The organism is Pseudomonas sp. Q12-87 (assembly GCF_001269755.1).
GTDB classification, from domain to species: domain Bacteria; phylum Pseudomonadota; class Gammaproteobacteria; order Pseudomonadales; family Pseudomonadaceae; genus Aquipseudomonas; species Aquipseudomonas fluorescens_S.
Genome location: NZ_LHVI01000033.1, coordinates 1 through 57,671 on the forward strand (window position 1 = coordinate 1; position 57,671 = coordinate 57,671).

The following is a 57,671-nucleotide window of genomic DNA, read 5'->3' on the forward strand; positions in this document are numbered from 1 at the left end:
GCGGTGTGTCAGTTGACATTGATTTATCTGACACACCGCATTCGCGAGCAAGCCCGCTCCCACAGTTTGAATCTTCAGTAATCTTGAATTTTCATTCACAGCAGGCTCGCTCACACAGAAAACTGCATGCCGATCAATATTCAATGGAGTTGTCTTTATGGGCCCATGGCTCGATAGCATCACCGGCTGGCTGAGCGTCAACCCGCAATGGCTGGCGGTGGCGGTGTTCATTGTTGCCTGTGTGGAGTGCCTGGCCATTGCCGGGTTGATCGTGCCCGGCACCGTGATGCTGTTCGCCATCGCCGTGCTGGCCGGCAGCGGTGCGCTGTCCCTGGGAGAGACGTTGCTGCTCGGCCTGCTCGGCGGTCTGCTGGGGGACCTGATTTCATATTTCCTGGGCCGGAACTTCCACCAGAACATCCGCCGCCTGCCAGGCCTGCGCCAGCATCCCGAATGGATGAGCGCGGCGGAAAGCTATTTCCAGCGCTACGGTATCGCCAGCCTGCTGGTCGGCCGTTTTATCGGCCCGCTAAGACCGATGCTGCCGATGGTGGCTGGGATGTGCGACATGCCGTTCCCGCGCTTCGCCGCCGTCAGCCTGTTGGCCGCAACCGGCTGGACCGTGGCTTACCTGCTGCCGGGCTGGGCCACGGGTGCAGCGTTCCGGCTGCCGTTGCCGGAGGGTTTCTGGCCCCAGGCCGGTGTCGTCATCGGCAGTATCGCGGTGATGCTCGGCTTGAGCGTCAACAGCAGCCTGCGGCGTCATCGCCATGCCTCCGCGCTGATCGCGGGCATTGGCCTGGTCATCCTGATCGGGTTGTTCATCGGTTTTCGTTACCTGACCGCCTTCGACCAGGGGTTGGTGGCCCTGGTCCAGGAGCATCGCAGCCCGGCGATGGACGAAATCGCCGTGACCTTCACGCTGATCGGCGAATTCCGCAACATGCTGATCTTCAGCGCCCTGCTGACCGCCCTGCTGCTGTTGGCGCGCCAATGGCGCCAGGCAATCTTCGCCGGCGGCACGATGCTGCTCACTTCCCTGGCCAACACCGGCAGCAAGCACTTCTTCGCCCGGGTACGCCCGGAGATCCTGACCGACCCATTGACCAGCTACAGCATGCCCAGCGGCCATGCCTCCGGGGCGTTCGCGCTGTTCCTGAGCCTCGCCATCCTGGCCGGGCGTGGACAACCGCCACGGCTGCGCCTGACCTGGCTGCTGCTGGCCTGCTTGCCGGCGCTGGCGATTGCCTCGTCGCGGGTGTATCTGGGGGCCCATTGGCCAAGCGATGTCGTCGCCGGGGCCGTGCTCGCCGCCAGCGTCTGTGCCGCCGTCCTGTGGCTGAGCCAGCGCCAGGCGCCACTGCCGGCCATGCCGCCGAAAATCTGGTGGTTGATCCTGCCGGCGCTGGTGGCGGTGTTCAGCTTCTTTGCACTGCGGCACCTGCCGCATGCGATGTTGCGGTATGCCTATTGATGCCGAAGCGTTGGCGCCCCCTGTGGGAGCGGGCTTGCTCGCGAATGCGGTGGGTCAGTCAATACATGTCTTGGATGTCACTCCGCATTCGCGGGCAAGCCCGCTCCCACAGTAGGGACGGATGGATTCAGGCGAACAGTTCGCCCTGCAACTCATCCAGCAAAGCCTGGATCGCATCCAGGCGCTGCTGGGGATCGTCGAGTTGCAGCAGGTCGATCTTGTCCAATTCATTGAACGGCAGCAGATAGGCCAGTTGATTGGCCAACGACTGCTGGCCGGTCGCTTCGGTGCCCATGTTCAGGGCTTCGACCATCGGGTGCTCGGCCAGGGCCTTGAGCAGCGCCACCAAGTCAGCGTCTTCATCCTGCAGCGGCTGTTCCGGCTCTTCCTCCAGCCACTCGACTTCAGCCACCGTCAACTGATCCGGCTGGACGCTGCTGCTGTGCACGATAAAACGCCGCCCGCCCTGCACGCGAATGCCCAGCAAGCCGTTTTCCTGCTGGGAAAAATCAGTGATACGCGCTTCACAACCGACCCGCGCATAGCCGTCGGGCGCGTTGCCGACTTCCTCGCCATCGAGAATGCACACCACGCCAAACCCTTCGCCCTTTTTCATGCAGCGACCGATCATGTCGAGGTAACGCGCCTCGAAAATCTGCAAATCAAGCGTGCAGCCAGGAAACAGCACGGTGTTCAACGGGAAAAGCGGCAAGTTCATAACCAGTTCCTTAGACCGTCATCGACACCACCAACGGCAGCAATACCGCCGTGGCCACGCCCATCAGACTCATCGCCAGCGCCGCGAAGGCACCGGACTCCTCGCTTTCCTGCAGCGCCACCGACGTGCCCACCGCATGGGCCGTCAGCCCCAGGGCCATGCCCCGGGCTTCAGGACTATGGACACCGAGCTTGTTCAGAATGCTCGGGCCCAGAATCGCCCCGAGTACGCCGGTGATCAGCACAAATACCGCTGCCATGGCCGCCACGCCGCCAATCTGCTCAGCCACCAGCATGGCAATCGGCGAAGTCACCGACTTGGGCGCCATGGTCATCAGGATCATGTGTTCGGCGCCAAACGCCCAGCCCAGCGCCACCGCAGAGCCGGTGGCAAACACCCCGCCTATCACCAGCGTAGTAAAAATCGGCCAGAACAATTGCCGGATCCGTCGCAGATTCAAATACAACGGCACCGCCAGGGCAACCGTGGCCGGGCCCAGCAGGATGCTGAGAATCTCGGTGCTCTTGCGGTACTCGGCGTAGCTGATGCCGCAACCGACCAGCACGCCGATCAGCAGCACCATGGACATCAGCACCGGTTGCAGGAACACCCAGCGGGTCTTCTCGAACGCCGCCAGCACCAGTTGGTAGGCGCCCAGGGTAATGCCGATGCCGAACAGCGGATGATGGATCACCGAACTCCATGCGCCTTGCCAGTCGAGGATCATTGGCCGTCCTCCGGCGCAGGCGCGTGACGCCTGGACAGGCGCTGCATCAACACGCCGGTAAACGCCATGGACAGCACCAGCGACAACACCAGCGCACCGACAATGGCCCAGAAGTCGGCGGCGATGGCCCGGGCGTAGACCATCACCCCCACGGCAGGCGGCACCAGCAGCAACGGCAGGTAGCGCAGCAGGCTTGCGGCGGCCAGGTTCAAGGGCTCGCCGACTTCGCCGCGAATGATCAAATAACCCAGCAACAGCAAAAGGCCGATGATCGGCCCCGGCAATACCGGCAAGAACAAATGATTGATCGCAGTGCCCAGCAATTGAAACAGCACCAGCCAGGTCAGGCCCCGTAGCAACATCCGTCCTCTCCCCTGCAACGCTTACTCAAAGAATGCGCCGGCATTATAAGCATGCCCGCGCTATGGGTCGGCATTCGTAAAAAGCATGGTCGGTGACCTTCATCGCGCGTCATGTTGATCTACAGTGGTTCTCCGGGGGCACAGATCCCCGCTTCAAAAAAAGACAAAACAGATGAACCAAGGAGAGTCTCAATGCCCTACGTTCCCGTTGCAGCGCTCAAGGATTATGTCGGCAAGGAACTTGGACGTTCCGAATGGCTGACCATCGATCAGGACCGCATCAACCTGTTCGCCGAAGCCACTGGCGACTTTCAATTCATCCATGTCGACCCGGTCAAGGCCGCACAGACCCCGTTCGGCAGCACCATCGCCCACGGTTTCCTGTCGCTGTCGCTGATGCCCAAGCTGATGGAAGACATCCTGATCCTGCCCGAAGGCGTGAAGATGGTCGTCAATTACGGGCTGGACAGCGTGCGCTTCATCCAGCCGGTGAAGGTTGATTCCAAGGTCCGGCTCAAGGTCGACCTGGTGGAAGTCACCGAGAAAAAACCCGGCCAATGGCTGCTCAAGGCCACCGCCACCCTGGAAATCGAAGGGTCGGAAAAACCCGCCTACATCGCCGAGCCCCTGTCGCTCTGCTTCGTCTAGCCCCACGCGGCGGCGAAACCGCTCAGGCAGTTTCGCACCGCTTCTGTATATCTAACGCGCATAGCTGCGGCATACTCGTCGCCTGATCAACTGGATCCTGTTATGCGCACACTTGTCCCCCTGACCCTGACCTTGTTGCTTACCGCCTGCGGTGATGGCGATTCGCTGCTGCCCCCCGACGCGCGCCTGCCCGATGGCGGACGCTATCGCGGCGACCTCGTGGACGGGCTGCTGCAAGGCCAGGGGCGCATCGACTATCCCAACGGCAGCTGGTACGCCGGCCAGTTCGACAAAGGCCAGTGGCACGGCACCGGGGAGTGGCATGGCAGCAATGGCGAGGTCTATCGCGGCCAATTCCAGCAAGGCCTGTTCCACGGACAGGGCAGCCTGACCACGCCGACCAGCAGCTACACCGGCAGCTTCAAGCAAGGCCGGCGGGACGGTGAAGGGACGCTCAAGGAAAACGGCATGACCTACCGTGGCGAGTTCAAGGCCGATCGGTACTCCGGCCTCGGGCGCCTCGAGCTCGACGACGGCAGCCAGTACCAAGGCCCGTTCGTCAACGGCAAGCCGAACGGCGAAGGCCAACGCTTCGATGCCAGCGGCAACCAGTTCACCGGCCACTTCGTCGATGGCCAGCTCCAGGGCAAGGGCACCTTCAACAGCGCCGATGGCGATGTTTATGTCGGTGGCTTCAAGAACAACCAGCTCAACGGTCGCGGGCGTTACGAAAACGCCGACGGCGATGTCTGGATCGGCCAGTTCAAGGATGGCGCGCTGACCGGCAAGGGCGAATTGATCGGCGCCGATGGCAGTCATTATCTTGGCCACTTCAATGAATGGCGCTTCACCGGTGAGGGACGACTCAACCTGCCCGATGGCAGCTTTTATGTCGGCCAGTTCGAAAGCGACAGCTACCATGGGCGCGGCACCCTGGTGCTGACCGACGGCACCGTCCAAAGCGGCACCTGGGCCAACGGCCAGCGGATCCGCGACGCCGACGGCAGGCTGCTGCCGGATGTGCTCGAACGCGGCATCCTGGCCCAGGGCCGCCTGCTGGACGATGCCCTGGCGAACATTCCCGCTTCCACCCCGGCGATAGAGCTGTACAGCCTGACCCTGGGCGGCGACGGCAAGCAGAGCGTGTTCCTGCGCGAATCCGACTACGTCGCCAACATGCTCGCCAGCCGCTTTGGCGCGTTCGGCCAGATTCGCCTGGTCAACCATCGCGATCACCTCGGCGACCGGCCCATGGCCAGTCGCGAAAGCCTGCGCCGCGCCGCCGCCACCCTGGCCGAACGCAGCGGCCCGGAAGACCTGATCTTCATCTACCTGACCAGCCACGGCACCAGCGAGCATGAATTGGTGCTCGATCAACCGCGCATGGAACTGGCCGACCTGCCCGCCGACGAGCTGGCCGTGGTGCTGGCGCCGCTGAAGAACCGCGACAAGATCGTGGTGATCTCGGCGTGCTATTCCGGCGGTTTCATTCCGGCGCTCAAGGATGAACGCACGCTGATCATGACCGCTTCCCGGGCCGACCGGGTGTCCTTCGGCTGTTCCGAAGAGGCCAACTTCACTTACTTCGGCGACGCGCTGTTCGCCCAGGCGCTGAACCAGACCGATGACTTGGAACAAGCCTTCAAACGGGCCAAGGGCATCGTTGCCGAGCGGGAACAGGCAGACAATTTCGAAGCATCCGAGCCGCAGATATGGGCGCCCCGGACGGTGCTTTCCCACTGGGGACTGCTGCGCAAACAACAGGCGCGAAAAGCATTGCAAAGTGCTGCATTGAACGACGAGGCCAAAAAGAGCAACTAAGCTGAACCGTATCAAGGGGGAAACACTATGTACTTGACGCCTCAGCATGTTTTGCTCGCCGGTGCCACCGGGCTGACCGGGGAACACTTGCTCGATCGGCTGCTCAGCGAGCCGACGATCACGCGAGTACTGGCGCCGACCCGTCGGCCATTGGCCAGACATCCACACCTGGAAAACCCGGTTGGGGAACCGGCCGATGTACTGCCCCGCCTCGGCGGCCAGGTCGACATCGCCTTTTGCTGCCTCGGCACGACGATCAAGCAGGCCGGCTCGGAACAGGCTTTTCGCGCGGTGGACCTGGACCTGGTCGTGGCCTTTGCCAAGCGTGCCCGGGAACTGGGGGCACGGCATTTGATTGTGATCAGCGCCCTGAACGCCGACGCCAAGTCATCGATTTTCTACAACCGGGTCAAAGGCGAAATGGAGGCGGCCCTCAAGGCCCAGGACTGGCCGCAGTTGACCATCTGCCGTCCTTCACTGCTGCTGGGCGAGCGCGTCGAACCACGCCTGGCCGAGCAACTGGCCGGGCCCTTGTCGAAACTCATCCCGGGCAAATACCACGGCATCGAAGCCTGCCAACTGGCCCGCGCCATGTGGCGCCTGGCGCTGGAAGAACAGGACGGGGTGCGGGTGGTGGAGTCGGATGAGTTGCGTAAGCTGGGCAAATGATTCTGCAGCGTCTGACTGGGCCTCATCGCGAGCAAGCTCGCTCCCACAGGGATCGCATTCTTTCTGGAGAAATTTGGTCAACTGTGGGAGCGGGCTTGCTCGCGAAGGGCGCACCGCCGGTCCAAAGTCGAACACTTATTGTGGCAAGGGAGCTTGCTCCCGCTCGGCTGCGCAGCAGTCGCCTTCGGGTTTGAATCAGAGCAAAAAGCTTGGGGCCGCTGCGCAGCCCAGCGGGAGCAAGCTCCCTCGCCACGGGGGGTCGTGGTGTTTTTTATAGCCCGCCAGTGGCTTGGAACCCTACACCCATCGCCGTAAACAACGACAACGGCAGCAACAAGGTATCGAGCAACGCACTGCCCGGCAGGTCGACACCCGGGTAGCTTGGGGCTTCAGCACCAAAGCGGTCCTTGGCGCAGCAGCCGCCATTAAGCGCGTAGAGATCCAGCCGTGTCCCCGCATACACCACCGGCGCGCCGGGCTTGGCGGCGTCGAGGGTGCGGGCGGTGGCGCAGCCGGTCAGCTGCAGCGCCAGCAAGACCATCAGCAGCTTATTCATCAATGCTCAAATGATGCTCGCCCCAGCGCGGCAGCATGTCCTGGGGGATGTTCAGCAGATTGAGAATCCGCGCGACCACGAAATCGATCAGGTCATCGATGGTCTGTGGCTGGTGATAAAACCCTGGCGAGGCCGGCAGGATGGTCACGCCCATGTTCGACAGCTTGAGCATGTGCTCCAGATGAATGCTCGAATACGGCGCTTCCCGCGGCACCAGGATCAACTGGCGACGCTCCTTGAGCGTGACGTCCGCAGCCCGTTCGATCAGGTTGTTGCAGGCCCCTGTCGCAATCGCCGACAGCGTCCCCGTGGAACATGGCACTACCACCATGGCCGCCGGCGCGCCGGAGCCCGAAGCCACCGGCGACATCCAGTCTTCCTTGCCATACACACGAATTTGTCCCGCCGCCGCCCCGGTGTACTCGGTGAGGAAAGCCTGCATCATCTGCGTCTTGGGCGGCAGGGTCACGTCGGTTTCGGTGGCCATCACCAACTGCGCCGCCTTGGAGATGAGGAAATGCACCTCGCGGTCTTCCCGCACCAGGCAATCGAGCAGGCGCAAGCCGTACTGGGCGCCGGAAGCACCGGTCATCGCTAGCGTGATGCGTTCGGGGCCGTTGCTTTCCAAGCGAGTGTTCATTTCAGCGCCTCGGCCAGTTTGCCGTGCAGGCCGCCGAAGCCGCCGTTGCTCATGATCACCACATGAGTGCCGGGTTGGGCCTGGCTCTTCACGCGCTCGATGATGCCTTCCAGGGAGTCGCTGACAATCGACGGCACCGTGCACAGCGCGGCGGTGGCGCCCAGGTCCCAGCCGAGGTTGGCCGGTGCGTACCAAATCACCTGGTCGGCATCGACCACGCTTTCCGGCAGGCCGTCGCGGTGGGCGCCGAGCTTCATGGAGTTGGAACGCGGCTCGATGATCGCGATCAGCGGCGCATCACCGATACGCTTGCGCAAACCGTCGAGGGTGGTGGCGATGGCGGTCGGATGGTGAGCGAAGTCGTCATAAATGGTGATGCCGCGCACTTCGGCGACTTTCTCCATGCGGCGCTTGACGCTCTTGAACGCGCTCAACGCGGCAATGCCCATGGACGGCACCACGCCAACATGGCGGGCCGCCGCCAGGGTGGCCAGGGCATTGGCGACGTTATGCTGGCCGGTCATGTCCCACTCGACCACGCCATGGGACACGCCTTCGAACATCACTTCGAACTGCGAACCATCGTCCTTGAGCAACTTCACTTGCCACTGCCCGCCCGCGCCGGTGGTTTGCACCGGGGTCCAGCAGCCCATCTCGATGACGCGCTGCAACGCCGGCTCGGTGGTCGGGTGAATGACCAGGCCCTCGCTGGGGATGGTGCGCACCAAATGGTGGAACTGCCGCTCGATGGCCGGCAGATCAGGGAAGATGTCGGCGTGATCGAATTCAAGGTTGTTGAGGATCGCCGTGCGTGGTCGGTAGTGGACGAATTTCGAGCGCTTGTCGAAGAACGCGCTGTCGTATTCATCAGCCTCAATCACAAAGAACGGCGTGCCACCCAGGCGCGCCGACACCGAGAAGTTCTGCGGCACGCCACCGATCAAGAAGCCCGGGCTCATGCCCGCGTGCTCAAGCACCCAGGCGAGCATGCTGCTGGTGGTGGTCTTGCCATGAGTGCCGGCCACGGCCAGGACCCAACGGCCCTGCAGCACATGATCGGCCAGCCACTGCGGCCCGGACACGTATGGCAAGCCCTTGTTGAGCACGTATTCCACCGCTGGGTTGCCCCGGGACATGGCGTTGCCGATGACCACCAGGTCCGGCGCCGGGTCCAGTTGCGCCGGGTCGTAGCCTTGGGTCAGCTCGATGCCCTGGGCTTCCAGCTGGGTGCTCATCGGCGGGTAGACGTTGGCGTCGGAGCCGGTGACGTGATGGCCCAGTTCCTTGGCCAAGACAGCCATCGAACCCATGAAAGTGCCGCAAATACCGAGAATATGGATGTGCATAGTCGACCTCGTAAAACATGGCCGCAGGTTAGCGTAGGGAGGGGGAAATCGCACCTTGTGTTTCGATTTCCCGCCGCTGGGACACCGCAAATTCCCTGTGTGCGAGCTTGCTCGCGATGGCAGTGGGTCAGTTGGCAGCAATGTTGAATGTACGACCCGGCTTTATGTGGCGAGGGAGCTTGCTCCCGCTCGACTGCGCAGCAGTCGCCTTCGGTTTCAGGGTGGAAAGAAACTGGGGGCTGCTTCGCAGCCCAGCGGGAGCAAGCTCCCTCGCCACATAGAGCTGGGTTGACTGGGGGATGATGGTTGTCAGCGGGCGATGGCGTGTTTGCGCAGTTTTCGGTAGAGGGTGTTGCGGCTGATGCCCAATTGTTCGGCGGTGTGGGTCATGTGCCAGCGCTGACGCTCCAGCGCGTCGATCAGCGCCAACCGTTCGGCGTCGTCCAACGGCCGCTCGGCCACCGGTTCAACCATCACCGTCGCTGGACGCTGGCGAATCATCGCCGGCAGGTCTTCCAGGCCGATTCGCCCGTCGTCACACAACGCGGCGAGGGTCCGCAGCACATTGCGCAGTTGCCGCACATTCCCCGGCCAGTCGAAGCCCAGCAATGCCTGGCGCGCCGGTTCGTCGAGGGTCACGGCGTCAGCGCCCGCCTCTTCGGCCAGCAGGAAGTCCAGCAACTGAGACTTATCACTGCGCTCGCGCAACGCCGGGAGCGGGATTTCCAAGCCGTTGAGCCGGTAATACAAATCCTCACGGAAGCTGCCGTCCCGCACCCGGTCGAGCAACTGACGGTGGGTGGCGCTGATGATGCGCACGTTCACCGCCTCGGGCTCGCCGCCAATGGGCACCACCTGGCGATCTTCCAGCACCCGCAGCAAACGGGTCTGCAAGGCCAGAGGCATGTCGCCGATTTCATCGAGGAACAGCGTGCCGCCGTCGGCCTGTTGCAGCTTGCCGCGCATACCTTCCTTGCGCGCGCCGGTGAAGCTGCCGCCGCGATAACCGAACAGCTCGCTCTCGATCAGGCTTTCCGGGATGGCCGCGCAGTTGAGGGCGACGAAATGTTTGCCGGCGCGCTGGCTGGCGTGGTGTACAGCCTTGGCGAAGGCTTCTTTGCCGGAGCCGGTTTCGCCGTGGATCAGCAGCGGCACATCGCGTTCGAACACCCGCAAGGCTTTGCGAAAATGCTCCTGCAACGCCGCATCTCCCAGGCAGATGCCCGGCAATCGCGCAGGCTCGATGACCTTGAGCGCCGGGGCGACCGGCACCGGGACGCTGCGGGGTTGGCCGCGCAGTACGGCGAACAGATGCCGACCGTCACGGGTGCGCAACGGCCAACTTGCGCTGGCCTGGGCGCTGGCGCGACCGAGCAACTCGTCCAAAGAACAGTCGAAAAACTCTTCCACCCGCTGGCCCAGAAGACCGCCGCGAATATGCCCCAAGAGGTTGAGCGCGCTCTGATTGACGGCGCTGATCCGGCCTTCGCCGTCGAACGCCAGCAACCCTTCGCTGAACAGCCCCACGGACTCGGCCTGCAAATGAAAGCGCAGCAGCCACTGATTCTCGAAGCAACGGAGGAAATAGCAGCTCTCGATCATCTTCGCCGAGAGGTTGACCAGGGCCATGGTGTGGAACTGGCTCTGGCGCGACACGTCCGGCCGGGCCGAGGACACGTCGAGCACCGCCAGCAGTTCGCCCTGGGGGTCGAAGACCGGGCTGGCCGAGCAGGTCAGGCCGGTGTGGCGGCCGCGAAAATGTTCTTCCTGGTGGATGGTCAGGGCCTGGCGTTCCACCAGGCAGGTGCCGATGCCGTTGGTGCCTTCGCAGGCTTCGCTCCAGTCGGCGCCGAGCCAGAGACCGGCCCGTTCGAAAATCTTCCGTTCGCTGGGGGCGGTGACGCAGTTGAGGATCACGCCGCGAGCGTCGGTCAGCAGCACGGCGTGGCCGGCGCCGGAGAGTTGTTGATGCAGGCTGTTCATTTCATTGCCGGCGATGTGCAGCACTTGTTGCAGGCGCTCGCGGCTTTCCAGCACCCGGCCATGTTCGAGCACCGTCGGCGCCAGGTTCTGGGCCGGGTCGAGGTGATAGTCCTCGAGGCAGCGCAGCCAGGAACGGGCAATCGACGGGTCGCTGCCCGGCCCCTGCAGATGGGCCTTGCCCTGGGTAACCGTCAGGACTTGCTGGGCATGGCGACTCAAGTGGTTGCTGTGCATTTCTTATTGTTCTCCCCGAAGGACCTTTTGGACCTGCCGACACATTACCCCGTGGCAGGGAGCTTGCTCCCGCTGGGCTGCGCAGCAGCCCCAAAACCTGAGTTTGCGGTGTATCAGGCTGACCGAGTTGGCGGCCTTGGGACCGCTTCGCGCTCCAGCGGGAGCAAGCTCCCTCGCCACAACGGTGCTTGGCAGGCCAACTGGGTGTAGCCCAGCATCCTCCAGCCCAACAGCCTTTGCAATGCTGGCGCGACCTGCCAGTCACAGACTGTCTCGCATCTGGCACAAACTGTCACACCCGCTGTATCGCAAGCGTCACACCCCCCATCCGTTTGTCCGACCAACTCCTCCTAAGGTCTTGATTTACGGGCCCTGCAAGGCAATGGCCCAACCTTTGCTCTAGGCTTAAGTACCAGCGCGTATTTGCGCGGCTCCCTTATAAGCACAAAAGCCAAGGAGAACTCATCATGCGTTACGCTCACCCCGGTACTGAAGGCGCTATCGTTTCGTTCAAGGCAAAATACGGTAACTACATCGGCGGCGAGTTCGTCGCGCCTGTCAAAGGTCAGTACTTCACCAATACGTCCCCGGTCAATGGCCAGCCCATTGCCGAATTCCCACGTTCTACCGCCGAAGACATCGACAAAGCCCTGGACGCTGCCCACGCTGCCGCTGATGCCTGGGGTGCCACCTCGGTCCAGGCCCGTTCGCTGATCCTGCTGAAAATCGCCGACCGCATCGAGCAGAATCTCGAACTGCTGGCGATCACCGAGTCCTGGGACAACGGCAAGGCCGTGCGCGAAACCCTCAACGCCGACATCCCCCTGGCCGCCGACCACTTCCGCTACTTCGCCGGTTGCCTGCGGGCCCAGGAAGGCAGCGCCGCCGAGATCGACGGCAACACCGTGGCCTATCACATCCACGAACCGCTGGGCGTGGTCGGGCAGATCATCCCGTGGAACTTCCCGCTGCTGATGGCCGCGTGGAAACTCGCTCCGGCCCTGGCCGCCGGTAACTGCGTCGTGCTCAAGCCTGCCGAGCAAACCCCACTGGGCATTTGCGTGCTCATGGAACTGATCGGCGACCTGCTGCCGCCAGGCGTGCTCAACGTGGTGCAAGGTTTCGGCAAAGAAGCCGGCGAAGCCCTCGCCACCAGCAAGCGCATCGCCAAGATCGCCTTCACTGGCTCGACCCCAGTCGGTTCGCACATCATGAAATGCGCCGCCGAGAACATCATCCCGTCTACCGTGGAACTGGGCGGCAAGTCGCCGAACATCTTCTTCGAAGACATCATGCAGGCCGAACCGAGCTTCATTGAAAAAGCCGCCGAAGGCCTGGTGCTGGCGTTCTTCAACCAGGGCGAAGTCTGCACCTGCCCATCCCGGGCGCTGGTCCAGGAATCGATCTACGACGAATTCATGCAAGTGGTGATGAAGAAAGTCCTGCAGATCAAGCGCGGCGACCCGCTGGACACCGACACCATGGTCGGTGCCCAGGCGTCCGAGCAGCAATTCGACAAGATTCTTTCGTACCTGGAAATCGCCAAGGGCGAAGGCGCCGAGCTGCTGACCGGCGGCAAGGTGGAAAAACTCGAAGGCAACCTGGCCAGCGGTTACTACATCCAGCCGACCCTGCTCAAGGGCACCAACAAGATGCGTGTGTTCCAGGAAGAAATCTTCGGCCCAGTGGTGAGCATCACCACCTTCAAGGACGAAGCCGAAGCCCTGGCGATCGCCAACGACACCGAGTTCGGCCTCGGCGCCGGCCTGTGGACCCGCGACATCAACCGCGCCTACCGCATGGGCCGGACGATCAAGGCCGGTCGCGTGTGGACCAACTGCTACCACCTGTACCCGGCGCATGCTGCGTTTGGTGGCTACAAGAAGTCCGGCGTGGGTCGTGAGACGCACAAGATGATGCTCGACCATTATCAGCAGACCAAAAACCTGCTGGTGAGCTACGACATCAATCCGTTGGGGTTCTTCTAACTCCATAACGCCACAAAACCTGTGGGAGCGGGCTTGCCCGCGAAGACGGCGGCACATTCACCTTATCAGTGACTGACAAACCGCTTTCGCGAGCAAGCCCGCTCCCACAGGAATCAGTGAATGGCGCTTCATTTCGGGTGACCCGACTTCCCGCGATGGCGCACTCATTCTCACACAGAATCAATGCCCCACTGCTCTGGCATGAGCCTTGCATGCCCGTTCCACAGCAAACCCGAAAGTCCAACAGATCAAACAATAAAAAAGACAGAGAGGACTTATGACAACTACCAACCAACTCAAACCCACACTCGGCACCCTGCATTTATGGGGCATCGCCGTTGGCTTGGTGATTTCCGGCGAGTACTTCGGCTGGAGCTACGGCTGGGGCACCGCAGGGACCCTGGGTTTTCTCGTCACCGCCCTCATGGTGGCGTTGATGTACACCTGCTTCATCTTCAGTTTCACCGAACTGACCACCGCGATTCCCCACGCCGGCGGGCCTTTTGCCTATAGCCGACGGGCCTTCGGCGAGAAAGGCGGATTAATCGCCGGGATCGCCACGCTGATCGAATTCGTCTTTGCGCCCCCGGCCATCGCCATGGCCATCGGCGCCTACCTCAATGTGCAATTTCCGGAACTGGACCCCAAGCTCGCGGCAGTCGGCGCGTACATCGTGTTCATGACCCTGAACATCCTCGGCGTCAGCATTGCCGCCGCGTTCGAGCTGGTGGTCACCGTGCTGGCAGTCGCCGAACTGCTGGTGTTCATGGGCGTGGTCGCGCCGGGCTTCAGTTTCAGCAATTTCGTGCTCAACGGCTGGTCCGGCTCGAATGAATTCAGCCTCGCCTCTATCCCAGGCATTTTCGCGGCGATCCCCTTCGCGATCTGGTTCTTTCTCGCCATCGAAGGCGCGGCCATGGCCGCCGAAGAAGCCAAGGACCCGAAACGCACGATTCCCCGCGCTTACGTCAGCGGCATCTTGACCCTGGTGTTCCTGGCCATCGGCGTGATGATCATGGCCGGCGGCGTGGGCGACTGGCGCACCCTGTCGAACATCAACGACCCGCTGCCCCAGGCCATGAAGGCTGTGGTCGGCAATAATTCAACGTGGATGCACATGCTGGTGTGGATCGGCCTGTTCGGCCTGGTGGCGAGTTTCCACGGGATCATCCTCGGCTACTCGCGCCAGTTCTTCGCCCTGGCCCGGGCCGGTTACCTGCCACGGGGCCTGGCGAAACTGTCGCGCTTCCAGACCCCGCACCGGGCGATCCTGGCCGGTGGCGTGATCGGCATCGCGGCGATCTACAGCGATGGCCTGGTCAACCTGCAAGGCATGACCCTGACCGCAGCGATGATCACCATGTCGGTGTTCGGCGCCATCGTGATGTACATCATCAGCATGCTCAGCCTGTTCAGATTGCGTAAGAGCGAACCGAACCTGGAACGCACCTTCCGCGCCCCGGGCTACCCGATCGTACCGGGCATCGCGCTGTTCCTGGCGGTGGTGTGCCTGGTGGCGATGGCCTGGTTCAACACCGTGATCGGTTTGGTGTTCCTCGGTTTCATGATTGTCGGTTACCTGTATTTCCAACTGACCGCCAAGCAACGCTCCGACGCACCGGCGGACGCTATGCTCACAGGTATCTGAAGTTGCACCGGCGCCGGGCCGAGGGCCCGGTGCCTGCCATATAGAAGTGCACGCAGTCCCGCCCTTGTGGGAGCGGGCTTGCTCGCGAATGCGGTGTGTCATTCAGCGCAGGTGTCGGATGACATACCGCCTTCGCGAGCAAGCCCGCTCCCACAGGGTTGGATCTGTGGTGTTAAGTTTTTTAGAGAATCAGGAGGACACCGCCCATGGCCGCATTCGCCCATTCCGTCGGCGCCCAGACCTACCGCTTCGACAGCCTCAAAGAGCTGATGGCCAAGGCCAGCCCGGCGCGCTCCGGGGATTTCCTCGCCGAAATCGCCGCGCTCAATGACGGTGAACGGGTGGCCGCGCAAATGGCGCTGGCTGACTTGCCCCTCAGCCATTTCCTGCAAGAAATGCTGATCCCTTACGAATCCGACGAAGTCACCCGGCTGATCGTCGACACCCACGACAAACACGCCTTCGCCACCGTCAGTCATCTCACTGTTGGCGGTTTTCGCGACTGGCTCCTCAGCGACGCTGCCGATGAACAGAGCCTGCGGGCACTGGCGCCGGGCCTGACGCCGGAAATGGTCGCCGCCGTGTCGAAGATCATGCGCGTGCAAGACCTGGTGCTGGTGGCACAGAAAATCCGCGTCGTGACCAAATTCCGCGGCACCTTGGGCCTGCGCGGTCGGCTGTCCACCCGCCTGCAACCCAACCACCCCACCGACGAACCCGCCGGGATCGCCGCGAGCATCCTCGACGGCCTGCTCTACGGCAACGGCGACGCCATGATCGGCATCAACCCGGCCACCGACAGCACCGCTTCGATCTGCGCCATGCTGGAAATGCTCGACGCCATCATCCAGCGCTACGACATCCCCACCCAGGGCTGCGTGCTGACCCACGTCACCACGTCCATCGAAGCGGCGAACCGGGGCGTGCCCCTGGACCTGGTGTTCCAGTCCATCGCCGGCACCGAAGCGGCCAACGCCAGTTTTGGCATCAACCTCAACATCTTGAAAGAAGGCTACGACGCCGGGCTCAGCCTGAATCGCGGCACCTTGGGCAACAACCTGATGTACTTCGAAACCGGCCAAGGCAGCGCGCTATCAGCCAATGCCCATCACGGCGTCGATCAACAGACTTGCGAGACGCGGGCCTACGCCGTCGCACGCCATTTCAACCCGTTTCTGGTAAACACGGTTGTAGGATTCATCGGCCCCGAATACCTGTACAACGGTAAACAGATCATCCGCGCCGGCCTCGAAGACCACTTCTGCGGCAAGTTGCTGGGCGTGCCGATGGGCTGCGACATCTGCTACACCAACCACGCCGAAGCCGATCAGGACGATATGGACACCCTGCTGACCCTGCTGGGCGTGGCCGGGATCAACTTCATCATGGGCATCCCCGGCTCCGACGACATCATGCTCAACTACCAGACCACCTCGTTCCACGACGCCCTCTACGCCCGCCAGACCCTGGGCCTGAAACCGGCACCGGAATTCGAAACCTGGCTGGCAAACATGGGCATCTTCACCCAGGCCGATGGCCGGGTGCGGTTCGGCGACAACCTGCCTCCGGCGTTTCGTCACGCCCTCGCGCATTTGGGATAAGCCACATTGGGGATGAGAGACCTGCTCATGGATAAAAAACCTGTCGAATCGCAAAACCCTTGGCTGAACCTACGCAACCTCACGCCGGCACGCATCGCCCTGGGTCGCACCGGCACCAGCCTGCCGACCTCGGCGCAACTGGACTTCCAGTACGCCCACGCCCAGGCCCGCGATGCGGTGCACCTGGCGTTCGACCATCAGGGCATTCGTGCGCAACTGACTGAACGCGGCCGCGAAAGCCTGCTGCTGCACAGCGCGGCGGCCGACCGACACAGCTATCTACAGCGCCCGGACCTGGGCCGACGGCTCGACGATGCTTCGGCGCAAATCCTCGATGACTACGCCACGGCCCATCCCGGCGGCGTGGATATGGCGATTGTGGTGGCCGACGGCCTGTCAGCGCTGGCGGTGCACCGGCATACGCTGCCGTTCCTGGCGCGGCTGGAAGAACAGACCGCCGCTGACGGTTGGTCGGTGTCGCCGGTGGTGCTGGTGGAACAGGGCCGTGTCGCGGTGGCCGATGAAGTGGCGCAGCGGCTCGGCGCAAAAATGTCGGTGATCCTGATCGGCGAACGCCCCGGCCTCAGCTCGCCCGACAGCCTGGGGCTGTATTTCACCTACGCCCCCAAGGTCGGCCTGACCGATGCCTATCGCAACTGCATCTCCAACGTGCGCCTCGAAGGCCTGAGCTACGGCATGGCGGCGCATCGCCTGATCTACCTGATGCGCGAAGCCTGTCGCCGACAGCTCTCGGGGGTGAATCTGAAGGACGAAGCCCAGCTCCACACTCTAGACGCGGAAAACGCCGCCGATATGAAAGGTAATTTCCTACTGGCGCCGCCCCCAAGCTGATCCGGAACTGCATTGCGCTTTTGATCCGCTTTCAGGCAGCATCTTGGCACGGCAGTCCGCCGTTGTTGTCAGACTTCATGTCGACCTTTTCAAGCGAGACCTACCATGCGGATTATCCAAGCGACGCTGGAACACCTGGACCTGCTGACCCCATTGTTCGTCAAATACCGGGAATTCTACGGCTCGCTGCCCTACCCGGACTCGTCCCGAGCCTTCCTTGAAAAACGCCTGCGCCGCAAGGAATCGGTGATCTACCTGGCCCTGCCCGATGACGACGACAGCCGGCTGCTGGGCTTCTGCCAGCTCTACCCGAGCTACTCTTCGCTGTCGCTCAAGCGCGTGTGGATCCTCAACGACATCTACGTCGCCGAAGACGCCCGCCGCCAACTCGTCGCCGACAACCTGATCCGCACCGCGAAAAAAATGGCCAAGGAAACCAACGCCGTGCGCATGCGCGTCTCCACCAGCAGCAACAACGAAGTCGCGCAGAAAACCTATGAGTCGATCGGCTTCAAGGAAGACACCGAGTTCAAGAACTACGTATTGCCGATCAGCGAAGGGCTCTGACCCGATAGCAATACCTCTGTGGTGAGGGGATTTATCCCCTCCCCCCTGACACAACACCACACCCCGTGGCGAGGGAGCTTGCTCCCGCTGGGCTGCGCAGCAGCCCCAAAACCTGAGCACGCGGTATATCAGATGATCGAGTCGGCTGGGTTTAGGACCGCTCCGCGCCCCAGCGGGAGCAAGCTCCCTCGCCACAAGAGCCCTCCACCCAGCCACAACACCACCGAAATCCCCGGCTACAAACTCAACACGCGCTTCACAATCCGCGCCGTATAATGCCGCTCTTCCCAGCTTGTAAGAAAAAGCTACACACTCTGTAGCCCTACTAAGAAGCCAGACCCAAAGCCTGCCGAGCCAGGCCGCCACCACAGGTGCCTACATGGATTTCAACCCCCTCGACCTCATCCTGCATCTGGATGTCTACCTCGACCTGCTGGTGACCAACTACGGAACCTGGGTCTACGCCATCCTGTTCCTGGTGATCTTCTGCGAAACCGGCCTGGTGGTGATGCCCTTCCTGCCCGGCGATTCCCTGCTGTTCATCGCTGGCGCCGTCGCCGCCGGTGGGGCCATGGACCCAATGCTGCTAGCCGGCCTGCTGATGCTCGCCGCCATCCTCGGCGACAGCACCAACTACCTCATCGGCCGCACCGCTGGCGAAAAACTGTTCAGCAACCCCAACTCAAAAATCTTCCGCCGCGACTACCTGCAGCAGACCCACGACTTCTACGACAAACACGGCGGCAAGACCGTAACCCTGGCGCGCTTCCTGCCCATCATCCGCACCTTCGCCCCCTTCGTCGCCGGCGTCGGCAAGATGAACTACCTGCGCTTCCTCGGCTTCAGCGTCCTCGGCACCGTCCTCTGGGTCGGCGGCCTGGTGACCCTCGGCTACTTCTTCGGCAACGTACCGTTCATCAAGCAGAACCTGTCGCTGCTGGTGGTGGGCATCATCCTCGTGTCGCTGCTGCCGATGATCATCAGCTTGGTCCGCAGCAAACTGAACCAGCGCGCCTCGAAAGCCTGATCACCATGTGGTCCCTGAGCACCTGGCGCCGCCAGCGCACCCTCGCCAAGCACCCCGTGGCCGAGGACACCTGGCAACGCGTGCGCCATCAACTGAGCTTCCTCGACGGCATCAGCGCCGCCGAGGACCAGTGGCTGCGGGAAGCCTGCGTGCTGTTCCTGCATGACAAACACCTGACCGCCCTGCCCGGCGTCGAACTGCACCAGGAACAACGCCTGCTCCTCGCCGCCCAGGCTCAACTGCCACTGATGCACCTGGGCGAGCTGAACTGGTACCAGGGCTTCCACGAAATCGTCCTCTACCCCGACGACTTCCTCAGCCCCCAGCGCCACCGCGACGCCAGCGGCATCGAGCACGAATGGGACGGCGAACACAGCGGCGAAGCCTGGCCCCAGGGCCCGATCATCCTGGCCTGGGACGGTGTGATGGCCAGCGGCGGCTGGGAAGGCTACAACCTGGTGATCCACGAACTGGCGCACAAACTCGACATGCTCAACGGCGACGCCAACGGCCTGCCGCCACTCCACGCCGACATGCGCGTCAGCGACTGGGCCGAAGCCATGCAACAGGCCTTCGACGACCTCAACCGCCAGCTCGACCACGACCCAGACGCAGAAACCCTCATCGATCCCTACGCCGCCGAAAACCCCGCCGAGTTCTTCGCCGTCACCAGCGAATACTTCTTCAGCGCCCCGGACCTGCTGCACCAGGCCTATCCAAAGGTCTATGAACAGCTCAAGGCCTTCTACCGCCAGGATCCGCTGGCCCGGCTGCGGCAACTTCAGGCCGAAGATCCGGTCTATCAGGCGTCATACTAAGGTCTCTAAGACCCTGCTGACGTGGCATCGACGGCTGAATATGCCTATAATCGCCGCCACTTTTTGGTCAATCCGACCAGTGTTCTGGTCAACTAACGGGGGCACCGCCCAATGAGCTACAGCAAGATTCCGGCTGGCAAAGACCTGCCGAACGACATCTACGTCGCGATCGAAATCCCGGCCAACCACGCCCCGATCAAATACGAAATCGACAAAGACAGCGACTGCCTGTTCGTTGACCGTTTCATGGCCACCCCCATGTTCTACCCGGCCAACTACGGTTACATCCCCAACACCCTGGCCGACGACGGCGACCCCCTCGACGTGCTGGTCGTGACCCCATACCCAGTGGCCCCAGGCTCGGTCATCCGCGCCCGTCCAGTCGGCATCCTGAACATGACCGACGACGGCGGCGGCGATGCCAAAGTCATCGCAGTGCCACACGACAAACTGTCGCAACTGTACGTCGACGTGAAGGAATACACCGACCTGCCGCCACTGCTGATCCAGCAGATCGAACACTTCTTCGAGAACTACAAAGACCTCGAAAAAGGCAAGTGGGTCAAGATCGAAGGCTGGGCCGGCGCAGACGCCGCCCGCGAAGCGATCACCAAGTCGGTTGCCGCCTACCAAGGCTGAAACAAACTTGAAAAGAACCCCGGTTTGCCCCGGGGTTTTTTTATGCCTTAATGGTTTCTAATACGAAGCCGTATTAACACCGTTTACCCACGTTTAGCCCGCGCCTTTCAAATCCCAAAAACGGAAAGATCGTCTTATATATTTGAACGACATGTTTATTGCCGAAAACACAGTCGCCCCTAAACTTTCCGTTTATGAAAATACTTTCCAGTGGCGACCGCTTCCGAGCCCTTCTAAAAGAAGCGAACATCCGATCCGCCGACTTCGCGAAGTTATACGGCGTGAAATCCCAACACGTGAACAACTGGTTCAACCGTGGCATCCCGCCAGGGCGCATCCACTCCATCGCCAGCCTGCTGACCGTCAGCCCGGAATGGCTCGCCCACGGCGAAGGCCCGCAAACCCCATTGGGCCTCGGCCCCGGCACCACCTACGAGGCGGCCGAAAACGATGGCGTCTACAGCGTGCTGGAACCCACGGACATCGAACTGCCTTTTTATAAGGAAGTCCCCATCGCCCCCGGCGAAACCAAAACCCACATCGTCGAAATCCCCGACCAATCCATCCGCCTGCCCCGCAGCCACCTCGAATCCCTCGAAATCAACCCCAGCGACGCCATCTGCATCACCATGGTCGGCGACAGCATGGCCGAACGCATCGAAGACGGCTCCACCCTCGCCATCGACCGCGGCCTGACCCAAATCGTCGACGGCCAAATCTATGCGCTTGAGCACGACGGCATGCTGCGCATCAAATACCTGCACCGCATCCCCGGCAACCGACTGCGCCTGCGCAGCCACAACAGCGCGGCCTACCCGGACGAAGTCTTCAATGCCGAGCAGATCGACGCGCAGAACATCCGCGTGATTGGCTGGGTGTTCTGGTGGTCCACCCTCAACAAACAGAGACCACCCGTATTCGACTGAAGCATTTGCATCCCCCCGTGGCGAGGGAGCTTGCTCCCGCTGGGCTGCGCAGCAGCCCCCCGCTTTCCCCCTGAACCACCGATAACCCAATGATTCCACACCACTTACCACTTGGATTCTAAAGAAAACCCGAGTACCCTCCGCCCCACATTTGCGAGCCCACGCCTCGCACCGACAAGGCAGATCACTTTCTGACCAAGTCCCACAGCCGGCCGCAAGAGCCGGATGTACGTTTTGAAGGCTGGTGAGGTTTGTCAAAAACGAACTGAGTTAGTCAACGAGAAGCCGGCCATAAGCCGGCTTTTTAATGTCTGTTGGAAAGCACTTCCGTCTACCAAAATTGAACAATAGGGTCGGCAGTGCTCGAAGCGACCACCCTCAGACTTGTTTAAAACATCTATTACGGTTGTCTAGCAGACCGCTGAACCCTAATCATCGTGCTGCTATGCTGTAAGCCTCATAAACCGAGCGGTGGAAGCCCAGGTATTTCTGATGTTCAGTAGCCAACCAACGAAGCCTCATTCCGGAATGAATTCCGAGCTGTTGTAAATCAATCACAGGAAGTTGAGGAGAAATCAGCAGACCGCCCTGATCATCGAAGCTGATCAGAAATCGATCGAATAGAGCATCCAAATTGGCAATAAGCAGAAAACCGTTAAACACATCTAGTCGCTCAGCATCAGATGAACATTCTGCCCATGGTTTGGCGTGACTGGCACGTAATACCTCAGGCAGCGCAACACCCGTCACGGCACATGAGCCCCGCCAATATTCAAGCAATGCCTGACGGAATTTTTGCTGGCCCACACGCAGACGCACAAAGCGCTCGATTTCGGTATCCGCCGTTCGACAAGGTAAAGCCGCCAACGCCTCAGCAACGGCCCTATCGTAGCCAACTGCAATTTGACTAGGCAGCGCACAGCATAATCCAGCAGTTCGACGCAGCAAAGCTGCTAATGCGGCTTCGTCGGCTACTCTAAGTCCGTCGCCGGCCTGCTGTTCTGCTGGAGAGCTGCATAACAACTCAGGAGGCAAAGAAGCACTATCTGACTTGAAGTGGATTTTGAAACCACTGCCCACTACCACGACTGTGGCACAGGCTGGATGTCGAGCCGATGCAAGGGTGACGCTACCCATCTCGACAATAAGTGTGTGCTCAAAACCATTGTCCATGCCGATTTTTTCTATTAGGGCTCGCTGAAGAGAATTCATCGGAAACTCATCCGCGCTAACTTATGCTGCTCGAATAGGCAACAGAACTCACTATTTCGGGATTTTCCAGGTAACCTCATGACAAAAAATCCCTGTATCTAGAAAATGCGACAATTGAGTCGTAACCGACAAACCTGGCTAAACCATTGAGAGAAATCCGCGGTTTCATGCCGTCTCAGAAAATCGACGTTTGAAAAGCATGCCATCGTCAAAACTCGGATCAAGTACCAGGCACACCTGCTCGCTACCGATCAGCTCCCCTGGTGGAGGGGTGGTCGTGGTCACTATGTACTGAAACGGAATATTCGCGCCGACGTCAAAAGCTTTCTGCAGACGATCAGTTAATAGTAAGAACCCCTCATACAACCCGGCGCTCATATCCGCTTCGCGTGGACAATCGTGAATGACCAAACCAGGAAACGCATTACCATCCCCTGCGCTTTCCATAAGGCATGCGATATCGCCCAATAGAACCTCCAACACACGGTAGGCTTCACCGCCTCGCATCGATATACGGAAGGGTCGGTTTTCATCGCGAGGATCGAATGCGCCGAACGCATCATTGGAAAGCAGTTCTCTCGTAAAACGATCCATGATGCTGGCTATACGCTTTTCTCGGGTTGATAAATCTTTCTGTACTATCGCCAACCGAGTTCGGATGCTACTTATATCGCGCCCGATGCCGTCAGACTTGGCACAGGACTGATCAATAGCAGCTTGGGAAACTGACGAGCCTGCCGACGTCTCCCAACGATTCATCTCAACAAGCAGTTCCTCTCCACGACGTGCTTCATGAGACGTTTTATCCCGCACTTCACGAATTTTATTGCGTTTATCAACCAAATCAGCTTCGGCCACCTCCAGACTCTGAAGTTTTACTTCGAGCTGTTTCTTACGCTGAAGTACAACTACCGCCCGTGACGCAGACTCTTCCATGGCACGACTCAAGGCTTTCTTATCACGCTCATCTCTTAGATTAGCTACCTGCAAACGCGCAACTTCTGCTTGGATGTGCTGGCATTTCGAAAACGGAATATTTCCCTCTTGACAGTCCCCTGCAAGTTGAGTGAGCCTCAGTAACTTCATGCCAATTGTTTTATAGGCATCCTCATCTCCCACCCTTGCTGCCTCAACATGGTCATACTCCAAATACGCCCTGTTGAGCTGAGTCTGTAGTTCCGTTACTTCTGCACGCAGCTTTGCTAGATTTTGTTCGGCCTCCTCTTGGCGTTCATTCCAGTCCTGCAATGCAGATTCTGTCTTATCTGCAGCGTTACGCACTTCCTTTACCACTGAGTTAGCAAACAAATCCTCAGCGTGCATCGGTAAGCTATCCGGTAGATTCCGCCAAGCACGTAGGTCCGACTCAATGCGCCGGCGGATCAATACTGGCTCAAGCAACAACGCGGCCGTTTGCTTCTTCGCAAGCTCCAGGTCCGCTTCCAACTCAGCCAAGCGACTCATGAGGCTTGATTCCGCTTGATCCAGCAAACCCAACACTGCACGCATGATAATGGGTGGATCCTGGCGACTGCGCTGCAAACCCGTGCCCTCGCCCTCGCGCCAAGAGAAAAAAGACTTAAAGCGCGAGCCTTGGTCGCGGCTGACCCAAGCCAAAAGGTGGCGCCATTCAATAGCCTGATCTGTTTCCGGGATGGCGCGGGGCGTGACCTTAGCCATCATGGTGTCTGAAAGGTGCTGTATAAATGAGCGGTCTGTATCGCCGGTTTCCTCGCCCCATAGAGCATTGATGTCGTCACCTTCCAGAGCAATACCTTCCTTGTAGGTATTGAAATGGCGGAACAGGGTGAATACTTGGCCCTCTACATGCAGAACGGCCGCGACACCACCCTGCGGGAACTCACCGAACAACTCCTCACGCACCTCACTGACGGCCTTGGCTGTATCTCCCAGACACAAACGCAATAACAGGCATAACGAGGTCTTGCCAACTCCATGGCCTGCTGCACGTACTCCAGAGGCGCTACCAGCCACCGGTTCCTTAGCCCAGACAATATTCAGGCCACGCTTAAAAGTAACGGTGCGAAGAACGTGTTCAGGACCCGTTTCACTAAAGAGGGTCAGACGCTCGAACCATAAACGCGGACTGTGCCTGACTTCCGACAATTGCTGGATCAATTCCTGCACCGTTTCGCTCCCTGCTTAGGCTTGTTTGCTTGACTGTTGACTGAGCTGAATCCCTTCGTCACCGGCACCAAGCTGCATCTGTTCCGCAGCGTTCAACAGAATGCTGGCGACTGAGGTAGCTTGGGTATCGACAATCAGATGAGCTGGGATATCTTGTCCCTTTAGCGCGACGAGTTGATTGGACTCCACCCGTACCAGCCCAGCGGCCTCGAAATAACGAATCCAATCCTGTATCCGACCACCTTCAAGTCGCGTGGACTCGAAGATCCCGGCGTACTGATCTTGAAAGGTCGCAACATTTTTTGCATTCGTCTCCCCTACATAAGCCAACAACAATTCAGAGCGGGCTGCAATAAGCGAGGCATCGTACAGCTGACGGCGCGGTAAACGCCCTGCTTGCTGAATCAACGTGAGCAGCAGGCCAGCCAAGCGAGCATCTAGCTCATCGCGAATAACGCCACGCTCCGAATAAGTTGGCGGTGCCTGCTGTCCAGGTGGAGGAACCAGAAGACTGACATAGGTTTCGCCGCTGGCTTCCGCCAAGGTTATTCGGTCGAATTCACGCATGACCAAACGTCGAGTGCGATATTCCCCGAACGATTTGGTTTCGTTGTTCTTGAGCACGCGGAAAGTTTCGCTGGGATAGTCCTCACCCATAACTTCTGAAGGATCGAGGATATAACGCAGCTCATCACGGCTCAGGCCATAGAGACGGGCGTAGTAGGCGTCGAGCTCTGCTCGCAGTTCTGCACGGCGATCAGGGTCGAAGGCGAACGGTGGACCATCGTAGCCAAGGTCTTTTGCCCAGCTTGCAAGATCGCGGGCAGTGTAGGTGAGCTCCAGCACCCGAGGGACGATAAATGCGAGGTCAGTTTCGATATAGCGATCGGGGGGCAAATTCGGCAACTGCTTCTTGACGTGATATTTCAGATGTGTCCCACCAACTTTCTGCCGAGCCGCATAATCGTGCACGAGCGAACACTGGTCTGCCAGTAAACACGCAACTCGCGAACCATGTTTAGCGTCCGGGAACATCAGTAACAGTGTATCGCCAGTTCCCACCCGTCCCACCACACTGGCAATCACCGTACGTTCGTCCGTGGCGCGGCATATGTCCCGCCACCCCATCAACCAGCCCTTGTCCCAGCCTTTACTTTGTAGTCGCTCATTCACCTCGGCTGAGCTCACCCAATAGCGCGGAGTGACGGTGTAGTCCTGGTCGGCCTTCTCAAGCCGACTCACATCACGACTGCTTCCATCGGGTGTGTAGGTGGCCCAGCGGTTGTCGAACTGGTGGACCATCTTGGCTTCATACAGCGGCAACAACTCAGTGCCAAGCGTATCCGCAAACAGGTGGCTATCGCTGGTCATGTTGAACAGCCCTTGCGAGAAAGTAATGCCCCACGGGTTGCCGTTGGGCTGACCGTCTTCAATCAGCACCGGTGCTGCGCGGTAAAGTTTTTTGGTCAACTCTGCATCGTACTCGCTGCGAAAAACCGGACAGGTGAGCGTATTGGGGTTAATCAGGCAGAACTCGGCAGGCGTGAGGGCAAAGCTACGACGCGGGTCTGTCAGTTGGCTTACCTGCGTGGCAAAGCAGACGAACTCGGCTTGGGGGGCAGCTCCGAGGGTGAGCAAGCAGAACTTCATACGGCTATCGACGGCGGCAAATAGCTTGTCGCGATTTTCAATATCATAGAGGCTGACCAATCGCCCGTTTTGCGTTAGATAGGCAAAGAAAGCCTTGGTGCTATCGTCGGTAGCGATACCTGTAGGCACGATAAAACCTGCGCGGCCATGCTCCTGAGTAATCTGACTCATCGTTTCCGCAAATAGCGGGTAAGTATTGAGTTTACCCACCGCAGTCATGGGAAAGCGCCCAAACTCACGGTAGAAGTTGTTGGCAGCCGCAATGCGATGGCTCTCCACCACATACTCGCTCCAGAGGCGCGGGTCATCCGCCGACAGCGCTACAATCGCTCGTTTGCGCTTTTCACCAGCTTGTTGCGCAATGTGAGGTGCCCGCGACGCAAAGAACTCCTCTTCGCCCATTTGCGACACTTCCCACGGGGGATTACCCAGCACGCAGTCAAATCCCCCGGCGGCAAACACCTGCGGAAAGGCCAACGGCCAGTGCAGCACACGGGCTTCGCGGCATGACGCTTGCGCGGTAGCGAGTTGTTGCTGGTGTTCGGCGCTTAGACTGTCGGTGAGCAGGGTCAGGTACAACGTGGCACTAGTGGGGATATGTGCTTCGCTCTCTTTGGTTTTGGGCATCATATACGCGCCAAGCGTAATATCGGCGGCGTGCGCCAACCGGCTGGTTTTGGCCTGCGCCAGAAACTCGCGGTAAGCGGCTTCCTTCCTTGCAATCTGTTGCGTGCTGTCTTGCGGTAAGGCTTCGATGGATTGCAGAGCTGTGAGGCCAACGGCATCGTCAAATCGCAGAGAAGTTTGCTTGCCCTTCAGATCGCGCTCCAGCTGCTTAAGGCCAATGGCATTAGTTTTGACTAGAGCCTTGCACACATTTTTGTCGTCTCCAGGCAAAGGCTTAAACGCCTCTTTAGCAATACCCAGTTCCAGCGCGTTCAGGTCAGTCAGCCCAAGTAGCGCATCACCACATTGCAGGTGGTGGTCGAGAAAGCCCAGCGGGCGGCCTTCTTCAAAACCTTCCAACCATAAAGCCATGCGCGCCAGTTCCAGCGCCATAGGGTTGCGATCCACACCGAAAATGCAACGACTCACTACTTCGCGCAGAGCATGGCGGTAGTCTTGCGGCTTTATGGCGTCGTCAGGCGCTTGCAATTGGGCCAGTTTTTCCGCCAGGCGGCGAGCGGCAGCCAGTAAAAAATGCCCACTACCGCAGGCGGGATCGATGACGCGAATCGCCAGCAGTGCCTCCACGGGGTTGGCCGGATTGGCCGCCAAACGTTGCTCTATCACGGGATCGAGAGCGGACTTAATCAGCTCCTTCACCAGCGAGTCGGGCGTGTAATAACTGCCGGTTAGCTTACGGGCGTTGCCGACGGTGCTGCCTTCGCTGGTTAAACCGACAAAGCCAAATTGTTTGGCGGGCAGATCGATTTCCGGCACCAGTTCTAGCAGGCTCTCGTACACGCTGCCCAGTTCTTCCGGCCCCATATTGCGATAGTCCACCGGAGCCAACGTTCCGCCATGATTGGCCCAACGCAAGTTTTGCATCACGGCCAGAAGGTGAGCGTTGCTCAGGCTGGCGGCATCGAGCTGCGGGCACTGGCTTTGTGCAAACAGGCCACCCAGTGCGGGTAGGGCCAAGCGAGGCTCTCCTTCGGTCAAGCCCCTGAAGACGATACGTAGAGCTTGCCAGTGGTCATCGAAGCGATTGCGGGCACGACGTTTCAGGCATAGCTCGCGCAAGCGAGCTACAGCATACCCCTCGGCATAAACACGACGGGCAGCAATAGCTTCCTTATTGTCGTCTGCTGGATGCAGCAGGCCGCGCTCCTCCACGCTGAACAGAAAGATCAGCCGATAGATAAGGCGCAGCAATTGCTGGAAATAGGCATCCTTACTCAGCTCGCCGCAGTGCAAGGCGCGGCGCAGAACCTCGTTGCTTGGGTGTTGCAAAAAGCCTTCGCCCAGGGTGAGCAGGGCTTGGGTGACGCCCAGGCGCAGACCGTCGCGCACACGGGTCCCCTCCTCCTGACCAACTTCGCGCCAGCGCTCCCAGATGCAGCTTTGCAGATCATCGCCGGCACGGCTGGCGTGCAACAGACGCCAGACGTTGGTGAACTCGGCATAACGCTGACCGCTCAGTAGGTCTTGCAGGTCCACTTCCAGAAAGCTGGGGCGAGTGAGTGTGGCTGCATCTCGCAGCAGACGTAGTTGTTTGCCATTGCTGACAATAGCCCAGAGGTGTTCGGAGCTGGCGTTAAGCAGTTCTTGCGCGAGCTGGAACGCAGATTTTTTCCGGCTACCGCTGTCGGTGATAGCAAAACGTGTATCGGCATCATCCAGTCCCATTGTGTGCGGTGCGACAACGATGGGCAGGTTGCCTGCGAGTAGCTGCACTGGGTAGTGCCGTTCACCCACGGTGATACTTTTAACTTGCGAAAGATTGCTGTAGCCAAATGCATCGCGCAGCAGCTCGAGCACTAGGTGCTGCGTGATCGCAGCAGCATCCACATCTGCACGATCGATTTGCGCAGCAAAGTGTTTGTACTGAGCACTGGCAATCTGGAAGGCCCGGCTGTAATCGTCCTTGAGCTTAAGCCCCTTGGGGATGAGGTAATCAGTTTCGGTTTGCCATTTGGCACTTCCAAGGGCGGCCTTTTCCAACTGGTCAGGCAGGAACAGACCGCCTTCGAGCTTAAGCGTAGGTAGGTTGAGCGCGGCCTGGGTTTTGCGGAGCTTTCTCATTTTGACTTTCCTTAGGCGCGCTTACAGCGAATCCGGTAGCAGCACATACACACCAATCACATCCACTGGTAGACAGGGGCTAACGCTGTACTGACCAACATCTCGAGCGGCTTCGCGCACTCGCCGATGATCTTCCAACAACGAGTTGGCGCGTTCGGTAGCCAACGTTTCTAGTCGCTGCTGGTTGCTGACAAGGAAATCAAGAGCGGTGCGGATTTCGCGCTGCATGGTCTCAATGGGTAGGTTGCCACTAGGCGTACATTGCAGCAGTTTGCTGGCCAACTCATCACTCAACCACTGCGGATTACTGCGACCAATAACGGCCAGCGCCACAGTTTCTTCAGCCATCATTTGAAAAGGTTCGCGACGGCGCACATAGCCGAGCTGGTGGCGCAGGCGCAGCAGGTAAATGGTGGTAACCACGTCCACCGCATCGGTGAGAGTGGCAGCGCTGCGGGCAGCGATGGCATGCTCACTCGAAAGGCTATCTTCAAGCAGATATTCCGCTAGTACGGTGACCAGTGGATGGCTGCGGTGCAGCTCGTTGAAATCAATTATCAGCGGTTTACCGATACCTTCATCGGCTAGACGCATCCTCAAAGCGTCGGGCAAGTGCTGTGGCAGCAATCGCTGGTGATGCGGCTTATGCGTGGGTTCCAGCGGGGAATTCAATCGGGCGCAGGCGCTTTGTACAAAGCGTTGAACGTCGGCCTGGGTACCCAGAGCCTGCTGCTGTTTTTGCCATTCGGGTAACACTTCATCAGGACGGATACGTCGTTGGGCGAACACCGTGCGGTTGGCCTTGGCTTTTTCTAATGCGTCCTGCCATTGGGCTTGCAGCGGCTGCAGTTCGACATTCGCGGCAGCAAACATATCTGGCGTATAGGGAGCGGTGATGCCGCCGCGCTTCATAAGGGCAGCTTTCACCAGCGCCTGGCTGATGCGCTGCTCGTCTTCGGGCATGGGCACTAATACGCCGAGTTCTTTTTGGATGGCCTCGCCTTTGCGCAGAATGACGTTAATCACAAAGCCATCAACTGGGTTGTCCTGCCCATAGAGCATCGTGCAGCGCACTTCCGCCGCTTGCTGACCAAAGCGGTCGACACGGCCTTCACGTTGCTCGTGACGGGTAGGATTCCAAGCCAGGTCATAGTGGACCACGGCGGTGAACAAGTGCTGCAGATTAATGCCTTCAGAAAGGCAGTCTGTGGCGACCAGAATACGTTGGTTGCACTCCTCCATCGCATCGACCCGTTCGCGACGCTCTTCTGGTGTGTATTCGCCGGTAACGGCTTCGATGATGACCTTTGGGAAGGCTTTTTTCAGGTGCTCGGCTACATAGTGCGCGGTAGCGATATAGCGACAGAACACCACCGGCTGATACCCGTCCTTAATCAGGGATTGCAGGTGCTGAATAAGGCTAGAGAGTTTAGGGTCGCCGGCTTTGCCAGAAAGGCGCTCAGCCTCTTTGATGAGGGTTTGCAGGCGACTGGCATCTTGGAGTTGAGCTGGTGGCTCCAAGTCGCTGCTTTCCAGGTCGTCAGCCTCGCCGTCATGCAAACGTTCGTCGGTCAGCAGATCGTCGAATTCGAGAGTGCCCTCAATTCGGGTGGTCAAGGCTTTAACTGCCGCTGCCGGAGAGGAGGCAACGCAACGCAACAGGGCAAGGGTGGCGTACCAGATCAGACGTACGCTGCCAGACTTTGTCTGCTCAATGCTTTCGGCCAGCTCACGGCAGTAGCTTTGTACTGCATCGAAAAAGCGGCCCCAGTCACCACTAAGCTGGTAGGTAACTTCGGTTTTCATGCGGCGCGGAAAACCACGGCCATCGCCGGTTTCCGCTTGCCATTCGGCTATATCCTTGCGGCGACGCTGGACGAAATGGCGGGCGAGTTCCTGGCGCAACGGATCAGTGGTAGACATACGTCCTTGCAGGGCAACAAAGCGCGGGTCAAGCAAGGAAAGTAAGTTGTAGAACGCGACTTCGTCGCCAGAATGCGGGGTGGCAGTGAGCAGCAGAAGATGGCGACTTTCGTCTTTCACCAAGCGTTGCAACAGCTCAAAACGCAGTTGCTTGCCAGCACCACTCCTAACGCAGGTATGTGCCTCATCGACGATTACACATTCCGGAGCAATGGAAAGGAAGTGTTCGCGGTGTCGTTCGCTTTTGATGTAGTCGAGGCTAACTACCACCACAGGGTAGTGGTCAAACAGGCTAACTCCGTGTGGCAGGTCGCGCTCAATGCGGCTAGCGCTACTAGAGGTAAGCGCCACGGCTTGCAGATTGAAGCGGGTTTCCAACTCACTTTGCCATTGTTCGACGAGGTGCGGCGGACAAAGTACAGCAAGGCGGCTGATCTCCCCACGATCCATCAGCTCGCGGGCAATCAAGCCGGCTTCGATTGTTTTGCCGACACCTACGTCATCGGCAATCAGTAAACGTACAGTCGTCAAGCGCAGGGCCATCAACAACGGCACCAACTGGTAACCACGCGGCTCGACGGCGATATTGCCAAAGCAGCGGAACGGGCCGCCACCGTTGCGAAGCTTTAATCGCAAAGCATCGCGCAGTAACAGAGCCGCCGCATGGTTGCCGGCCTGGTCGGGCTGTGGCCATGGGAAGGTAGCAGGTTCAACGGGCTCAAACTCCAGCTCAGGAATCAAGGCAATGGTGTCGTCATCTGCGCCACCCAATGGGCGCAAACGCAGCCAGTCGCGTCGAGAGTCGCTTTGTACTACCCACTCGCGCCCACGGGCGCGAATCAAGTTGCCGGGCATGAAATCGTGTTCGAGCGTAGTCATTGTTGTTTCTCTGGCATGTCAAACACGTCGGCATGGCGGGCGAACTGGACTGACCATTGTGATGGGTCGGAAAAGTCAAGCACTTGCCAGCCTTTGTCGACTAGTAGGCTATGCAACTCATTGGATACCGCCTTAAGGAATACTAATGCGCGGACAGATTTGTACTGTCCGGCTACAGCAGCCATCCCATTAAGGACTGACACATTAATGGCATCGGGCTGGCGGTGCCCTGCCCGACTAATGACTTGCAGCCATTGCTCCAAAAGCTCATCACCGCTGCGTGCCGCCGCAACAACAGGCATCTGACTCGGTTGTACTTGAGCGTTGGCCAACGCCACCAGAAGCTTGAGTGCATCAGCATTGCGGCGATTGATGTTTTCGTGATCGGGCTGATTGAAGTAGGAAAGTAAGCATTGGTAGCATCCAGCTTCGCAGATACGGTTGCCCAGCACGTCGGTTTGTTCCAGCTCGGGTAGGTTGTCGAACTGCCACTCACCTTGCGGTACGTTGTAATGCATAAGACTCAGGGCACTGCTGGCGACTTGCGCAAGGCTGGCAGGCTCGCTTGCTAGGCGAGTTAGCACACCTGCACCGCCTTCGGCCGCCTCGTAAAACATCAACGCTCGGCGTTCGTCGCCTTTAGGCAACGGCTCAGCGACCAGTTCGGATTCTTCGATCTGGAAGGTCATTTCAATACCGCGCTTAAGCGCCGCCTGCAAGGTAGCCATCGCCTCGGTGGAGAGCGGGTGCAGCGGTGCCAAAATCAGCAGATTTCGATGATCCTCGACAAAAGGAACGATGCGCTGGTTGGGTATTTTGTCGAGTAAGGCTTCGTCATTGCCGCCGTCTTCGCTGCCACTAGGATCGTCCTGCTTGCTCCAGGTACCGGTTATGGGATTAATGTAAAAGCCGAGCTGTTCCTTGTTCTTACGCCGGCGCCAGCCTCGATTTATCCGCCACAAGCGGGCGGCGGGAGCATAGGTGAGCTCGGCCAGTACGTCTCCGCCCTGCTGGATTTCCGCCTTACGCTTTTGGATGACACCATCAGGCCCAGGCAGGAAACGGTAGGTAGTTTGTAAGTCGAAACCTTGACGTTGTCGGTCCTCATCATTAATGGAGATGCGTTCGACAGCTACGGTTTCCACAGTCTCGACGCGATAAAGCTCACGCACCCAATCATGCTCGGTTAACAGTGCATCGCAGTTTTCACAGGTATTAACGGCGAGCTGCCCGCAGCCAGGATCGCCCACGTGACCATAGCCGCACTGGTTGCAGACCAATGAGGCAACAGTAGCCAACTGACTGTTGCCCGATATGTGATCAGATGAGCCAACGTTAAGTTTGGCACGCACCACGCGATACATGCGACCTTGGTGGTAGATAAGGCTGCGCGGGCCAAATTCCGAGAGCCCTAGAAAACGCGGACGGCTTACCATACTGCCTTCGTCGTCTTTGCCGGAATTAGAAATACCGCCACGGGCGGGAATCCAAGCCATAAGCGGCAAGCGTGGGAAGTTGTAGCCGGGCAGGAAGCCTTGGCTGGCCAAGTAGCGATAAGTATAGAAATCCGAGCTCTGCGTATTGCCACTCTTAAGCAGTACAGCGTATTGGCGAGCGGCATCCCCATAGCGACGCTGGGCGTTTTGCCTTTCGCTGTGGGAGGCTGTATGACTTTTTACAATTTGGTCAGCCATATTCATCTGTGCGCGGGTGGCATCGAACAAGACCCGCCAGCGTTCAAGTGCGTTGGAGAACTCTTGTGGCGCCTCTTTAATGACCTGCTGCACGTAGTCGGGTTTAAACCAGTCGCTGCCATTTAGTTCGTTTTGCAACTGAGCGATGACTCGAGAAGCGCTGATCTGTGCTCTTGCCTGAACCGCGGGGTCATTGAGGGCATCGTAATAATGCTGGATCAGTGGTTTTTCTGGCGGATCTAAATCAAGCATAAGTGCGATGCTGGAGTCCAGGGCTACTTGCGCGCAGGCCAGCCAGACGGCGTTCAGGTGACTTTGGACGAGATCGCGATTGGCCAAATCGAGGGTGGGCGCCCGCACCACGCCGTATACCATCTCGTTGGCATGATGGAAAAACCATTGGTCGTGCGGACTCTGAGAAGCACAGTAAGTGATGACCAACGCCTGCTGTCCGGAGCGCCCTGCCCGGCCACTACGCTGCGCATAGTTAGCTGGGGTAGGTGGCACGTTTCGTAAGTAAACAGTGTTGAGCGCAGAGATATCCACGCCCAACTCCATGGTTGGCGAACAAAACATGACTGGTAAACGCTCAAGCGGCGCTTCATGTGCTGGGTTGCTCGCCCAATCCTTACGGTCTTTCTCGGTGTAGCGGAAGCGCTGCTCCAGCAATTGCCGCCTTCCTGCATCGACTTGGGCAGTATGTTCATGGGCTTCAAAGTCGAATAGCGAATGACCACTCTGTCTCAGCACTGTGGCGACACTGAGATAAAGCGTACGGAAGAAAGCATTGGCTCGGCTATCGTCACCCTGCGTATCGTCGGTGATCAGACACCAGTCCAGCGCGGCAGCATTCAGACGCCAACCCACCAACCGCTGGTCAATCGGGTGCTTTTGCACATAGCCATAAAGGTTAGCGGCCTGCAGCAAGGCTTCCACTAAGTCGCGCCAGTCAGCATCTTTCCAGCTCGCCACTTGGCCAGCTATTGAAGTTTGCTTCCAGAAAGACGCTGTTTTTATATCGCGCAACAGACGCGAACGTGGGCCACCTGGCATCAGATCGGTACGCGGTTTGCCCTTGTAGTCAGGGCGCTTGTCCAGGATTAGGTACTTGGCGGTTTCCAACTGCTCGTCAGCGGCAAAGGCCCAGCGATCATTGAGGTAGGAGAAAGCACTAGTACGGGCTTTATCTTGCTCCACGGCATCTAGATACCGGCTCTCCAAACACAGGCCGCGCCGCATGGCATCAAAAACTTGCTGGCAGAGGAGTGCGCGATTGTGCGCATTCAATTTGCTCAGTGTGGAGTTTTTGGCAAAGGACGCATCGTCTGCACAGAACTCATCCAGGCTGCGATAGCGAATGGCAAGCAGACCCAACTGATCGAGGTTCGGATTGTTGAAACGCCAGCCTCGACGAAGGTCACGCAGCAGGCGATATCCGATGATGAAACGCAGCGTGCGTTGCGCCTCCTGTCGTGCCAGCCCCATGAGCTTGGGAGTACGCAGGTATTCAACGAGAGTTGCGTCATTCAGTTGGTCAAAGCCGAGCGCCTTGAACACCGAGTCGGCCAATTGCTCTTCGGTAAGGAGCCCCTGGCTATTTTGCAGAGCGCCGATCAAGCCAGAACGCAGAGTCAAAAGAAAAACAAAATCGTTGAAATGCCCAGCCTGTAGGGCGGCATCCTGACGGTTGTCGGTAAAGCCCAGCAGTTTACGGGGATCGGCTTGCCCTGGGCTTGGTTCTCCCTCAGCAAACAGTTGACGCAACGCACTCAAGGTAAGGATTGTCGTGGCAGATGAACGGCCCTCGCCCGAAAGACTAGCGAGGCGGTTTATGTCTTTGCCGTGGGCTTCATGCGCTTGCGCGCACTTTAGGCAAAAACGGAACTTGCCGGGGATATACCAGAAAGACTCGCCGGAGCCCTCATCACCCCTCACGTTCACTGATGCTTGGTAGGGCATTAATTTTTTGTAATTCTGTTTGAGCTTAGGTTCGTCTTTGCTCAAGTCCAGCCAAGTCTCGGGTAAATCCTCTAACAGTCCACCATACTGCTGGCCGGGTTGCACCGGACAGAGAAAACCGAAGGCAACGTCTTCGTTGTCATCGGAGGCTATATCATCGATTTCACGCGGCTGATAGCTGGTGGGCAGTTGCTTGGAAAGCCAAACCGGGTGGTATTCCTGGCCGCAGTCGCGACAGAAATGTACTGGATACAGATGAACGCCTTCGTCCTGCCGTCCCGGCGCAAAGCGCTGTGCGTCGAGAGTCACATGGCGCGTACCCTGAGCCTCCAGAGTAGCCAGAACTTTGCCCGGACCACTGATGAACTGATGCAGCTTGAAGGCAAAGGGCGGCCGGCCTTGCGGGGTTCTGATTTCATGAGCAGCTACTAAAAAGCGTTGCAAACTAACGCGAGCGTCCTCCGGAGTGATTCCGGCCTCCTTCGCAAGTTTGGCGCTGGCATCATGCAAAGTCATGGGCTTAGCACGACGTGGAGGTTCGTTATCCGGCAAATCGATCCCAAGATTTAGCTCTACCCAGATTGCCATCGGGTCTGTGCGGAAAGACTCGAATCCATCCCAGGCAAACCCCTTGCGGCTCAATGCTATTTTCAGTTTCGGCAGAATGGCCGAGACATCCTTGAGCGGATCGGTTACCCGTTCCAGCGTTTCGCCAATGACGTCTTGCTCAGTAATGCAAGCGCCAAAAAGCTTGCTAGCTACCTCAGCCACCGTCTTGTTGCGGTCAGCTTGGCTTCCTGTGCTGGACATAGTCGCAGAGGTGCCAATGCAAACTAGCTCATCGGCTTGTAAGCGCTCGCGCAACCGTCGCACCAGCAACGCAACATCAGCCCCCTGCCGCCCGCGATAGGTATGCAACTCGTCAAGAATCAAGAACTCCAGGCCATGACAATGCTCAACCACCCGCCGATCGTCCTCATCAAACCGAGTAAGAATAAGCTCCAACATCATGAAGTTAGTGAGGAGAATATCCGGAGGATTGTCAGCAATGGCGGCGCGTTCGATACGCGACTCCTGCCCGGTGTAACGAGCGACGGTGAATGGCTGCAACCCTTCTGGGTAACCATGCAAGAATTTGTCTAGCTCTTCCAGCTGGCTGTTGGCTAAGGCGTTCATTGGATAGATTACGATGGCGCGGGTACGCGGACTTTGATCCTGATCCTTGGCTTTTAAGATCCGATCGATCACAGGAATAAAAAAGGACAAGGACTTACCTGATCCTGTGCCAGTTGTGACCACATAGCTCTGACGACTCTGACCTTTCGCCAGGGCTTGGAGCTGGTGGGCATAAAGGTGTAGCGGTTCCGGACGACCCTCAGTTTTGCCTACCTGAAAAAGCTCGGCACAGGCTTTGTGCAATAGACCGTCCGCAGCAAGTTGCTGCACCGTCCCCTTGCGCTGATAGTTTGGGTTGATTTGGATAAGCGGTTCAGGCCAATAACGGCCGCTGGCATACTGACGCTCAACTTCCTCTCGGATGTCGACAGCCTGAATCCGGGAGAAGCTGCGGGAAAAGCTGCTGTATTCATTTATCAATTGATCGCGGAAATTGAATACATTATCCATGCGTTGTTTCTCCTTCCACTTCGATTTGATAATCAGCAGTCATGAACACGTTGCTCTCGCCTTCGGGCGTCTGCGAACGCTTAAATACGATACACACACAGCCTCTCAGATACCCGCGACTCCGAACGGTGTGCATTAACAAATTGCGACCGGTATTTTGCTCAGCCCCCCGAGCAAACAATACGCTCAGGACATCAGAGAAGCGATAGCGTTCAGCCATCACTGCGAGCCTGTTACGCTGTTGTCACTGGCACCGTTGGCCTTAACCCAGGCATCTATCTCTGTCTTCTGAAACTTCCATAATCTGCCGACCTTGTGAGCCGGCATGTGGCGCTTCGCAATCCAAGCGTACACAGTGTCTTTGCTAATGCCGAGGTGCTCAGTGATCTCTTCAACGCTCAGCCAGCGATCTGTCATGACTAAAATCCACAAAAACAAGATCGGGATCTTAGCGGATTTGACCTGTTTTAACCGGGTTAAAACAGGTGGGTAAGCAAATCTCAACGGAGCTAACAGCTTCACTACATAGATCCAAGGCAATTGGTCAGGAGTAGCTTGATGGCCAAACCGGCGATCCGACAGAGGCCAATGAGCACGCCCAGGTATTGGCGCATACCGCTGAGTCGATGGCTTCAAATCGTCGTTCGGCAAGGAGTTGTTATCGGCGGTTGATTGGTCGTTGAGCCAGGAGGGTGTATCCCTGACTGTTGCTACCGCGCGCGAGGCATCGAGTAATGGGTGACGGCGCTGGTGCTGCTGCTCGTGAAAGCCTGCTGTCGAGGATCAGGCGCGTGTTATCGCGCTGAATCGGCTTACGTCAAGTAAGGCCTGAGATAGCTGCCTGCTAGTTTTATTCCTTAGCGCTTACGTGGCGCAAGTAGCTCAGAGCGACCGACCTGCACTCGATGTTGTTCCGGCGCTCGAAGCCCCGAGAAACCTGCCTCGGTAATGGCCGTATCCAGTCCCCGAAAATGCGGGGCTGATTTTGGGCTACGTAGCGTTTCCATACCTTCATTCCACGCGTGCACCATGTGTTTGGCCACATCCCGCCAAGCAGGCTCGTTCTTTGCGGCCTCGATAACTTCGTTACCCACGGCGACAGCGGATTCGCACAGTTGCTCAACCATCGCGGCGTACTGACGCGGAGGGATGTTTAAGCGGCCATTGAAAAACATCTCAAGCGTGCGGCCCGGCATCCAAGTTTGCCGACCGCCTACGGATAAACCGGGCGGGTTGGCGGCAAAACGCGGATAGGCCTGAGTAGTCACCAAGTCATAGACAGGCGTAAACGCTACGTCTGCTCGCGAGGTGTAATAAAGCGCAATGTTTTTAGCGTGGCAGTCCGCATTACGTACCACGTAGTTCGTCAGCAGATGCCAACCGAAGTGCTCACGCTGTTCGCGCAACCGCTCTCCAGAAATGTATACCCGAGTGGCGTTCCACACTCTTTCAGTGGTGGTCGCGTATTTCTCATGGGGCGGCAAGCCCAGGAGTCCGCATGCGTCCTCCAGCCCACAACGCGGCAGGCCGTTTTCATCGACATCAAAACGATTCACCACGAGAACTCGGCCATCTTCTGACATACGACACGTTGCTACCGGTACGACCTGTAACCGCTCTAGGACACGCATGGTGTAAAACTCGTTAAAGCCCAGGTAAGGCGTCGTCTCGTCCGAGCCTTTGATGATATGAAACCCAGTGCGCAGAGTAGGCTTGCCCAAAGGTAACGCGTCGTGCTCGATATCCTGCGCGATGAACTTGGGCACGACGCCAGAGATGGCCGCACGTGCATAACGGCGTACCAGCGTCGCAAAATGCTCGGTTGTGTTTTCAGCAGTCAGCAGATGATCGATTTCCAAGGGCTCCATTTCGACGCCCGGCATGACGCCTTCCGGCGTTACCGTCACCCGCCCAACGCCTGCTCCGCCGATTACGGCTAGCAGCGATAAATCCGTGCCATCCAGCAAGGCACCAAACTCTTCACGGATAACGCCCAACAAGTACCCTTCAGGCAGGTTCTGCCGAAAAAACGGGAACAGGTCTCGGGGCCAGCGCCACGGCTCTTCACGCACGGGTAATGCCAAGCTGACAAAGTCCGCCGCGCTGGTACCTGGAAGGTATTTCAGGACGTACTCATCACGCTCTCGGTAAAGCTTGGCGACCGTCTTGCCGCTGACGTGTACGTCTAAAATCATTATTCAGAAACTCCGGAACGTTGCTCGGCAAGGATGTCCTCAACCGTGCGTTCATGGCCAGCCTTCACCAGTTTCAAGTCGTATCCGGCCGCTTCCAATAATCGGACAAGGGCCGAGACGCTCATGTCCCCTTTTGCCATTGTTTCCATACGTGCCACTGTTGAACGGGATACGCCAGCGCGACTGGCCAAGGCATCCTGGCTCAAATCGGCCTCACCTCGAGCCCGTTTCAGCATCTCAGCCACGTCAAACAAGGTGGTCATTTGTAGCCCCCGTGCATCAAAAATCTAGATTCTGCTGATTACTGTAGCCCTAGAGACACAACACTACAAGTTTCCTATTTGGCAGTAGTGCAGCACCCTGTTGCACAAATTGAGCGATGAATCTTCTGACGCTCCCAAACCTGACAGCCCTCTACCAATCTCTCGACTATAAAAAAGGCCTTGCCCTGCAAGACCTTTTTCATACCTGGGGTAAGCGCGTCCCCTGATTACCTCACCTCAACAATATCCAAAGCCCGATTCGCCAACAGCTCGCTCACCTCAATCACCTGCAAAATCCCCATCGCAACGCGCCGTCGCGAACCCTCAAGGTCAAACGCCAAATCATTGATCATGGCATTGGCCGCAGCCAGGTTTTCACTGAGACTGGCGAGCAGACACTCCGAATCAACATCAGGCGCGATGCGGAAGATGCTGTTGGGGTTGTCAGACGTTTCCTTCTTGGGCGTAGGCTTCAGATAAAAATCCAAAGCCCGTTCAGCAGCTTCATCGAGCTTCTTGTTACGAGCAGACTGAGCGCGAGACACATGCTCATCTGTAGCTGGCGGGTTCGGTGTAATTTTGACCATGGTAAAGCTCCTAGAGTCTGTTGGAGCTACCACCCTTCGCTGCGAAACGAAGTATGGGGTGGCAGCTGTACGCGGGTTCGCAGACCGGGACTCTAGGGACCGGCAGACCCAAGGGGTCTCCCACGCACAGCCACCTCTGACGAAATCACAGACATGGGTAATCTGCTTTCGAAGGTGACGTTGTGCGCCTATAGAGTCCGGGCTGCGAAACCCGATCACTGATGAGCAGTGACGGATTCAAACTACCTAGGGGACTCAAGACGCACAAGCCGGCGGATTCTGGCGTAGTTGTAGGCAATGGCGCAAGGCGGTGTCGGTCGTGGCTAGTCTCGTGGAGTCACGATAAACAGCTGTCCGGAAGGTTGCTGATGCACCGCTATCGCGAGCAAGCTCCCACAGAGGAGCTGGTGTGTATATGTCGCTGCGGGCGACATGACGATAGAACGTGTCGCCGAAATCAAAGAATGGCGACACGTCAGGCGTTTCAAAAATAGGACTGACGAAAACGCGACTGGCTGCATCCTTGCAGCCAGTCGCGAAGAGGGTGACGACTCGTTGTTCAATGGCGCTTGCGAACACCATCGCAACGAATCAGGCGGGATATCTCGATCATACCCACAACGGTTTTGTCATCGACCTCAAACCCGCTGCCTGACCCTGTATTGCTATTACTTAAGCGTCACGTCCAGCATCGGCGGAATGTACCCATAGTCGTACTCGCCCACCACAAACGTCTGCTGCCCCTTTATTTTCAAGCCCACCGTGGGTGCCTCAGTGCCACCGACACGAATCTGCGTGCCGGTCTCGTCGGTCGGTACGCTGTCGATGAAGGAGGTCACCAGGCCGTTTGGCATCACGTAGTGCGAGTAGGTCTGGAATGGCTGGGAGGACGGGTTGCCCAGCACCAGGCCGGAACCGTTGAGCGGCACGTAAGGGCCGAACAGCGAGTCCGCGACGAAACCGTACACGCCGTCCGGGCCGGTCACGCCGTCGGCATAGGTGAAGGTGTGGCTGATCGTGAACAGGTAGTATTTGCCGTCTTGGAACACGAAGTGCGGGCGTTCGGTCTGGTCGTTGACGCCCACGGCCGTCAGCAGTGGCGGCAGCATTTCCCAGTCGTCACCGTCGGCGTCGCGGGCGACGGCGATGCCGACACAGGCGGTCTGGAAGCGCGAGTTGCCGACATCTTCATAGCCTGGCGGCACGTCGCCGATTTCGGCCTCTCCCACTTTGTGCGAGCCTCGCTCACCGGCCACGTTGCCCTCGAACAGCATGTACAGCTTGCCGTCGTTCGGGTCGCGGAAAGGCCATGGGTCGCGGAAACCCCAGAAAGCGTTTTGAGCTTCGGTCTGATACATGTTGCCGTCAGCCTCGAACAGCGGCTTGACCTTCTCGAAGCCGACCATGCTGACACCGTGTTCAGTGGTCACTACCCGACCGCGCACTTTGACGATGGTCGCGCCTGGGGTGACGGCGGTGTAATACAGGTCCACTTCACCTCGGTCGTTCAACAGGATCGGCGTACCGGCCCATTCGCGAGCGGTCGGCGAAACGCCTTCGGCCATCACACGGCCACCGAATTCCCAGTTCTTGCCGGTACGAGAAAACCAGTAGTACATCTTTGCCCGACCGTGACGATCGTTCCAATCGCGGAGGATGTCGTAGTTACCGTCCTCGTCGAGGTACTGCGGGTCGTTTGGATGACGATCAGCCGTCAGCGTGAAGATCACCGACCAGCCATCGACGGACGTCACGTTACCGTCCAAATCGCGCAGGGGCATGGTGTCCCAGATGAACACGTCGTTGTTCAGTACCGGGAAATCCGCGCTGACCAGCGGTTGGGTGGTGGTGGGATCGTCCGCCCGGACTTTCAACGCATCAGCGCGGGTCCAGAGGCTGGGTTGATGGGGGGTTACGCCGAATTTTTCAGTGTTGGTTTTCATAAGGTAAGACCTCGTCCATGAATGGATTCAAATAAATGATGCTTGAGAAATACTGGATGCGCATACAGTGAAGCCACCTTATAGAGGCTCATGCATGCGGGTCAAGAAAAAAATGCATTTGTGCATAATTTGGTTTTTTCTTGTGGCTGATACGTTTCAGCCTTAAGCGTTCGCAGAAGTTTGTTATCGGGCAGATCGACGACGTTGCCTGCACGCTCGGTGCTCTGAGCCGCTACTCAGTAGAACGCTTGCGTAACTGGCTACAGGTGGAGGTAGTGCATAGAGGGATTGCTCGACTGAGCTTGGGCGTCGTGCGCAAAGCTCAACAAGGCGGGGAGTCAGCGGTTCTGATGGTGACGGGTGTATCGCTATCGCGATCGGGATGGTGGGTTGTTATGTCATCGTGAGGGGGCGAAGGGCGTCGCGGGCAAGCCTTGCTCCCAAAAGGGTTTGGCTTGGTTGAGGGGTTGGATTGGCTGGCCTCTTCGCGAGCAGGCTCGCTCCCGCAGGGTATGCGGTAGTTGTGTGGTTTATGCAGAAAAGCATCGGGCAGGTGACCAAACCTGCCCAATGCCAACGACCTGAACCCATCACCCCAACGTATTCAAACAAACCACCTTCGGCTGGGTCATTTCCTCATACGCAAACCGCACCCCTTCCCGGCCTAAGCTGCCGTACTTGGAGCCCCCAAACGGCATCGCATCAAAACGAAAATCCGATGAGTCATTAATCATCACCCCGCCCGCCTCGATCCGCCGAGCAGCGCTCATCGCCGTTGCCAAATTGTTGGTGAAAATCCCGGCATGGAGGGCGTATTCCGGTTCGTTCGCCAACTCCACCGCTTCATCAAACGTCTCGAACGCCTGCAACACCACCACCGGCGCGAAGACTTCGTTACGCCAGAGTCGGCTGGCGTGGTTGACGTTTTCCAGGACGGTTGCGGCGTAGCAACTGCCTTGGCGGCGGTGACCGCAGAGTAGGGTCGCGCCTTCTTGCAGGGCTTCGTTGACCACATGCTCGGCGTTTTGCGCGGCTTGGTGGGTGATCATCGGGCCGATGTCGGTGTTGGCGAGCAGCGGGTTGCCGACGACGAGGGCCTTGGTTTGCTGGACGAAGCGTTCGCGGAAGGCTGCGTAGATCGGTGCCTGGATGAGCAGGCGTTGGGTGCCGATGCAGTTTTGCCCGGCGGCCCAGAAGGCGCCGGAGACGCAGCTTTCGACGGCGGCGTCGAGGTCGCAGTCGGCCATGACGATGACGGGGGCGTTGCCGCCCAGGTCCATGGCGAGTTTTTTCAGGCCGGCGGTGCGGGCGATTTGTTCGCCGGTGACGAAGCCGCCGGTGAAGGAGATCATCCGCACTTCACGGGCGGCGACCAGGGCTTTGCCGAGTTCGGCGCCGCCAGTGGCGACGGTGACCACGGATTCGGGCAGGCCGGCTTCGACCAGGCAGGCGACCAACTTGAGCGCCGACAATGGGGCCAGTTCGGACGGTTTGAGGATCACCGCGTTGCCGCCGGCGATGGCGGGGCCGAGTTTGTGGGCGACCAGGTTCAGCGGGTCGTTGTACGGGGTGATGGCGACGATCAGGCCCAAGGGTTCGCGGCTGAACCAGCCCTGGCGCGACTCGGCGCCTTCGTAGGCGTCGAACGGCACCACTTCACCGGCGTTGCGCTTGGCTTCTTCGGCGGAGAGCTTGAGGGTGTTGATGCAGCGTTTGACTTCTTTTTCCGCCTGTTTGAGGGTCTTGCCGGCTTCGTCGACGATCAGCCGGGCGAAGGCTTTGGCGTCGCGTTGGATGTTCGCGGCGGCATGTTCGAGGATGCTGGCGCGGCGATGACGTGGCAGTGCGGCGCAGGCTCGCGCGCCGCTGCGTCCGGTCTCCAGCAACTGCGGCACTTGCGTGGCGCAGACGTCGGCCACGGTGCCGACGAGCGTGCCGTCGAACGGGTTGAGGACTTCGATGTGCGGCTCGGCAATCGCCAGGGCCAGACGTGAGACGTTCATTTGGCTTTACTCCTGGCTGCGCGTAGCGGATTGGTGAATGTGGATGATGTCGGAGAGGAGCGCGAAGGCGGTTTCGGTGCGGCCGGCGCCTGGGCCGGACACGGTGACGGCGCCGAGCAATTCGCTGGTGAACGACACGGCGTTGGTGGCGCCGCTGACGCTGGCCAGCGGGTGGTCGTTGTTCAGCAGGCGCGGTTCGACGCTGGCGCTGATGGCGCCGTCGGCGTTGCGGGTGGCGGCGCCGATGAGTTTCCAGCGGGCGCCGTCCTGGCGGGCTTTTTCGATGTCGTCCAAGCCCAGGGCGGAGATGCCGCTGCAGGCGACGTCGTTGATGGTGAGTTTGGCGTCGAGCAGTTCGTTGGCGAGGATGACGACTTTGAGGCGCACGTCATGGCCTTCGACATCGGCGGTTGGGTCGGCTTCGGCGTAGCCCAATTCCTGGGCTTTTTTGACCGCTTCGGCAAACCCGAGGCCGCCTTCCATGCAGGTGAGGACGAAGTTGGAGGTGCCGTTGAGGATGCCTTCGAAACCGGTGATTTCGCTGCCGGCCAGGGACTGCTTGGCGAGGCGGATTACGGGGGTGCCGCTCATCACTGAGCCTTCGTATTCGAAGGCGACGTTGTTGCGCTGGGCCAGGGCTTTGAGCTCGGCGCCGTGCAGGGCGATGGGGCCTTTGTTGGTGGTGACCACGTGCTTGCCGCGCTCCAGGGCCCAGCGGCAGAACGAGGTGGCGGGCTCGCCGTCCACCGGGTTGGTGAAGGTGGCTTCGGCGATGATGTCGGCGCCGCAGTCTTTGATCACGGCTTCGTTGAGGGCTTCAGCGTGGCCGCCCGGCCATTGGGCGAAGACGCCTTTGGTCGCTGGCAGCTTGGCCAGCAGTGCGGCGTCCAGACCTTCGCGGCCGATGATCGAGCCGAGGAACAGGTCGGTCACGCCGACGATTTTCAGGGTGAAACCCAGTTCGGTTTTCCAGCGGTCGTTGCGCTCGGCAATCAGTTGAGCCAATGCCCGGTTCACACCGCCGAAGCCGACCAGCGCCAGTTTGTATTCAGTCATTTTTGTTATGCCCTTGATCCGGGGGATGGGTTTGTTGGGATCTAGGTTAGGGCCGTGGGGTGGGCAGTGAAATATGCCAATTTGCTCTATTTTATGGGCGTTTTGACCAGGGGTTGGGCAAGCTGTCAGGCCTGGAAAAAAGTCAATGAGGGTTGGCTTTGTAGGTCAGGCTGATGAGACCTATGTGGCGAGGGAGCTTGCTCCCGCTCGGTTGCGCAGCGACCGCCTGAAAAGCGGGGGCTGCTGCGCAGCCCAGCGGGAGCAAGCTCCCTCGCCACGGGGGGATGACTGGCTTTAGACCACCGATGACAGCACGAACGAAGTCACGGTGTTTTCCACGCCCGGCAACGCGGAGATGTCCTTCCATACTTTGTGCACCCGCTCCGGACTGGCCGCGCCGACGCGCAGCATCAGGTCGAACTCGCCGCTCATCACGTCGCACTGGAGCACTTCCGGCATGGCTTGCAGGACTTGCAAGACTTCGGCGCCGCGCATGCGGTCGTAGCGGTAGACGAAGATCACCGCGTTGATGTTTGAAGACGCTTGCCCGCCCTCCCCCGTGCGCACCGTGTAGCCCTGGATCGCGCCGTCGCGTTCGAGGCGTTCGATGCGTTGGCGCACGGCGTTGCGGGACAGGTTGACCTTGGCCGCCAGCTCGGCGTGGGCGGCGCGGGCGTTGAGGCGCAGTTCGGCGATGATGCGTTCGTCGAGGGGGTCGAGAATTCGCTTCACGGGGCCTCCTTACAGCGTGCCGAGCAGTTGATGGAGGGTGTCGAGGTCGTCCGGCTGGATGCGATGGATTTGCGCCGGGCCATGCTCGGAAATTGGAGGCTGTTGCGCCGCAATGGTGATCCCCAGCTCGCCTAGCAGCGTCGCCGATTTGGCCGGGGAGATTTCCCCCAGGGTCACCATTGGCGCCACCAGGCTGCGCCGGTACAAGCGGGCCGCGAGCACGCCAGTGGCGGTGTGAGGATCGATGATGTAACCGGTGTCGCGGTACAGTGAGGTGATTTCTTCCAGGGTCTGTTCATCGCTGACCGCGTAAGAGTCGATGATCATCCGCGCCTGCAACCAGAACTCGTTGGCGATGGTCATCTCGCCGCTGGTTTCGAAGGTGGCCATCAGCGCGCTCACCGCTTGGTCATCGTGCCCGTAGAGCTCCCAGAGAAATCGCTCCAGGTTGGAAAAGATCGACAGGTCCATGGCCGGCGACAAGGTCTTGTTGGCGCGCAACCGGGAGTAGTGATTCTTCGAAAACAACTGGTGCAGTGCGTCATTCTGGTTGGTCGCCACGATCATCTGGGTGATCGGCAAGCCCATCTTCTGCGCAATGTAGCCGGCGTAGACCTCGGCAAAACTTGCCGCCGGCACGCTGAAACCAATGGGGCGCTGGCCACCGCCCAGTTGCAGCACGGCGTGAAAATAAAACACCAGTTGCGCGAGCACGCTGACCCAGTTGCTGGAGTTGAAGCTGATCGCCTCGTGTCCGGCGCAGGGCCAGTCCCGGAACAAGCGGGTGACGAGGGTCTGGCATTCGTCGAAGCTGCCATCGACGGCAAACAGATGAACCCTGGGATGGGCGGCCGCTTGCAAATGCTGGAGTTGTTCGTGGGGTACGCCGGCCTCGGGATAAATCACCACGACGGCGGTTTCTTCGCAGTGTCTGAAAGCCTCGATGGCCGCCAGGCCGGTATCGCCGTTGGTGGCGCCGATCACCACGGCGCGACGCTGGTGTTTCTGCAAGAAGTATTGCACCAGTCGCGCCTGCAATTGGGCGGCGAAATCCTTCGAGGAACGGGTCGGTCCGTGGAACAACTCCAGCACCCACTCGTTGCGATCCACCTGATGCAGCGGCGCCAGGGAGCGGTGGCTGAACTGGCTGCCGGCCTCCTTGAGCACGCGCTTGAGATCGGCCTCAGGCATGGCTTCGCCCACAAACGGGCGCATGACCCGATAGGCCAGTTCGTCGTAGGCCAGGGTCGACCAGTTGGCGATGTCCTGGGGTTCGAACAGCGGCAGTTCGAGGGGCACGAACAGCCCGCCATCCTCGGCGATGCCAGACAGCACGACCTTTTCGAAATCGACCTGCACGGCCGAATTGCGGGTACTCACATAACGCATGCTTGGCTCCGGCCATTTATTTGAAACGGTGTGCCTGTTCGACCAACCAGGTGGAAAACATCGCCGCGTCGGGGTGTTGATCGGCCCCGGAACTGCGCACGAGGTAGAACGATTCGCTGGCTTCGATGCGCAGGGTGAAGGGCTCGATCAAGCGCCCGTCGCCGAGCATCTCATCGACCATCGACGAGCGCGCCAGGGCAATGCCCTGCCCCAGCTCAGCCATGCGCAGGGTGGAAATCAGCGTGTCGAATTGCATGCCGGTGGAAGAGTCGACGGTGTCGGCGCCGACCCGGTTCAACCAATAACCCCAGCCCTCTTCGTAACCCAACACGTGCAGCAGCGGATGCCGCGCCACGTCCGCCGGCACCTTCAGCGGCGAGCTGGCCATCAGCGCCGGCGAGCACACGGGAAACAACGTGTCCCAGGTCAGTCGCTGTGAAACCAGGCCAGGCCATTGACCGTGGCCCCAGCGAATTTCCATGTCGTCTTCGCCGTCCAGTTCCTTGACCCAGATGTTGCTGATGTAGCGAATGTCGACGTGGGGATGGGCCTGGCGAAAGCCCACCAGCTTGGGCGCCAGCCAATGGACGAAGAACGCCAGGCTGCCGCGCACCTTGATCGGCCGGTGTTTATGTTGGCCAAAGATTTCGTTGGTGCCGACTGCCAAGCGGGTGATCGCATCCTGCACCACCGGCAGGTAAGCCTGGCCTTCTTCGGTCAGGCCCAGCCCTCGGGGCAAGCGCTTGAACAGCGCCACCCCGAGATGGCTTTCCAGTTGGCGGATCTGCTGGCTGACCGCACCTTGGGTCAAGAACAGTTCTTCGGCAGCGTGGGTGAAGTTCAGGCAGCGGGCCGACACTTCAAAGGCCCGCAGCCAGTTCAATGGAGGTAACGTCTTTTGCTTCATCCTACGGACCTCATTGACACCTCTTTTTGCCTGCCCCGTCGATGGCTAGAACGCATCGGACGGTTGGCCCAGGACGGCCATCGACAAGCGCCGCTCGCGGCTCCTGCGGGTAATGTAATACACGAAGTAACACCAGGCGATGAAGGGCAAGCCGAAGTACAGCGCCACGCGCTGCTCCGGGTCGAACGCGATGCCGACGCAGGCCAGGGCACAGCAAGCCAACGCTCCCAGCGGCACCCACGGATAACCGCGCACGCGGAACTTGAGGTTGCGTACATCACCGCCATTGGCGACGTAGTGGCGGCGAAACGCGATCTGGCTCGCGGCGATGCTCATCCACACCACCACCACCGCCAGGCCGGAGATCGACACCAGCGCCAGGTAAATGGTGTCGGCGGCAAACACGCTGCTGAGCAACGAGGCGGCGCCGCCGGCCATGCTGACGATGATGGCGTTGAGCGGTGTGCCCATGCGGGTCAGTGAAGAGAATTGCTTGGGCAGGTGACCTTGGTCGCTGAGGGTCCAGAGCATCCGCGAGGCGGCGTACAGACCGGAATTGGCCGCCGACAACAAGGCGCTGATGATCACGAAGTTCATGATGTCGGCCGAATACGGAATGCCGATGTAGGTGAACACAGTGACGAAGGGGCTCTCGACGATCCCGGCCTGTTCGCGGGGCAGCAAGGTCGCCAGGACAAAAATGGTCCCCACGAAGAAGATCGCCAGGCGCAGCACCGTGGTGCGAATGGCGCGCGGCACGTTGCGTTGAGGGTCCTTGGTTTCACCGGCGGCGATGCCGATCAGTTCAGTGCCCGAGAAGGCAAACGAGACCGCCAGCAGCGTCATGGCAATCGGCATGAAGCCGGTGGGAAACAATCCTTCGCGGGTGAAGTTGCTCAGTCCGATGCTGTGGGCCTGATCGATGTGCAGCAGGCCGAGGATGGCGCCACCGCCGATCAACAGGAACACCACCACGGTCATCACCTTGACCAGGGACAACCAGAACTCGGTCTCGGCGAACAAGCGCACCGACACCACGTTGGTCAGGAACACCAGGCCCGCGAACAGCGCGCTCCAGATCCAGACCGGCGTGTCGGGAAACCAGCGCGACATGAGGATGCCCGCTGCGGTGAACTCGGAGCCGATCGCGACCGTCCAGGTCAGCCAATACAACCACGCCACGGTGTAACCCGTGCCGGGCCCGAGGTATCGCGTGGCATAGGTGCTGAACGAGCCGGTTTCCGGCATCTGCACGGCCAGTTCGCCCAGGCACATCATCACCATGTACACCATGAGCGCGCCGATGATGTAGGCGATTACCGCGCCCAAGGGCCCGGCTTGGTTGACGGTGTAGCCGGAGGTGAGAAACAGCCCGGTGCCAATGACGCCGCCCAACGCGAGCATGACGATATGGCGCGTCTGCATTTCCTGTTTGAAGCCGGTGTGTTGTTGTTCTTTTATGGACATGGTTGTTCTCATGAAAGTTGTTAGGGCGCGCCGTTACGTCTGCGATAAGTCATAAGGCAGAGTCAGAACGCGTCGCCGCTAAGTTTTATTATTATTCCTATTCATGAACGCCCCACTGACAGCCTTGTCGTGGGGTATCACCGGTGAAACTTCAGTTCGCGGTCGCGGTGCGTGCGTGATGCGTGGAGGGTTGTTTGTTGGCCGGTGCCGGTTCATCCCGCAACGACCTGACGAAGGCAAATGCCTGCTTCAAGTCGTCGAGCAGATCGTCGGTGTCTTCGATGCCGACCGAGACCCGCACCAGCCCTTCGGAAATGCCCAGGGCCAGGCGTTCTTCCAGGGTGTTTTCGACGTGGCTGGTGGTGCGCGCCGGGCCGTAGATGGTTTCCACCGCACCGAGATTGCCAGCGCAGTGAGCGAAGCGCAGACGTGGCAAGAGCGCCTTGACCGTGTCCATGCCGCCGACCAACACAAAGCTGACGATGGCGCCGAAACCGGCCATTTGTGCACAGGCGACGGCGTGATTCGGGTGGTTGGGCAAGCCGGGGTAATTGACCGATTCCACCAGCGGTTCAGTGCAGAGGAATTCCGCCAGGGCCCGGGCGCTGGATTGCTGCTGACGCATGCGCAGCACCAGGGTTTTCATGCCACGGATGATCATGTAGGCCGAGAATGGATCGAGCGTCGCGCCGTTGATTTCGCGGTAGTGCCGAACCTTGGCCATCAGGGCTTCGCTGCCGCAGACCAGGCCGCCGAGCACATCGCCATGGCCGCTGAGGAACTTGGTCGCGCTGTGGATAACCACGTCCACGCCCAATGCCAGCGGGTTCTGGTTGAGCGGCGTGGCGAAAGTGTTGTCGGCCACGACCACGGCGCCGACACGCTTGGCCGCCGCCACCAGGCGTTGGATATCGAGAATTTTCAGGGTCGGGTTGGTCGGCGTTTCCAGGTAGACCAGTTGGCAGCCCTTGGCGATTTCACGCTCGATTTCTTCGTGATCGAACGTCTCGCACAACGTCACCGCCACGCCGGTGCGCGGCAGGAATTCTTCGAAAATCTTGTTGGTGCCGCCGTAGCTGTCCTTGGTCGACACCACACGGTCGCCATGGGCCAGAAAGGTGTAGAGCACGCTGCTGATCGCCGCCATGCCGCTGCTGAACGCCACCGCGGACTCGGCCATTTCCATCTCGCCGATCTTGGCTTCGAGGGTTTCGACAGTAGGGTTGCTCATGCGGCTGTAGATAAAGCCCGGGGCCTTGCCCAGGGCAACGTCGTACCAGACGTCGATGTCGTCATAACCGTATGCGGCGCTGACCACGATGGGGGTTTGCGTGGCGTTGTAGGGATGCCTGACTTGCTCCCCACCCCAAACCGCCCGGGTCCCCGCTCCTGCGTTATCAAGCCCTGCGCTGTCAGGTTTTTTATTCATTGGGACTACTCGCACTGAGGAGGCGGACGTTGAGCCATCCGCCGGATCTGAGGGCCAATATAGGGAAAAGCCGCGCGGTCGAGAAACGATGTTATCGGTGCCAAAGGGGTGGGTTTTTTAATGGCTGGGTGCGAAGCAGCGACCTGCAATTCACCGATAAACCTGTGGGAGCGAGCTTGCTCGCGATGGCGGTGGGTCAGTTGCCATTGATGGTGACTGACACGCCGCTATCGCGAGCAAGCTCGCTCCCACATTTTTTGGCGCGTTGTTGATTTTGATGGCAGGCGGGCGCGAGGTGTCATGGTGTTGAAAGTCGGTAGGGAACTCTCCGCAGCCCAGCAGGAGCAAATCACGAACCAGCCTTCATAGACTGTAACCAGCGCCGATGGTAATCAGCCTGCTCATTAATATCATTGGTTAAATCTTTATCTTCATAGTCGAAAATATTAACTATATCAGCTTCATCTGCTGCCTCTCCCCAACGGACTTCATAGGCCACCACACCACCTGCCATTTGCGAACACATTCGCGACGGGAACACATTGATTTTGGCTCCTTTGCATAAAAACTTCACATCCGGAAAATCTTTTCTAACCATCCCCAAACACAAATATAAATCCGCCGCTGTGTAACTTCGCACCAATCCATCCGGCATCGTTACGGTCATAGCCATAATTTTTCGGTCACATTCAAAAACCGCGTGCTTAACGACGCCATCAATTTCAATTGCTACTGCTTTAGAAGTCATATTATCGCCTGTCAAAATTAGGTATCGAGTACCCTGCATAGGTTCCATCTTCATTCACTGGGGTTGCCCCTACTATATCTTTCCTATCAATTCCTCCGGGCACAGCTATTTCCACTTCCCTTCGATGTGGCGACATCAGACCTAGTTTTTTATTTACATCAATACCCGGCACATTTTTTAACACGTATACGTATCCGGGCTCATATCCAAAACCGGTCGCGAATTTTATTGCCTCTTTCCTTGAAGGGGTTGTACTTACATAAATACTAGGCGGACTTCGATTATCTTTAGCATGCAAAAATAGATCGGTACTCCATCCTAACGGCTCGAATCCAGTCTCAAATATTTCCCAAGGCTCTCGTGAGTCACCTCGATAGGTATAGATATCTTTTGGTTTGGTTTGAGGAAGCTTCGATTCCCCCTCATCCACCCCAACCTTCGCCGCCGGATCCTGCTCCCCAACCGCCGGCTTGCACCCACCCTTTCCCGGGCAGTCCACCAACCCCAACGGATCCACCCACCCCGTCGGGTTCACGGTGTATCGATACCCGTTAAGCCCACCCGCCAACTTGCTCGGGTCGGGCGTCAAGTAACGACCGGTCTCGGGATTGTAGTAGCGGTGCCGGTTGTAGTGCAGGCCGCTTTCCGGGTCGAGGTATTGGCCTTGGAAGCGCAGCGGTTGTTCGAGTTGTTCGCCGCCGCCATGAGTCAGTTCGGTGGTTTTTCCATAGCCGTTGTAGCGCGCCGACCAGACGACCTGGCCACCATAGTTGGTCAGTTCCTGGGGCGTACCCAGGTGGTCGAGGTGGTAGTAGAACGGGCAGGCGTTGAGGCCTTTGCCGTCGAGCATGGCCAGCGGGCGGAAGGTGCCGGGTTCGTAGAGGTAGCTGCGGTGGTGGCGTGGGCTGCTTTCGGCGACGACTTGGTCGCCCTGCCAGAAAAATTCGGTGGTCAGGTCGTCCACGGTCTTGCTGATGCGTCGGCCGAAGGCGTCGTAGCGGTAGGACGTTTCGCGACCGTCCGCCGTGGTGACGCCGATCAGCCGGTGTTGGCTGTCGTAGCGGTATTCGGTGACGAGGCTGGGGGCGGTGCCGCGGCGCTCGCGGACCAGATTGCCGTAGGCGTCGTAGTCGTAGTGGCGGTCGCCCTCCCTCAACAGACGGTTGCCCTTGAGGGTGGTCGGGCCGGGGCGATCCTGTATCAGCAGGTTGCCGGCCGGGTCGTGGGCGAAGTGTTCCGGCGGCTCGGTGTGGGAATAGTCGATGCGGATCAGGCGATCCAGCGGGTCGTACCGGTAATTGCGGCGGTTGCGGTTGTCGGAAAGGGTTTCAAGGTTGCCCTTGGCGCTGTAGGCATAATCGCGCCAGAACAATTGCTCCTGGTGCTGCCACACCGTCTGGGCCTTGAGCCGGCCTTGTTCGTCGTAGTCGTACCGGCTGAGCACCAGGCCCTGCTGGCGCTCCAATTCTCGACCGCCGCGCATCTGGTGCTCGGTGAGCCGTGCGCCGTTCAGGTCGATGGCAGTCAGCGCACCGCCTCGGGCGTGGTGATAGTCGAGCTTGCTGTGGTCCGGCAGGCGCAGGTGATTGAGCCGTCCGCAGGCGTCGTAGCCATAGCGCAGGGTGCCCCAGCCCTGATGCTCGGTGATCAGTCGGTCGTGGGCGTCGTATTCGAAGGCCAGCGGATGGTCCGTGCCGTCATCGACATGCACCAGCCGGCCGAGCCGGTCGTAGCGGTACTCGATCGCCTGGCCGTCGGGCAGGGTCTTGAGCAGCAGTCGCCCGGTTGCGTCGCGCTGGTAGTGCGTGGCGCGCAGGGAACCGTCTTCGCCGTGCTCGGTTTTTTCCAGCAAATGGCCGTTGAGGTCATAGGCGTAGGCGGTGCGTTGGCCGTCGAAGCCGATCTGCTGTCGGATCAAACCGTTGGGCGTGTAGTCCAGCCGGTATTTTTCACCGGATTCGTTTTCGATCTCGGTCAGCAACAGCCTTGCCGAGTCGTAGCGATACTTCAGCTCAGTGCCGTCGGGGTTGAGGCGGCGGCTGATCAGGTGCAGGTCGTCGGCGTACTCGTAACGGGTGACGCGCCCCAGTTCGTCGCGCTCGCTGGTGACCTTGCCGTAAGCGTTGTAGCTCCAGGCCCGGGTCGCGCCGGTCGGCAAGGTCACCTGAAGCATTCGCCCTACCGCGTCCCATCGGTAATGGGTAAGGGCGCCGTGTTCGTCCTGGCGGGTCAGCAGCCGTCCCAGGGCGTCGTAGGAAAAACACCAGCGTCCGCCATCGGGCAGGATTTCTTCCGTCAGCTGGCCCAGGCGATTCCTGATGAAGCGGTGTTCGCCGCCGTCGGGGTAACGGATAAACAGCAATTGCCCATGGCCGTCGTAGCCATAAGCGGTACGTTGCCCATCAGGATCGACGGTTGCGGTCACATCGCCCTGGGCGTTGCGCCGGTAGGTCCACACGGCTTTGCCGCGTGAACGGCTGTGCAGGAAACCGTTGCGGTATTCGTAGGACGTGGGCTCATCGATGGGCGGAATCAGCGCCACCAGTCGCCCGACTTCGTCGTAGCGGTATTCGGTGACGGCGCCCAGCGGATCCTGCTCGGCAATCAACCGGCCCTGTTCGTCGTACGCCTTGAGGTGCTCGCCGCCATCGGGTTCGACCTGGCGCACCAGCCGCGCCCGGTCGTCGTGGACATACACTTGCTGGCTGCCGTCGAGGTGCTGGACCGTGACACGACCGTCCTCGCCCCAGGTGTAGCGGCTGTCCATCTGCGCGAACGAGGCCCAGTGCCGCACGCAACGAGCCGCCCGCCCGGCGCCCTGCCATTCCCAGTAGAAGCTGGCCCCGCCGGCCAGTTGTCGCTGGAGGATGACGTGCTGGTCGTCGTAGTCGTAGCGCTCGCTTTCACCGACGGCGTTGGTCGCTTCGATCAGTCGGGAACGTCCGTCGTAGCGGTAGGACGCCAGGGTCTGTTCGGTACGCCAGGCTTCATCCAGGCTGGCGGCTGGGTGGAAGGATTGATAATCCACGGCGATCAGCTGACGCTGCTCGTAACGCAGCCGCAGGGCGCGTCCGGCACCGTTGTCGAGGCGGCTGATGTCGCCGTGGAGGTTGCGCTGGATCGTCAGGCGGTTGTCGTACCGATCACTGAGGGCGGTCAGACGACCGTCGCGAAAATGTAGGAAAGGTGCCTGCTCGCCGGGCTGGGCGATGATCAGCTCGTCCGGCTCGGTCCCCAGGTAAATCGCGGCGCGGGCCAGGCTGTTGTGGATCGCCGGACGCCGGGTATCGGGCAGTGGAAACGGGGTGCGGCGGTTTTCCTGGTCGACCCAGATGACCTGCTCGTCCTCCAGCTCCAAGCGATGCGCCAGGGCATGGCTCCAGCCGCGTCCGAGCCCAACGTCCAGGTCCACGGCGCTGGTGCGGTACAGCCGGGTGAAGACAAACGGCAGCCGACTCTCGAGCGTGCCGTCCTCGAGGGTTAGCAGTTCTTCGCCGGTGACCATCGACACCGGGCAACCGCTGGTTTGGGTCTGGGCTGCGGTGTCGGCGCTGTCGCCGTTGGGGTTTTTCGATTGGGCTGGAGCGTCGTCGTGGGGTTCGTGCCTGCTCAGCCGTGTAGAACCTTGGGATTTTTCCCGCGCCACGGCGGCCGGATTGCTGACCGACAACGGTGGTGAATGCTCAGGGGTGATGTTCAGAGGTCCGACAGGCGTCGGCTTCAATGGCGCACGCTGGGCGCTGATCGCCACTGGCTTGAGTACGTCGGCATGTTGCTTGAGCCGATCGGCACTGAGCTGGCCCAACCTCAAACTCGATGCCAGCAGCCACTCCCGGGCCCGCTCCGAGCGCAGTTGCCGGAGCACTTTGCCGCTCATCTGCACGCCCAGGCCCAAGGGACCGGCCAGACGTATCAAGAGGAAGTTGATCAGGACTGAGGCGCGCATCTCCCCGACGACTTCGGCAACGTACTGGGGCGGCAGCATCCGCAGCCAACTGCCGAATGCCGCCATATGGACGAAGAGCAACGGCTCGTCGCTCAACACCATCAGCGCTTTGGCAATCGCCTCGGAAGAAGCTTTCAGTAATTGTTCGAGCTCGGTTTGGGTCAGGTATTCGAGCAACTTTTCGCTGTTGGCCTGTAGGTCGGCCAGCAATTCGAAGACCTGTTTAACGTCGTCCCACAGTGCGTGCAGGGCGTTTTCGAAGCCGCGCCAATCGGCTTGCTGCAATACGCCGTAGCGTTCGAGAAACCCGGCGTCGGAAAACTCCGTCCACAGCGGTTGAAATTCGTTTTCCCACTCCGCCTTGAGCCAACCTTCCAACTCGCCAATCACGTCTTGGTAGGACGCGTACAAGGCTTTGAGGTGATCGGTGGTTACATGGGGAAAAAAGGTGATGCGGTAACGCTGGCCGCGCCAGCATTTTGGGACTTCGAGGATGCCGCTGGGGCCGATTACATCGTGGACCGGCTCGCCGAAGGTTTCCTTGCCCGGCTCACCGCCGGTGACCGGCTCCAGCATCACCGGGGTGTCGCCAATTGGCACGAAGCGCGCCGCTTGGAACATGTGCACCAGCGTCAGTGGTCCGCCCGCCGGACAGGCGACCACCGTGGCGCTGACGGGTCTGTCGTGGTTTTTCGGTGCCGCGAGGGACACCTCGTTACCGACCTTGAACACTTGCTCGACATCCAGCGCCCAGCCGGTCCAGAAACCTTCGGCCCAGGCGTCGTAGTCGTTCAGGCAGTTGCGAAAGTCCTTGAAAACCGCCTCGACATCCGGCTGTTCGGGGTCCATGGCCGCCACCACCAAGTTACCAATGGTGTTGTTCAGGGCCAGGAGTTTGTCGGGGGCAAGCATGCGGGAATCTCGCGGTGCGGGAACGAACGCGAGACTCTGCCGACGATGGCTGAGGAAATAAGTCAGGGAAAGAAGCGGCGGACGTAGGGCGATTCGCTAAATTCCGCGTCCACCGCAAATCCCCTGTGGGAGCGGGCTTGCTCGCGAAAGCGGTGCGTCAATCAACATCGTCGTCGGCTGTTCCACCGCCTTCGCGAGCAAGCTCGCTCCCACAGTTTTTGATTTCTGCTGCCCAAAATTCCGCGTCCACCGCAGATCCCCTGTGGGAGCGGGCTTGCTCGCGAAAGCGGTGTGTCAGTCAATATCGTCGGCGGCTGCTCCACCGCCTTCGCGGGCAAGCCCGCTCCCACAGTTTTTGATTTCTGCTGCCCACAATTCCGCGTCCACCGCAAATCCCCTGTGGGAGCGGGCTTGCTCGCGAAAGCGGTGCGTCAGTCAACATCGTCGTCGGCTGTTCCACCGCCTTCGCGGGCAAGCCCGCTCCCACAGTTTTTGATTTCTGCTGCCCAAAATTCCGCGTCCACCGCAAATCCCCTGTGGGAGCGGGCTTGCTCGCGAAAGCGGTGCGTCAGTCAACATCGTCGGCGGCTGTTACACCGCCTTCGCGAGCAAGCCCGCTCCCACAGTTTTGATTTCTGCTGCCCAAAATTCCGCGTCCACCGCTCCCGCAGTTTTTTAGCTCAGCCCCGGCATTCCATTGTCGAAAAAGGGAACCCCAAGCCTCGCGCGCGCCTCAATGCCTAAGAGACCCGTACTCTCGGAGAGTCCAGCCATGAACCCAACCCTCACCTTTGCCCAGTTGTACCCCGGCGATCGCTTCACCCTGCCCGTCGATCATCGTCTGTTCACCAAGCTCACTGCCGATACCGCCCGTGAGCACAGCGTGCATTCGATCAATCTCAAGGAGGAAGGCTTCGGCTATGCCGACGATCCCATCGAGACGCTGCCAGGGGATGCGCCCGTCGAGTATGTTCCGGTCGGTGGCCCGCTGCGTGCCGGGGGCTGAAGCCC

General features: G+C 59.4%; 40 protein-coding genes and 1 pseudogene. 14 read left to right on the top strand and 27 right to left on the bottom strand.

All coding sequences use genetic code 11. The features are described 5' to 3' along the window. Nucleotides 1–157: 157 nt before the first annotated feature. On the top strand, nt 158–1,474 hold the full coding sequence (locus AD663_RS23695) for a bifunctional DedA family/phosphatase PAP2 family protein (RefSeq protein ID WP_053214634.1): 1,317 nt from the start codon (nt 158–160) through the stop codon (nt 1,472–1,474). A gap of 127 nt (nt 1,475–1,601) precedes the next feature. On the opposite strand, the gene AD663_RS23700 is transcribed toward AD663_RS23695, so the two are convergent. From AD663_RS23700 to AD663_RS23710, 3 genes are read right to left on the bottom strand one after another with little or no spacing between them, the layout of a single operon-like run. Then, nucleotides 1,602–2,192: an LON peptidase substrate-binding domain-containing protein gene (locus tag AD663_RS23700; RefSeq protein ID WP_003185797.1), complete on the bottom strand. Its 591-nt coding sequence runs from the start codon at nt 2,190–2,192 to the stop codon at nt 1,602–1,604. A gap of 10 nt (nt 2,193–2,202) precedes the next feature. Next, on the bottom strand, nt 2,203–2,919 hold the full coding sequence (locus AD663_RS23705; RefSeq protein ID WP_003185800.1) for an LrgB family protein: 717 nt from the start codon (nt 2,917–2,919) through the stop codon (nt 2,203–2,205). Then, on the bottom strand, nt 2,916–3,281 hold the full coding sequence (locus AD663_RS23710) for a CidA/LrgA family protein (RefSeq protein ID WP_003185802.1): 366 nt from the start codon (nt 3,279–3,281) through the stop codon (nt 2,916–2,918). Before AD663_RS23710 ends, AD663_RS23705 begins: the two co-directional genes overlap by 4 nt. Nucleotides 3,282–3,473: 192 nt before the next feature. On the opposite strand from AD663_RS23710, the gene AD663_RS23715 reads away from it, so the two are divergent. The 3 genes from AD663_RS23715 (at nt 3,474) to AD663_RS23725 (ending at nt 6,419) form a co-directional block, all read left to right on the top strand. Beyond that, the gene (locus tag AD663_RS23715) at nt 3,474–3,929 is read left to right on the top strand and encodes a MaoC family dehydratase (protein ID WP_003185804.1); all 456 of its coding nucleotides are present in this window, start codon (nt 3,474–3,476) and stop codon (nt 3,927–3,929) included. Nucleotides 3,930–4,031: 102 nt separating this feature from the next. Next, nucleotides 4,032–5,750, top strand: a complete 1,719-nt coding sequence (locus tag AD663_RS23720; protein ID WP_053214635.1) for a C13 family peptidase — start codon at nt 4,032–4,034, stop codon at nt 5,748–5,750. 27 nt (nt 5,751–5,777) lie between these two features. Further along, nucleotides 5,778–6,419, top strand: coding sequence for an oxidoreductase (locus AD663_RS23725; protein ID WP_053214636.1), 642 nt, complete (start codon nt 5,778–5,780; stop codon nt 6,417–6,419). Between the two features lie 271 nt (nt 6,420–6,690). On the opposite strand, the gene AD663_RS23730 is transcribed toward AD663_RS23725, so the two are convergent. The 4 genes from AD663_RS23730 to AD663_RS23745 all read right to left on the bottom strand — a co-directional run bounded on the left by AD663_RS23730 (nt 6,691) and on the right by AD663_RS23745 (nt 11,178). Beyond that, nucleotides 6,691–6,975 (bottom strand): YceK/YidQ family lipoprotein, encoded by a 285-nt coding sequence (locus tag AD663_RS23730; protein WP_053214637.1) that lies wholly within the window; start codon nt 6,973–6,975, stop codon nt 6,691–6,693. Continuing rightward, nucleotides 6,968–7,615 (bottom strand): flavin prenyltransferase UbiX, encoded by a 648-nt coding sequence (gene ubiX / locus AD663_RS23735; RefSeq protein WP_053214638.1) that lies wholly within the window; start codon nt 7,613–7,615, stop codon nt 6,968–6,970. Before ubiX ends, AD663_RS23730 begins: the two co-directional genes overlap by 8 nt. Further along, entirely contained in the window at nt 7,612–8,961 is a 1,350-nt protein-coding gene (gene mpl / locus AD663_RS23740) for a UDP-N-acetylmuramate:L-alanyl-gamma-D-glutamyl-meso-diaminopimelate ligase (protein ID WP_053214639.1), read from the bottom strand. The genes ubiX and mpl overlap by 4 nt, the downstream gene beginning before the upstream one ends. Before the next feature lie 309 nt (nt 8,962–9,270). After that, nucleotides 9,271–11,178: a sigma-54-dependent Fis family transcriptional regulator gene (locus tag AD663_RS23745; protein WP_053214640.1), complete on the bottom strand. Its 1,908-nt coding sequence runs from the start codon at nt 11,176–11,178 to the stop codon at nt 9,271–9,273. 467 nt (nt 11,179–11,645) lie between these two features. On the opposite strand from AD663_RS23745, the gene AD663_RS23750 reads away from it, so the two are divergent. Both AD663_RS23750 and eat read left to right on the top strand, forming a co-directional pair. After that, entirely contained in the window at nt 11,646–13,166 is a 1,521-nt protein-coding gene (locus AD663_RS23750; protein ID WP_053214641.1) for an aldehyde dehydrogenase family protein, read from the top strand. Between the two features lie 277 nt (nt 13,167–13,443). Continuing rightward, nucleotides 13,444–14,814: an ethanolamine permease gene (eat, locus tag AD663_RS23755; protein ID WP_053214642.1), complete on the top strand. Its 1,371-nt coding sequence runs from the start codon at nt 13,444–13,446 to the stop codon at nt 14,812–14,814. Nucleotides 14,815–14,878: 64 nt separating this feature from the next. Here eat and AD663_RS29715 read toward each other — a convergent pair. Then, nucleotides 14,879–14,968: pseudogene (locus tag AD663_RS29715) on the bottom strand (metal ABC transporter ATP-binding protein); the annotation flags it as partial. Nucleotides 14,969–15,020: 52 nt separating this feature from the next. Between AD663_RS29715 and AD663_RS23760 the strand changes: the two are divergent. The 7 genes from AD663_RS23760 to AD663_RS23790 all read left to right on the top strand — a co-directional run bounded on the left by AD663_RS23760 (nt 15,021) and on the right by AD663_RS23790 (nt 21,244). Further along, nucleotides 15,021–16,415 (top strand): ethanolamine ammonia-lyase subunit EutB, encoded by a 1,395-nt coding sequence (locus AD663_RS23760; RefSeq protein WP_053214643.1) that lies wholly within the window; start codon nt 15,021–15,023, stop codon nt 16,413–16,415. Between the two features lie 27 nt (nt 16,416–16,442). Then, nucleotides 16,443–17,267, top strand: a complete 825-nt coding sequence (gene eutC / locus AD663_RS23765; protein ID WP_053214644.1) for an ethanolamine ammonia-lyase subunit EutC — start codon at nt 16,443–16,445, stop codon at nt 17,265–17,267. 105 nt (nt 17,268–17,372) lie between these two features. Next, entirely contained in the window at nt 17,373–17,834 is a 462-nt protein-coding gene (locus AD663_RS23770; RefSeq protein ID WP_053214645.1) for an N-acetyltransferase, read from the top strand. A gap of 379 nt (nt 17,835–18,213) precedes the next feature. Continuing rightward, the gene (locus AD663_RS23775; RefSeq protein ID WP_053214646.1) at nt 18,214–18,861 is read left to right on the top strand and encodes a DedA family protein; all 648 of its coding nucleotides are present in this window, start codon (nt 18,214–18,216) and stop codon (nt 18,859–18,861) included. Between the two features lie 5 nt (nt 18,862–18,866). Next, nucleotides 18,867–19,679: a zinc-dependent peptidase gene (locus tag AD663_RS23780; RefSeq protein ID WP_053214647.1), complete on the top strand. Its 813-nt coding sequence runs from the start codon at nt 18,867–18,869 to the stop codon at nt 19,677–19,679. Nucleotides 19,680–19,790: 111 nt separating this feature from the next. After that, nucleotides 19,791–20,318, top strand: a complete 528-nt coding sequence (gene ppa / locus AD663_RS23785) for an inorganic diphosphatase (protein ID WP_053214648.1) — start codon at nt 19,791–19,793, stop codon at nt 20,316–20,318. 194 nt (nt 20,319–20,512) lie between these two features. After that, complete coding sequence (locus AD663_RS23790) at nt 20,513–21,244, top strand: helix-turn-helix transcriptional regulator (RefSeq protein WP_053214649.1); 732 nt, start codon at nt 20,513–20,515, stop codon at nt 21,242–21,244. A 432-nt stretch (nt 21,245–21,676) separates the two neighbouring features. On the opposite strand, the gene AD663_RS28680 is transcribed toward AD663_RS23790, so the two are convergent. The 19 genes from AD663_RS28680 to AD663_RS23880 form a co-directional block, all read right to left on the bottom strand. Further along, a complete protein-coding gene (locus AD663_RS28680; protein WP_083455194.1) occupies nt 21,677–22,456 on the bottom strand; it encodes an HNH endonuclease in 780 nt (259 codons plus the stop codon). Between the two features lie 165 nt (nt 22,457–22,621). Next, nucleotides 22,622–24,604 (bottom strand): hypothetical protein, encoded by a 1,983-nt coding sequence (locus AD663_RS23795; protein ID WP_256217240.1) that lies wholly within the window; start codon nt 24,602–24,604, stop codon nt 22,622–22,624. 15 nt (nt 24,605–24,619) lie between these two features. Further along, nucleotides 24,620–29,002 (bottom strand): Eco57I restriction-modification methylase domain-containing protein, encoded by a 4,383-nt coding sequence (locus AD663_RS23800; protein WP_053214650.1) that lies wholly within the window; start codon nt 29,000–29,002, stop codon nt 24,620–24,622. A gap of 21 nt (nt 29,003–29,023) precedes the next feature. After that, a complete protein-coding gene (locus AD663_RS23805; RefSeq protein WP_053214651.1) occupies nt 29,024–31,804 on the bottom strand; it encodes a helicase-related protein in 2,781 nt (926 codons plus the stop codon). Next, complete coding sequence (locus tag AD663_RS23810) at nt 31,801–37,083, bottom strand: DEAD/DEAH box helicase (protein WP_053214652.1); 5,283 nt, start codon at nt 37,081–37,083, stop codon at nt 31,801–31,803. Before AD663_RS23810 ends, AD663_RS23805 begins: the two co-directional genes overlap by 4 nt. Before the next feature lie 219 nt (nt 37,084–37,302). Then, on the bottom strand, nt 37,303–37,500 hold the full coding sequence (locus AD663_RS23815; RefSeq protein WP_053214686.1) for a helix-turn-helix domain-containing protein: 198 nt from the start codon (nt 37,498–37,500) through the stop codon (nt 37,303–37,305). A 440-nt stretch (nt 37,501–37,940) separates the two neighbouring features. Beyond that, a complete protein-coding gene (locus AD663_RS23820; RefSeq protein ID WP_053214653.1) occupies nt 37,941–39,278 on the bottom strand; it encodes a type II toxin-antitoxin system HipA family toxin in 1,338 nt (445 codons plus the stop codon). Next, nucleotides 39,278–39,541, bottom strand: coding sequence for a helix-turn-helix transcriptional regulator (locus AD663_RS23825; protein ID WP_053214654.1), 264 nt, complete (start codon nt 39,539–39,541; stop codon nt 39,278–39,280). The genes AD663_RS23820 and AD663_RS23825 overlap by 1 nt, the downstream gene beginning before the upstream one ends. A 227-nt stretch (nt 39,542–39,768) precedes the next feature. Continuing rightward, entirely contained in the window at nt 39,769–40,128 is a 360-nt protein-coding gene (locus AD663_RS23830; RefSeq protein WP_053214655.1) for a DUF6124 family protein, read from the bottom strand. A gap of 668 nt (nt 40,129–40,796) precedes the next feature. Beyond that, a complete protein-coding gene (locus AD663_RS23835; RefSeq protein ID WP_053214656.1) occupies nt 40,797–42,071 on the bottom strand; it encodes a glycoside hydrolase family 68 protein in 1,275 nt (424 codons plus the stop codon). A gap of 590 nt (nt 42,072–42,661) precedes the next feature. Then, nucleotides 42,662–44,074, bottom strand: coding sequence for an aldehyde dehydrogenase family protein (locus tag AD663_RS23840; protein WP_053214657.1), 1,413 nt, complete (start codon nt 44,072–44,074; stop codon nt 42,662–42,664). Nucleotides 44,075–44,080: 6 nt separating this feature from the next. Then, nucleotides 44,081–45,130: a homoserine dehydrogenase gene (locus tag AD663_RS23845; RefSeq protein ID WP_003185848.1), complete on the bottom strand. Its 1,050-nt coding sequence runs from the start codon at nt 45,128–45,130 to the stop codon at nt 44,081–44,083. Nucleotides 45,131–45,424: 294 nt separating this feature from the next. Continuing rightward, nucleotides 45,425–45,862, bottom strand: a complete 438-nt coding sequence (locus AD663_RS23850; RefSeq protein ID WP_003185850.1) for an Lrp/AsnC family transcriptional regulator — start codon at nt 45,860–45,862, stop codon at nt 45,425–45,427. A 9-nt stretch (nt 45,863–45,871) separates the two neighbouring features. Then, nucleotides 45,872–47,251 carry a threonine synthase gene (gene thrC, locus AD663_RS23855; RefSeq protein ID WP_003185853.1) on the bottom strand — a complete coding sequence of 460 codons (1,380 nt, stop codon included), beginning with the start codon at nt 47,249–47,251 and terminating at the stop codon, nt 45,872–45,874. Nucleotides 47,252–47,267: 16 nt separating this feature from the next. Beyond that, nucleotides 47,268–48,158 (bottom strand): LysR substrate-binding domain-containing protein, encoded by an 891-nt coding sequence (locus AD663_RS23860; protein ID WP_003185854.1) that lies wholly within the window; start codon nt 48,156–48,158, stop codon nt 47,268–47,270. A gap of 45 nt (nt 48,159–48,203) precedes the next feature. Then, on the bottom strand, nt 48,204–49,625 hold the full coding sequence (locus AD663_RS23865; RefSeq protein ID WP_003185858.1) for an amino acid permease: 1,422 nt from the start codon (nt 49,623–49,625) through the stop codon (nt 48,204–48,206). Nucleotides 49,626–49,776: 151 nt separating this feature from the next. Then, complete coding sequence (locus AD663_RS23870) at nt 49,777–51,054, bottom strand: cystathionine gamma-synthase family protein (protein WP_053214658.1); 1,278 nt, start codon at nt 51,052–51,054, stop codon at nt 49,777–49,779. A gap of 349 nt (nt 51,055–51,403) precedes the next feature. Beyond that, nucleotides 51,404–51,802, bottom strand: a complete 399-nt coding sequence (locus tag AD663_RS23875) for a hypothetical protein (RefSeq protein ID WP_033046303.1) — start codon at nt 51,800–51,802, stop codon at nt 51,404–51,406. 1 nt (nt 51,803) lies between these two features. Next, nucleotides 51,804–56,660 carry an RHS repeat-associated core domain-containing protein gene (locus AD663_RS23880; protein ID WP_053214659.1) on the bottom strand — a complete coding sequence of 1,619 codons (4,857 nt, stop codon included), beginning with the start codon at nt 56,658–56,660 and terminating at the stop codon, nt 51,804–51,806. Between the two features lie 772 nt (nt 56,661–57,432). Between AD663_RS23880 and AD663_RS23885 the strand changes: the two genes are divergently transcribed. Beyond that, nucleotides 57,433–57,666, top strand: a complete 234-nt coding sequence (locus AD663_RS23885) for a hypothetical protein (RefSeq protein ID WP_003185865.1) — start codon at nt 57,433–57,435, stop codon at nt 57,664–57,666. The last annotated feature ends 5 nt before the right edge of the window (nt 57,667–57,671 follow it).

Coding starts and splice junctions, on each gene's coding strand:
- AD663_RS23760 (WP_053214643.1), top strand. CDS start 15,021: ATGGCCGCATTCGCCCATTCCGTCGGCGCCCAGACCTACCGCTTCGAC.
- AD663_RS23885 (WP_003185865.1), top strand. CDS start 57,433: ATGAACCCAACCCTCACCTTTGCCCAGTTGTACCCCGGCGATCGCTTC.
- AD663_RS23880 (WP_053214659.1), bottom strand. CDS start 56,660: ATGCTTGCCCCCGACAAACTCCTGGCCCTGAACAACACCATTGGTAAC.
- AD663_RS23715 (WP_003185804.1), top strand. CDS start 3,474: ATGCCCTACGTTCCCGTTGCAGCGCTCAAGGATTATGTCGGCAAGGAA.
- AD663_RS23750 (WP_053214641.1), top strand. CDS start 11,646: ATGCGTTACGCTCACCCCGGTACTGAAGGCGCTATCGTTTCGTTCAAG.
- AD663_RS23840 (WP_053214657.1), bottom strand. CDS start 44,074: ATGAACGTCTCACGTCTGGCCCTGGCGATTGCCGAGCCGCACATCGAA.
- AD663_RS23720 (WP_053214635.1), top strand. CDS start 4,032: ATGCGCACACTTGTCCCCCTGACCCTGACCTTGTTGCTTACCGCCTGC.
- AD663_RS23875 (WP_033046303.1), bottom strand. CDS start 51,802: ATGACTTCTAAAGCAGTAGCAATTGAAATTGATGGCGTCGTTAAGCAC.
- AD663_RS23860 (WP_003185854.1), bottom strand. CDS start 48,158: ATGAAGCAAAAGACGTTACCTCCATTGAACTGGCTGCGGGCCTTTGAA.
- mpl (WP_053214639.1), bottom strand. CDS start 8,961: ATGCACATCCATATTCTCGGTATTTGCGGCACTTTCATGGGTTCGATG.
- AD663_RS23705 (WP_003185800.1), bottom strand. CDS start 2,919: ATGATCCTCGACTGGCAAGGCGCATGGAGTTCGGTGATCCATCATCCG.
- AD663_RS23700 (WP_003185797.1), bottom strand. CDS start 2,192: ATGAACTTGCCGCTTTTCCCGTTGAACACCGTGCTGTTTCCTGGCTGC.
- AD663_RS23775 (WP_053214646.1), top strand. CDS start 18,214: ATGGATTTCAACCCCCTCGACCTCATCCTGCATCTGGATGTCTACCTC.
- AD663_RS23815 (WP_053214686.1), bottom strand. CDS start 37,500: ATGACAGATCGCTGGCTGAGCGTTGAAGAGATCACTGAGCACCTCGGC.
- AD663_RS23835 (WP_053214656.1), bottom strand. CDS start 42,071: ATGAAAACCAACACTGAAAAATTCGGCGTAACCCCCCATCAACCCAGC.
- AD663_RS23695 (WP_053214634.1), top strand. CDS start 158: ATGGGCCCATGGCTCGATAGCATCACCGGCTGGCTGAGCGTCAACCCG.
- AD663_RS23780 (WP_053214647.1), top strand. CDS start 18,867: ATGTGGTCCCTGAGCACCTGGCGCCGCCAGCGCACCCTCGCCAAGCAC.
- AD663_RS28680 (WP_083455194.1), bottom strand. CDS start 22,456: ATGAATTCTCTTCAGCGAGCCCTAATAGAAAAAATCGGCATGGACAAT.
- AD663_RS23845 (WP_003185848.1), bottom strand. CDS start 45,130: ATGACTGAATACAAACTGGCGCTGGTCGGCTTCGGCGGTGTGAACCGG.
- eat (WP_053214642.1), top strand. CDS start 13,444: ATGACAACTACCAACCAACTCAAACCCACACTCGGCACCCTGCATTTA.
- thrC (WP_003185853.1), bottom strand. CDS start 47,251: ATGCGTTATGTGAGTACCCGCAATTCGGCCGTGCAGGTCGATTTCGAA.
- AD663_RS23725 (WP_053214636.1), top strand. CDS start 5,778: ATGTACTTGACGCCTCAGCATGTTTTGCTCGCCGGTGCCACCGGGCTG.
- AD663_RS23790 (WP_053214649.1), top strand. CDS start 20,513: ATGAAAATACTTTCCAGTGGCGACCGCTTCCGAGCCCTTCTAAAAGAA.
- AD663_RS23825 (WP_053214654.1), bottom strand. CDS start 39,541: ATGACCACCTTGTTTGACGTGGCTGAGATGCTGAAACGGGCTCGAGGT.
- eutC (WP_053214644.1), top strand. CDS start 16,443: ATGGATAAAAAACCTGTCGAATCGCAAAACCCTTGGCTGAACCTACGC.
- AD663_RS23870 (WP_053214658.1), bottom strand. CDS start 51,054: ATGAATAAAAAACCTGACAGCGCAGGGCTTGATAACGCAGGAGCGGGG.
- AD663_RS23770 (WP_053214645.1), top strand. CDS start 17,373: ATGCGGATTATCCAAGCGACGCTGGAACACCTGGACCTGCTGACCCCA.
- AD663_RS23745 (WP_053214640.1), bottom strand. CDS start 11,178: ATGCACAGCAACCACTTGAGTCGCCATGCCCAGCAAGTCCTGACGGTT.
- AD663_RS23805 (WP_053214651.1), bottom strand. CDS start 31,804: ATGACTACGCTCGAACACGATTTCATGCCCGGCAACTTGATTCGCGCC.
- ubiX (WP_053214638.1), bottom strand. CDS start 7,615: ATGAACACTCGCTTGGAAAGCAACGGCCCCGAACGCATCACGCTAGCG.
- AD663_RS23830 (WP_053214655.1), bottom strand. CDS start 40,128: ATGGTCAAAATTACACCGAACCCGCCAGCTACAGATGAGCATGTGTCT.
- AD663_RS23710 (WP_003185802.1), bottom strand. CDS start 3,281: ATGTTGCTACGGGGCCTGACCTGGCTGGTGCTGTTTCAATTGCTGGGC.
- AD663_RS23730 (WP_053214637.1), bottom strand. CDS start 6,975: ATGAATAAGCTGCTGATGGTCTTGCTGGCGCTGCAGCTGACCGGCTGC.
- AD663_RS23820 (WP_053214653.1), bottom strand. CDS start 39,278: ATGATTTTAGACGTACACGTCAGCGGCAAGACGGTCGCCAAGCTTTAC.
- ppa (WP_053214648.1), top strand. CDS start 19,791: ATGAGCTACAGCAAGATTCCGGCTGGCAAAGACCTGCCGAACGACATC.
- AD663_RS23800 (WP_053214650.1), bottom strand. CDS start 29,002: ATGAGAAAGCTCCGCAAAACCCAGGCCGCGCTCAACCTACCTACGCTT.
- AD663_RS23865 (WP_003185858.1), bottom strand. CDS start 49,625: ATGTCCATAAAAGAACAACAACACACCGGCTTCAAACAGGAAATGCAG.
- AD663_RS23810 (WP_053214652.1), bottom strand. CDS start 37,083: ATGGATAATGTATTCAATTTCCGCGATCAATTGATAAATGAATACAGC.